64 protein-coding genes (2 of these 64 running past the window's edge) are annotated in these 56,152 nt (G+C 43.4%); 43 read left to right on the plus strand and 21 right to left on the minus strand.

Features of this window, described 5'->3' with window-relative positions:
- Positions 1-1,058, plus strand: partial view of an LLM class flavin-dependent oxidoreductase gene (locus JNUCC21_RS09330; RefSeq protein WP_369878773.1) — the 3' portion only. It extends 16 nt beyond the left edge of the window; only the last 1,058 of its 1,074 coding nucleotides appear in the window; the start codon falls outside the window, past its left edge; it ends in the stop codon at positions 1,056-1,058.
- Between the two features lie 207 nt (positions 1,059-1,265).
- Positions 1,266-1,886, plus strand: coding sequence for a lytic polysaccharide monooxygenase (locus JNUCC21_RS09335; RefSeq protein WP_015239922.1), 621 nt, complete (start codon positions 1,266-1,268; stop codon positions 1,884-1,886).
- A 164-nt stretch (positions 1,887-2,050) separates the two neighbouring features.
- Here the strand turns inward: JNUCC21_RS09335 and JNUCC21_RS09340 are convergent, their stop codons facing one another.
- The 4 genes from JNUCC21_RS09340 to JNUCC21_RS09355 form a co-directional block, all read right to left on the minus strand.
- Positions 2,051-2,149, minus strand: coding sequence for a YjcZ family sporulation protein (locus JNUCC21_RS09340; protein WP_003154022.1), 99 nt, complete (start codon positions 2,147-2,149; stop codon positions 2,051-2,053).
- 780 nt (positions 2,150-2,929) lie between these two features.
- Positions 2,930-3,466 carry a hypothetical protein gene (locus JNUCC21_RS09345; RefSeq protein ID WP_007410338.1) on the minus strand — a complete coding sequence of 179 codons (537 nt, stop codon included), beginning with the start codon at positions 3,464-3,466 and terminating at the stop codon, positions 2,930-2,932.
- Between the two features lie 285 nt (positions 3,467-3,751).
- Complete coding sequence (locus JNUCC21_RS09350) at positions 3,752-3,919, minus strand: hypothetical protein (protein ID WP_162889393.1); 168 nt, start codon at positions 3,917-3,919, stop codon at positions 3,752-3,754.
- Positions 3,920-4,087: 168 nt separating this feature from the next.
- Positions 4,088-6,505, minus strand: coding sequence for a peptidase G2 autoproteolytic cleavage domain-containing protein (locus JNUCC21_RS09355; protein ID WP_369878774.1), 2,418 nt, complete (start codon positions 6,503-6,505; stop codon positions 4,088-4,090).
- A 378-nt stretch (positions 6,506-6,883) separates the two neighbouring features.
- Between JNUCC21_RS09355 and JNUCC21_RS09360 the strand changes: the two genes are divergently transcribed.
- From JNUCC21_RS09360 to JNUCC21_RS09375, 4 genes are all read left to right on the plus strand, one after another.
- Positions 6,884-7,318: a dUTP diphosphatase gene (locus JNUCC21_RS09360; RefSeq protein WP_003154017.1), complete on the plus strand. Its 435-nt coding sequence runs from the start codon at positions 6,884-6,886 to the stop codon at positions 7,316-7,318.
- Positions 7,319-7,723: 405 nt separating this feature from the next.
- Positions 7,724-8,545: a poly-gamma-glutamate hydrolase family protein gene (locus JNUCC21_RS09365; protein WP_369878775.1), complete on the plus strand. Its 822-nt coding sequence runs from the start codon at positions 7,724-7,726 to the stop codon at positions 8,543-8,545.
- A 108-nt stretch (positions 8,546-8,653) separates the two neighbouring features.
- Entirely contained in the window at positions 8,654-8,803 is a 150-nt protein-coding gene (locus JNUCC21_RS09370) for a hypothetical protein (protein WP_007410334.1), read from the plus strand.
- Positions 8,790-9,620: a prohibitin family protein gene (locus JNUCC21_RS09375; RefSeq protein WP_007410333.1), complete on the plus strand. Its 831-nt coding sequence runs from the start codon at positions 8,790-8,792 to the stop codon at positions 9,618-9,620. The genes JNUCC21_RS09370 and JNUCC21_RS09375 overlap by 14 nt, the downstream gene beginning before the upstream one ends.
- Positions 9,621-9,647: 27 nt before the next feature.
- Here the strand turns inward: JNUCC21_RS09375 and JNUCC21_RS09380 are convergent, their stop codons facing one another.
- The gene (locus JNUCC21_RS09380) at positions 9,648-10,097 is read right to left on the minus strand and encodes a YndM family protein (protein ID WP_007410332.1); all 450 of its coding nucleotides are present in this window, start codon (positions 10,095-10,097) and stop codon (positions 9,648-9,650) included.
- A gap of 153 nt (positions 10,098-10,250) precedes the next feature.
- Between JNUCC21_RS09380 and JNUCC21_RS09385 the strand changes: the two genes are divergently transcribed.
- A complete protein-coding gene (locus JNUCC21_RS09385; protein ID WP_003154006.1) occupies positions 10,251-10,679 on the plus strand; it encodes a hypothetical protein in 429 nt (142 codons plus the stop codon).
- A 338-nt stretch (positions 10,680-11,017) separates the two neighbouring features.
- On the opposite strand, the gene lexA is transcribed toward JNUCC21_RS09385, so the two are convergent.
- Entirely contained in the window at positions 11,018-11,638 is a 621-nt protein-coding gene (gene lexA, locus JNUCC21_RS09390) for a transcriptional repressor LexA (RefSeq protein WP_007611720.1), read from the minus strand.
- A gap of 156 nt (positions 11,639-11,794) precedes the next feature.
- Here lexA and yneA point away from each other — a divergent pair, with 156 nt between their 5' ends.
- The 6 genes from yneA (at position 11,795) to JNUCC21_RS09420 (ending at position 16,146) form a co-directional block, all read left to right on the plus strand.
- Positions 11,795-12,106 carry a cell division suppressor protein YneA gene (gene yneA, locus JNUCC21_RS09395; protein ID WP_003154001.1) on the plus strand — a complete coding sequence of 104 codons (312 nt, stop codon included), beginning with the start codon at positions 11,795-11,797 and terminating at the stop codon, positions 12,104-12,106.
- A 15-nt stretch (positions 12,107-12,121) separates the two neighbouring features.
- Entirely contained in the window at positions 12,122-12,772 is a 651-nt protein-coding gene (locus JNUCC21_RS09400; protein WP_003153998.1) for a recombinase family protein, read from the plus strand.
- Between the two features lie 68 nt (positions 12,773-12,840).
- Positions 12,841-13,074, plus strand: a complete 234-nt coding sequence (locus JNUCC21_RS09405) for a DUF896 domain-containing protein (RefSeq protein ID WP_003153997.1) — start codon at positions 12,841-12,843, stop codon at positions 13,072-13,074.
- Between the two features lie 166 nt (positions 13,075-13,240).
- A complete protein-coding gene (tkt, locus tag JNUCC21_RS09410) occupies positions 13,241-15,244 on the plus strand; it encodes a transketolase (protein ID WP_032865999.1) in 2,004 nt (667 codons plus the stop codon).
- Positions 15,245-15,395: 151 nt separating this feature from the next.
- Positions 15,396-15,842 (plus strand): sporulation inhibitor of replication protein SirA, encoded by a 447-nt coding sequence (gene sirA / locus JNUCC21_RS09415; protein WP_003153995.1) that lies wholly within the window; start codon positions 15,396-15,398, stop codon positions 15,840-15,842.
- An 85-nt stretch (positions 15,843-15,927) separates the two neighbouring features.
- The gene (locus JNUCC21_RS09420; RefSeq protein WP_003153994.1) at positions 15,928-16,146 is read left to right on the plus strand and encodes a YneF family protein; all 219 of its coding nucleotides are present in this window, start codon (positions 15,928-15,930) and stop codon (positions 16,144-16,146) included.
- A 73-nt stretch (positions 16,147-16,219) separates the two neighbouring features.
- Here the strand turns inward: JNUCC21_RS09420 and JNUCC21_RS09425 are convergent, their stop codons facing one another.
- Positions 16,220-16,393, minus strand: coding sequence for an aspartyl-phosphate phosphatase Spo0E family protein (locus tag JNUCC21_RS09425; RefSeq protein WP_012117647.1), 174 nt, complete (start codon positions 16,391-16,393; stop codon positions 16,220-16,222).
- A gap of 201 nt (positions 16,394-16,594) precedes the next feature.
- On the opposite strand from JNUCC21_RS09425, the gene JNUCC21_RS09430 reads away from it, so the two are divergent.
- The 3 genes from JNUCC21_RS09430 to JNUCC21_RS09440 all read left to right on the plus strand — a co-directional run bounded on the left by JNUCC21_RS09430 (position 16,595) and on the right by JNUCC21_RS09440 (position 18,320).
- Positions 16,595-17,302 carry a cytochrome c biogenesis protein CcdA gene (locus tag JNUCC21_RS09430; protein WP_088056486.1) on the plus strand — a complete coding sequence of 236 codons (708 nt, stop codon included), beginning with the start codon at positions 16,595-16,597 and terminating at the stop codon, positions 17,300-17,302.
- Positions 17,303-17,386: 84 nt separating this feature from the next.
- Entirely contained in the window at positions 17,387-17,749 is a 363-nt protein-coding gene (locus JNUCC21_RS09435) for a response regulator (RefSeq protein WP_033574804.1), read from the plus strand.
- Between the two features lie 79 nt (positions 17,750-17,828).
- Positions 17,829-18,320, plus strand: a complete 492-nt coding sequence (locus JNUCC21_RS09440) for a CcdC family protein (protein WP_007611735.1) — start codon at positions 17,829-17,831, stop codon at positions 18,318-18,320.
- A gap of 27 nt (positions 18,321-18,347) precedes the next feature.
- Here JNUCC21_RS09440 and JNUCC21_RS09445 read toward each other — a convergent pair whose 3' ends face one another.
- The 4 genes from JNUCC21_RS09445 to sspO all read right to left on the minus strand — a co-directional run bounded on the left by JNUCC21_RS09445 (position 18,348) and on the right by sspO (position 19,798).
- Positions 18,348-18,776: a DUF2621 domain-containing protein gene (locus JNUCC21_RS09445; RefSeq protein WP_007410325.1), complete on the minus strand. Its 429-nt coding sequence runs from the start codon at positions 18,774-18,776 to the stop codon at positions 18,348-18,350.
- 234 nt (positions 18,777-19,010) lie between these two features.
- Positions 19,011-19,382 (minus strand): Hsp20/alpha crystallin family protein, encoded by a 372-nt coding sequence (locus JNUCC21_RS09450; protein WP_369878776.1) that lies wholly within the window; start codon positions 19,380-19,382, stop codon positions 19,011-19,013.
- 93 nt (positions 19,383-19,475) lie between these two features.
- Positions 19,476-19,622 (minus strand): small acid-soluble spore protein P, encoded by a 147-nt coding sequence (locus tag JNUCC21_RS09455; protein WP_003153984.1) that lies wholly within the window; start codon positions 19,620-19,622, stop codon positions 19,476-19,478.
- Positions 19,623-19,651: 29 nt separating this feature from the next.
- Positions 19,652-19,798, minus strand: a complete 147-nt coding sequence (gene sspO / locus JNUCC21_RS09460; protein WP_003153982.1) for an acid-soluble spore protein SspO — start codon at positions 19,796-19,798, stop codon at positions 19,652-19,654.
- A gap of 231 nt (positions 19,799-20,029) precedes the next feature.
- Here sspO and acnA point away from each other — a divergent pair, with 231 nt between their 5' ends.
- The 7 genes from acnA to JNUCC21_RS09495 all read left to right on the plus strand — a co-directional run bounded on the left by acnA (position 20,030) and on the right by JNUCC21_RS09495 (position 24,827).
- A complete protein-coding gene (acnA, locus tag JNUCC21_RS09465; protein ID WP_017417878.1) occupies positions 20,030-22,756 on the plus strand; it encodes an aconitate hydratase AcnA in 2,727 nt (908 codons plus the stop codon).
- Between the two features lie 61 nt (positions 22,757-22,817).
- The gene (locus JNUCC21_RS09470; protein ID WP_007410322.1) at positions 22,818-23,327 is read left to right on the plus strand and encodes a redoxin domain-containing protein; all 510 of its coding nucleotides are present in this window, start codon (positions 22,818-22,820) and stop codon (positions 23,325-23,327) included.
- Positions 23,328-23,406: 79 nt separating this feature from the next.
- Positions 23,407-23,532: an FbpB family small basic protein gene (locus JNUCC21_RS09475; protein WP_012117651.1), complete on the plus strand. Its 126-nt coding sequence runs from the start codon at positions 23,407-23,409 to the stop codon at positions 23,530-23,532.
- 63 nt (positions 23,533-23,595) lie between these two features.
- Positions 23,596-23,742 carry an acid-soluble spore protein N gene (locus JNUCC21_RS09480; protein WP_003153977.1) on the plus strand — a complete coding sequence of 49 codons (147 nt, stop codon included), beginning with the start codon at positions 23,596-23,598 and terminating at the stop codon, positions 23,740-23,742.
- A gap of 24 nt (positions 23,743-23,766) precedes the next feature.
- A complete protein-coding gene (gene tlp / locus JNUCC21_RS09485) occupies positions 23,767-24,009 on the plus strand; it encodes a small acid-soluble spore protein Tlp (protein WP_007410320.1) in 243 nt (80 codons plus the stop codon).
- Positions 24,010-24,095: 86 nt separating this feature from the next.
- Positions 24,096-24,512: a YbgC/FadM family acyl-CoA thioesterase gene (locus JNUCC21_RS09490; protein ID WP_003153973.1), complete on the plus strand. Its 417-nt coding sequence runs from the start codon at positions 24,096-24,098 to the stop codon at positions 24,510-24,512.
- A 15-nt stretch (positions 24,513-24,527) separates the two neighbouring features.
- Positions 24,528-24,827 carry a hypothetical protein gene (locus JNUCC21_RS09495; RefSeq protein ID WP_007410319.1) on the plus strand — a complete coding sequence of 100 codons (300 nt, stop codon included), beginning with the start codon at positions 24,528-24,530 and terminating at the stop codon, positions 24,825-24,827.
- A gap of 33 nt (positions 24,828-24,860) precedes the next feature.
- Here the strand turns inward: JNUCC21_RS09495 and JNUCC21_RS09500 are convergent, their stop codons facing one another.
- Entirely contained in the window at positions 24,861-25,148 is a 288-nt protein-coding gene (locus JNUCC21_RS09500; RefSeq protein ID WP_007410318.1) for a HesB/YadR/YfhF family protein, read from the minus strand.
- An 88-nt stretch (positions 25,149-25,236) separates the two neighbouring features.
- A complete protein-coding gene (gene plsY, locus JNUCC21_RS09505) occupies positions 25,237-25,818 on the minus strand; it encodes a glycerol-3-phosphate 1-O-acyltransferase PlsY (RefSeq protein ID WP_007410317.1) in 582 nt (193 codons plus the stop codon).
- Positions 25,819-25,969: 151 nt separating this feature from the next.
- On the opposite strand from plsY, the gene JNUCC21_RS09510 reads away from it, so the two are divergent.
- The 3 genes from JNUCC21_RS09510 to parC all read left to right on the plus strand — a co-directional run bounded on the left by JNUCC21_RS09510 (position 25,970) and on the right by parC (position 31,194).
- Entirely contained in the window at positions 25,970-26,377 is a 408-nt protein-coding gene (locus JNUCC21_RS09510) for a CoA-binding protein (protein ID WP_007410316.1), read from the plus strand.
- A gap of 423 nt (positions 26,378-26,800) precedes the next feature.
- The gene (gene parE, locus JNUCC21_RS09515; RefSeq protein WP_007611767.1) at positions 26,801-28,768 is read left to right on the plus strand and encodes a DNA topoisomerase IV subunit B; all 1,968 of its coding nucleotides are present in this window, start codon (positions 26,801-26,803) and stop codon (positions 28,766-28,768) included.
- Positions 28,769-28,770: 2 nt separating this feature from the next.
- On the plus strand, positions 28,771-31,194 hold the full coding sequence (gene parC / locus JNUCC21_RS09520) for a DNA topoisomerase IV subunit A (RefSeq protein WP_012117653.1): 2,424 nt from the start codon (positions 28,771-28,773) through the stop codon (positions 31,192-31,194).
- A gap of 52 nt (positions 31,195-31,246) precedes the next feature.
- Here the strand turns inward: parC and JNUCC21_RS09525 are convergent, their stop codons facing one another.
- Both JNUCC21_RS09525 and JNUCC21_RS09530 read right to left on the minus strand, forming a co-directional pair.
- Positions 31,247-31,372, minus strand: coding sequence for a hypothetical protein (locus tag JNUCC21_RS09525; protein WP_003153957.1), 126 nt, complete (start codon positions 31,370-31,372; stop codon positions 31,247-31,249).
- Between the two features lie 24 nt (positions 31,373-31,396).
- Positions 31,397-31,750, minus strand: coding sequence for a hypothetical protein (locus JNUCC21_RS09530; protein ID WP_003153956.1), 354 nt, complete (start codon positions 31,748-31,750; stop codon positions 31,397-31,399).
- A gap of 376 nt (positions 31,751-32,126) precedes the next feature.
- Here JNUCC21_RS09530 and JNUCC21_RS09535 point away from each other — a divergent pair, with 376 nt between their 5' ends.
- The 16 genes from JNUCC21_RS09535 to JNUCC21_RS09610 all read left to right on the plus strand — a co-directional run bounded on the left by JNUCC21_RS09535 (position 32,127) and on the right by JNUCC21_RS09610 (position 47,705).
- A complete protein-coding gene (locus tag JNUCC21_RS09535) occupies positions 32,127-33,545 on the plus strand; it encodes a sodium:alanine symporter family protein (protein WP_012117655.1) in 1,419 nt (472 codons plus the stop codon).
- 200 nt (positions 33,546-33,745) lie between these two features.
- Entirely contained in the window at positions 33,746-34,702 is a 957-nt protein-coding gene (locus tag JNUCC21_RS09540; protein ID WP_072589131.1) for a sugar kinase, read from the plus strand.
- 29 nt (positions 34,703-34,731) lie between these two features.
- Entirely contained in the window at positions 34,732-35,751 is a 1,020-nt protein-coding gene (locus JNUCC21_RS09545; RefSeq protein ID WP_025284792.1) for a zinc-binding alcohol dehydrogenase family protein, read from the plus strand.
- Positions 35,752-35,764: 13 nt separating this feature from the next.
- Positions 35,765-36,400, plus strand: a complete 636-nt coding sequence (locus JNUCC21_RS09550; RefSeq protein WP_012117658.1) for a bifunctional 2-keto-4-hydroxyglutarate aldolase/2-keto-3-deoxy-6-phosphogluconate aldolase — start codon at positions 35,765-35,767, stop codon at positions 36,398-36,400.
- Position 36,401: 1 nt separating this feature from the next.
- A complete protein-coding gene (gene uxuA / locus JNUCC21_RS09555; RefSeq protein WP_015239936.1) occupies positions 36,402-37,478 on the plus strand; it encodes a mannonate dehydratase in 1,077 nt (358 codons plus the stop codon).
- Positions 37,475-38,311 (plus strand): SDR family oxidoreductase, encoded by an 837-nt coding sequence (locus JNUCC21_RS09560; RefSeq protein WP_015239937.1) that lies wholly within the window; start codon positions 37,475-37,477, stop codon positions 38,309-38,311. Before uxuA ends, JNUCC21_RS09560 begins: the two co-directional genes overlap by 4 nt.
- An 83-nt stretch (positions 38,312-38,394) precedes the next feature.
- Complete coding sequence (locus JNUCC21_RS09565; RefSeq protein ID WP_063095154.1) at positions 38,395-39,396, plus strand: substrate-binding domain-containing protein; 1,002 nt, start codon at positions 38,395-38,397, stop codon at positions 39,394-39,396.
- 73 nt (positions 39,397-39,469) lie between these two features.
- Positions 39,470-40,741 (plus strand): MFS transporter, encoded by a 1,272-nt coding sequence (locus tag JNUCC21_RS09570; RefSeq protein ID WP_015239939.1) that lies wholly within the window; start codon positions 39,470-39,472, stop codon positions 40,739-40,741.
- Positions 40,742-40,859: 118 nt separating this feature from the next.
- Positions 40,860-41,675: a hypothetical protein gene (locus JNUCC21_RS09575; protein ID WP_218791748.1), complete on the plus strand. Its 816-nt coding sequence runs from the start codon at positions 40,860-40,862 to the stop codon at positions 41,673-41,675.
- 50 nt (positions 41,676-41,725) lie between these two features.
- Positions 41,726-41,965, plus strand: coding sequence for a DUF4166 domain-containing protein (locus JNUCC21_RS09580; RefSeq protein ID WP_369878819.1), 240 nt, complete (start codon positions 41,726-41,728; stop codon positions 41,963-41,965).
- Positions 41,910-42,281, plus strand: a complete 372-nt coding sequence (locus tag JNUCC21_RS09585; protein WP_369878777.1) for a DUF4166 domain-containing protein — start codon at positions 41,910-41,912, stop codon at positions 42,279-42,281. Before JNUCC21_RS09580 ends, JNUCC21_RS09585 begins: the two co-directional genes overlap by 56 nt.
- Positions 42,275-43,912: a YndJ family protein gene (locus JNUCC21_RS09590; protein ID WP_369878778.1), complete on the plus strand. Its 1,638-nt coding sequence runs from the start codon at positions 42,275-42,277 to the stop codon at positions 43,910-43,912. Before JNUCC21_RS09585 ends, JNUCC21_RS09590 begins: the two co-directional genes overlap by 7 nt.
- Positions 43,913-44,075: 163 nt before the next feature.
- Positions 44,076-46,241: a DUF1430 domain-containing protein gene (locus JNUCC21_RS09595; protein ID WP_072589135.1), complete on the plus strand. Its 2,166-nt coding sequence runs from the start codon at positions 44,076-44,078 to the stop codon at positions 46,239-46,241.
- Positions 46,238-46,858 carry an ABC transporter ATP-binding protein gene (locus JNUCC21_RS09600; RefSeq protein WP_059367392.1) on the plus strand — a complete coding sequence of 207 codons (621 nt, stop codon included), beginning with the start codon at positions 46,238-46,240 and terminating at the stop codon, positions 46,856-46,858. Before JNUCC21_RS09595 ends, JNUCC21_RS09600 begins: the two co-directional genes overlap by 4 nt.
- Before the next feature lie 13 nt (positions 46,859-46,871).
- Positions 46,872-47,081: a bacteriocin-like WGxF protein gene (locus JNUCC21_RS09605; RefSeq protein WP_029973839.1), complete on the plus strand. Its 210-nt coding sequence runs from the start codon at positions 46,872-46,874 to the stop codon at positions 47,079-47,081.
- Between the two features lie 354 nt (positions 47,082-47,435).
- Positions 47,436-47,705: a hypothetical protein gene (locus tag JNUCC21_RS09610; protein WP_052250225.1), complete on the plus strand. Its 270-nt coding sequence runs from the start codon at positions 47,436-47,438 to the stop codon at positions 47,703-47,705.
- Positions 47,706-47,986: 281 nt separating this feature from the next.
- Here JNUCC21_RS09610 and JNUCC21_RS09615 read toward each other — a convergent pair whose 3' ends face one another.
- Both JNUCC21_RS09615 and JNUCC21_RS09620 read right to left on the minus strand, forming a co-directional pair.
- On the minus strand, positions 47,987-49,123 hold the full coding sequence (locus tag JNUCC21_RS09615; RefSeq protein ID WP_124693015.1) for a choline esterase: 1,137 nt from the start codon (positions 49,121-49,123) through the stop codon (positions 47,987-47,989).
- Between the two features lie 245 nt (positions 49,124-49,368).
- On the minus strand, positions 49,369-50,868 hold the full coding sequence (locus tag JNUCC21_RS09620; protein ID WP_253599971.1) for a cellulase family glycosylhydrolase: 1,500 nt from the start codon (positions 50,866-50,868) through the stop codon (positions 49,369-49,371).
- 449 nt (positions 50,869-51,317) lie between these two features.
- Between JNUCC21_RS09620 and JNUCC21_RS09625 the strand changes: the two genes are divergently transcribed.
- Positions 51,318-51,629, plus strand: a complete 312-nt coding sequence (locus JNUCC21_RS09625; protein ID WP_017417895.1) for a DUF4870 domain-containing protein — start codon at positions 51,318-51,320, stop codon at positions 51,627-51,629.
- A gap of 54 nt (positions 51,630-51,683) precedes the next feature.
- On the opposite strand, the gene JNUCC21_RS09630 is transcribed toward JNUCC21_RS09625, so the two are convergent.
- The 4 genes from JNUCC21_RS09630 to JNUCC21_RS09645 all read right to left on the minus strand — a co-directional run.
- A complete protein-coding gene (locus JNUCC21_RS09630) occupies positions 51,684-53,081 on the minus strand; it encodes a sensor histidine kinase KdpD (RefSeq protein ID WP_218791751.1) in 1,398 nt (465 codons plus the stop codon).
- 2 nt (positions 53,082-53,083) lie between these two features.
- Entirely contained in the window at positions 53,084-53,791 is a 708-nt protein-coding gene (locus JNUCC21_RS09635) for a response regulator transcription factor (protein WP_094031751.1), read from the minus strand.
- Between the two features lie 143 nt (positions 53,792-53,934).
- Positions 53,935-55,206 (minus strand): glucuronoxylanase, encoded by a 1,272-nt coding sequence (locus tag JNUCC21_RS09640; protein ID WP_369878779.1) that lies wholly within the window; start codon positions 55,204-55,206, stop codon positions 53,935-53,937.
- 61 nt (positions 55,207-55,267) lie between these two features.
- Positions 55,268-56,152: the 3' portion of a glycoside hydrolase family 43 protein gene (locus JNUCC21_RS09645; RefSeq protein WP_369878780.1), read on the minus strand. The gene runs 654 nt beyond the window's last position; 885 of the gene's 1,539 nt are visible here — the last part of the coding sequence; the start codon falls outside the window, past its right edge — the gene reads right to left on this strand; the stop codon is at positions 55,268-55,270.

The following is a 56,152-nucleotide window of genomic DNA, read 5'->3' on the forward strand; positions in this document are numbered from 1 at the left end:
GTGATTGTATGGAAATTGGAATTTATTCATTTGCAGAATTATATCCCGATCCTCTGACAGGGAAAACAGTCAGCGCAAAGCAGCGGATAGATGAATTGATGAAGCTGGCGAAACTGGCTGACGATGCAGGGCTTGATGTATTCGGTGTAGGCGAGCATCATCGTCTTGATTATGCGGTATCTTCGCCGCCGGCCATCTTATCAGCGATTTCACAGATCACTGAAAATATTAAGCTGACCAGTGCCACGACTGTATTATCCACCGCAGATCCCGTCCGTTTATTTGAGGATTTTGCAACGCTTGATCTGATTTCAGACGGCCGGGCGGAAATCATTGCGGGACGGGGCGCATTTTTAGACTCGTTTCCTCTTTTCGGTTATGACGTAGGCCATTATAAAGAACTGTTTGAAGAACACATTGACCTTTTTTTAAAATTAAATTCCGGGGAAGAATCGGTTACCTGGAAAGGACGTTACCGGTCGCCGCTGCGCGAGGCAGAAATTTCTCCTCGGCCTTTTCGCGGAAGCATTCCGCTATGGTTAGGTGTTTCGGGGACTCCGGAAAGCGCAGAACGGGCCGGGCGTGCAGGTGCGGGGTTGGCATTAGCTGTACTGAGCGGTGATCCGATGTCATCTAAGCCGCTTGTTGACAAATACCGGGAAGCGGCTTCTAAAGCCGGTCATCCTCCGGAAAATGTGAAGGTTGCCGTAACCGGACATATGTTCATTTCAAAAACGAATGAACAGGCAATACAAGAATTTTATCCGTATCATTCAAATTACTGGTCTCACGTTCATTCATATCACGGGATCGATGAGCCTTTAACGAAGGAAGATTTTGAGCGGGCGTCCGGAAAAGAAACAGCTTTATTTGTGGGAAGCTCACAGCAGATCATTGAAAAAATTATGCATCAATACGAGTTATTCGGACATCAACGATTTCTCGCGCAAATCGATATAGGAGGTATGCCGTTTAAAAAAGCCGCGGAAAACATCGAACGATTAGCAGCGGAAGTAGCACCGGTTATCCGAAAAGAAACCGGCAAATCCAGCGAATGAAGTTCTGAGCAAAAGGGGCGGGCCGGTCAATCGCGGATTCGACAACAGAATCGGCCCGGCTTTTTCTTTATGATTATAAAAAACAAAGGGAAAAGCGCCAACCTCATTGCTTTTTCCTATCAAGAAAAGGAAGGTCATTTCATCCTCTATCGTGAAGTGTATACACTGAAAGGTTTTTATTAACAAAAGAGGGAGGATGATGCAGTAATGAAGGGTTTAGTCAAAGCTGCAGTTTTAACTGTTACTCTTGGTATTGGAGGCGCTTTCTATTCAAGTGGTGCATCTGCGCACGGGTATATAAAAGAGCCCGTCAGCAGAGCGTACATGGGAGCATTAGAGAAACAAACATTGGGCTGGACGGCCGCTGCGCAGAAATATGGCTCCGTCATTGATAATCCTCAGTCTGTAGAAGGGCCGAAAGGATTTCCGGCTGCTGGTCCGCCGGATGGAAGAATTGCGTCTGCAAATGGGGGATCGGGACAAATTGACTTCGGTTTAGACAAGCAGACTGCAGATTATTGGGTAAAACAAAACATCCGCGGCGGTTTTAACACCTTTACTTGGTACTACACGGCCCCTCATGCGACATCAAAGTGGCACTATTATATCACCAAGAAAAACTGGAATCCGAATAAACCTTTGTCAAGAGATGAATTCGAATTAATCGGAACGGTAAACCACGACGGTTCCAAGGCAGATACGAATCTGACTCATAAGATTTTTGTGCCGACTGATCGAAGCGGGTATCATGTCATTTTAGGGGTATGGGACGTTGCGGATACTTCCAATGCCTTCTATAACGTCATCGATGTAAACCTTACACAATAATCTATGAATTACTGATCGGCTGCATGTTGATACATCGGCCGATCTTTTTAGTTTTAATGTGTGAATGAAAAGGGGAAAAACAGCAGAGCGCCATAAACATTTCATTTATGGCGCCGTACGATCATGGAGGTGCTGCTGACATGGATGCGGAGGTAAGAGGATTCTTAATAACCGCCGAGGAAAGAAGCCCCAACGATGATTAATAAAATGAATAGCACCACGATTAACGCAAAGGAGCTACCATAACCACCTGAGAATCCCATATAATCTCACCTCCTAAAGAGGATTAATACATATTATGCCGAAATGAAAAGTTTGATAGGGATGCTAGTTTACTTTTTGAAAAAAGTTTTTTTAGTCTATATTTCCTTTACATGACCATCCGTTAAAATGAGTAAAAGGAGGCATCGTACTGCTTCCTGTAATAGAAACGGGTAGGCTCATACATTGAGAAGTTGCGAAGAGGATGCGCAGCTGGCTTGTTTTTTAAAAAATGAAAATGTAACACGCTATTAGGATTGGAACCTTTTGATTCAACGGAACAGGCTGAAGAAATGATTGGTTGGTTTCAAGAGCAGTATCATGAAAAAAGGGAATGTGATGGGGAATCGAGAAAAAAGATGCGAAGGGCATAATCGGAACCATGTATCAAAACGGATTGCCTGATGATACACGCGTATACTCCATTCCGAATGGGAACGTTAACGATCTAAATAGAAGAACTTCAAGTGTTCTGCGGTAAATAAAAAAAGCCGATGAAGGCTTAACATGGATTAGACGCTGTAAAGCATTTTTTTGCTGTGCTTTCTGCAGACGGAGTTTGATTGTAAGAAACGATTCCGATAATCACTAACAAGATGATGAACACCAATATGCTCCACAACACTATTTTTAAAGACTTTGACATGGTATACCCTCACTTTGAAAGACTTTACCGGGGCTGCGATCGGAGCCCGCACTTCAAGTATAGTCGTTATAACGGTGAAAAATGTGCAGTCCAGTTAAAAAAAAACTTGCGGGCGCTGCCGCAAGTTTTCTCCGTATTAAGGTCTGTGGAATTCAATATGCTGATTATCACGATCGAACCACCCTCTGAATGCCCAATTGATCCAGCCCCCGTCTCCTTTGTTATCGAAGGACCCGTCTTCGAAGACCCAGATTCCGTAAGTAATACCGTCATAAACGGCTGATCCGTAAAACTGAACGCCGTTAAAGCGGTCTTCATATTCTTGATTTAAATTGAACACCATGACGTTGTACTTCTGTCCTGATGCGTAAAATGTTGTTTCCATGACATTTTTTACCCAGCCGGTTCGGTTTTGATCTGACTTAACCGCTTCAGCAATGCGATCTGAAATTCCGAGAACATCTACGTTTACGTTCAGCCCGGCATCAACACCTGCTGCTTTTACGTTTTGGTCTGCTGTTTGGGATAATTTACTTTCTAACGGATTTGCAACGGGTGAAACGTGAGGCGCGTTTGCGTGTTCAGACTGACTGGCTGCTGAGGCACTGGCTGTGAAAGGAATTGTTAGAGATAAAGCTAAGCATGATCCGACTATCGTTCTGGCGATTTTCATGGCTATGACCTCCTGAGGAAATTTTTAAAAATTGTTGCAAATTCATGGTATCGCAGAAAAATTGACCAAGCAAAGAGTAGATTATCTCAAAAGTCATGTCATTCTATTTGTGTTGTTTTCTGTAAATGAAATACTTTTCATTAGGCGAAAAGGGAAGAAAATAATAGAGTCTTTTTATGTATTGTGATAGGATGACCGGATTTTGGGTGAAAATAGCCCGGAGAAACGCCATAATAAGAAAAACACCCGGAGTTTACCGGGTGTAAAAAGTGTTGATATGTCAAGTTAGCAGCATTTTTTACATTTTTTGCATTTTCTTTTATAAACAACGATGTAATCATAATCAAGATGCTTTTTATCTTGTTTCTTCTTTTTTTGTTTAGGCTGCTTTGGGTGGTGATCATAATGTCCGTTCATATCCATATCCATGTCCATATCCATATCCATATCCATACTCATATTCCTCCTTTTTTCATCTGACGGTAGTATTCTATGACAGAAAGCATGAATGGCTTGGACAAATGAAACGGTATGCTGAAAAAGAGGCATCTCATTCGGTATAAAAAACAGGATCATACCCGCCCGATAGAAAAGAGAGGAGATGATCCTGATATTGAGATCCTATTTGATAACCGCAATTGCAATGCCGTACCCTTTTTCAGAACTGTATAAGGCTGTCAGTTTCAATACCTTCCAGCCTTCCGCGGCTTTAGTCCCGATTCCGTTATGAGCCGTGATATAATCTCCCGGGCTGACCGTACTGTCGACCCGTACGTAATGCCGGCCGTTGAGTCCGACAATGTGCCATTCGTCTCTGGCCGCTCGTGCTTCATAGTCAGCTTCAAGAGCCGGACTGCAGTCTGGGTTTTGTTTCGGCACGCGTACCGTTTCTCCTGTTTCCTCGTCAGTCACATTTTCGTATATGAAACCGCCGAACTCGTTTGTCAAAAAGCGGCTTTGCCATCCGAAGCTTGCGGCTCCTGAGATAAAAGCGGCTGTTTCTGAAATGACGCCGAGCATGTAATCTCCGACGTGAGCCGATTCAATTTTTTCGCCTTTCACTGTGACGATTGTCCCGGCGGGAATTGTCTGGCCGGTTACACTTTCAAAATATTCTCCGTACCCTGACAGGGAAGAGGTGACAGCTCCGGCGAACGTACCGTGGCCGCCCGCTGAATCCAATTTCCATTTGATGGACTGATGCCCTCCGGCAACCGTGTATGGTTCTTCCAATGTAATGCTTTCTGATGACAGAATCGTTCTGGAGACTTTGCTGCCCGTAATATGGGCATTGTTTGAAGCGGCGATAAATGCCCTTGAACCTTCAGAACTTGAACCTCCGGAAGAGCTGATGATCGCATTTCTGTCACCTCTGGCCGTAATATCGCCTGTTCCCGCAATAACGGCGCTTGTCGGGTTGAATGCAAAACCGGAGCTGGTCGCGAGCTGTGCGCCTCCCTTTAAATTGACGGGGATCTGATCATAAGTCTGTCCTTTTATAGATGCGGCCGCGCTGTAACCTTCCGCTTGCACCCCGAGAATGACGGCCTGACTGTTAGGGGACGTAATTCCGACGGAACCGCCGTCTCCGATCATCGTACCGTTTATAATATTTACGTTATATTGGCCTCCGCCGATTGAGATGCCTTTAGGAGATGACTTGTATATATCAAAATTTAAAATTTTAACATAATCGGTTTTATTTGATCCGCCGGATATATTGATGTCAACACCGGCTTGTGTAAAGCCGCGTATTTTAATGCCGTTGATCGTAATATTTTGACTGCGGTATTGAAGAGCCACGACTGGATTCCCTCCATAGTCGTATGAGGGATCACCAATAGCCGTGAATCCGTTTACATTAACGTTTTTATAAGCAGAGATGACCAGCGCCCTCGGGGTCACACCGTCATAGAGAGCATTGAACACCGGTTCAATCGCGGTGCAATCGGTTAAAGTAACATCATAAGCCGTCGTGCTTTCGGGGTCTGAAGCCTGATGATGGCCGATATGACGAATATCAAATGAACGTACATCACGATACGAAACATGACCGATAATATGAACATTTTGAGAAGCCGGCCACAGGCTGTGCGCCTTTACCTCAATCCCGCGGATATTTCCGCTCGTATAGTTATTTAAAAGCCATACATGTTTAGAGCCGTCGTCAATTTCAATGCCGTTCGAGTTTGCGCTGCCCTCAGCATGCTCTGTGCCGCGGGGGTTTCCGGAATGGCAGTTGGAAATGAAAATATACTCGCTGTAATGGGTGGTAATGCCGTCGTCTCCGGCGCCGTATGCCACACAGTTATCAATCCATATATATCGGCAGCCGTCTTTCGTCCATTCTGTTTCAGGCAAATGATCGTAAGTCGGAGATGTAATATCAATACCATGGAGACCCGCGTTAACCGTTTCAACATTCTTAATCCAGCCGTATTGCACATTAGCAAACGTTAAACAGCTGGAAAACTGTCCTCCGGGGTTCCTGACTCCGCATTGACGATCAGGATTCCAGTCTAAAGTCATGTTTTCGACAAAAATATTTCGGTTTCCATTTTCGTAATCATCGTTAGTAATGACCCATTCGTATGCGGGAGTGTCCTCATGAAGCTTAAGCACGGTAATCCCTTGTCCCTCACCGGAAATGGTAGTCCATGAGGGGAGTTTTATCCCTTGAACCAAAAATTCTCCTGCGGGAACATTTACTTTGACCCGGCCGTTCCCGATCGCTCTCCGAAAGGCTTCCGTATTGTCCCGGCCGTCAGGGATCGCTCCGTAGTCCTCCACATTCACTTCCCGGGTGATTTTATTCTTAAGCATTTCGTATTCGGTATCAAGCCGTTCTTTTAAAAGTGAGGTGACCATTCCTTCCGCCGTCACCCGGGCATCTGCGATCTCAAGATTATCATCCGTTGCGGAATGCTTAATAAAATTCTGCATCCTTGCTTTGAGATGCTCCAATTCAGAGGGCTGTGCAGGGCGAGACTGCAATGGGGCGTTTAAAGACGGATCAGGAAAGTTTTTAAATTGAACCATTCTAAAGACACCTCTTTCTTTTGATATAAGCGCCTGAGGCAGGGGACAGAAAAGAGTCGCGCGCCCTTTAAGCGCTTATTCTTCAAATTCTTTATTCAGAACGAAATTCCTTTTGAAACCAAGGTGAAATTTTAAAAAAGCTCTGTTGAAAGAACGGATATAAAGCTTTGTATTATTGTAATTGAAGCTGTCATGTGAAAATGGAGGAAAAACTGATAGGAGGGGCCCTCATTTTAGGTTTATTCTCATTGGCTTCGCAGTGCTTCCTCTTCGGCTGTATATACACCAAAATCAACATTTTTATCAGTTAAATGGTATAATGGGGCACGGATTGGTCATCAATACGACTGAAATAGGGAAGCAAAAGGAGCAGCGAACATGACTTTACAAATCAAAATTAAATATTCAGATGATACGCAAACGAGAATCAGTAAAATTGAACAGGGCGATTGGATTGATCTGCGGGCAGCTGAAGATATAACAATCAAAAAAGGTGAATTCAAACTTATCCCGCTTGGAGTTGCGATGGAACTGCCGGAAGGATATGAGGCCCATGTCGTTCCGCGTTCAAGTACATATAAGCATTTCGGTATCATTCAGACAAATTCAATGGGAGTCATTGATGAATCATATAAAGGCGACAATGACTTCTGGTTTTTTCCTGCATTCGCGCTTCGGGATACTGACATTTCCAAGGGGGAGCGGATCTGCCAATTCAGAATCATGAAGAAAATGCCTGAAGTGGAGCTGATCGAAGTAGACAAGCTCGGGAACAATGACCGCGGCGGACTGGGATCAACAGGCACGAAATAAAACGAAAAAAGACTGCTTAACAGCAGTCTTTTTTTATGGAAACAGCAGTTACATTCAATTTGTTTCGGGGATTCTTGAATTGAGAAATCATACGTCACGTTCGAATTTGGCTTCGAAATAACCGGCCGCTCCGTAACCGTCTATGCCGGAGCAAATATTTGAGCAGGGCGCCAGCCCAGCTCAGCATATTGATAAAATGATTTCCCTGCAGTCCTCACTCTCCTCCAAAACTGGAGAAGGGTTTCATTTTTATCATTTAAGCCTTCCGTCTCTTTGAACAGAAAGACTTTTTTAGGTTAAAGGATAGAAGTTGTTTTGATGTTTTTATTCTTCAAGATGAACGGAGGTTTTGTCCAACGTATATAATATTGTGACAAAAGTGTAAACAAAAGAAAGGATGATGTTATGGCAAAAAGGGTTAGAAGAATAGACCGTAAAGCAGCTGGCAAAGAGGCAGAGCAGAAGAAACCGTCCAAAGTCACCCTGTTCTGCCGTTCGCTTCAAAGGCTGAAGCATTTGTATTGTAACATAAACATACAAATGCCATCAATAACCAAAAAAGGAATTTTAGTTTTAATTTTACCGTTTTTGCTTCTGCCGTTCTTTCGGGCTGATGCCGCTTCAGATATTTACGGCAGTTTCGAGGAATTAAAGCTGAATGAAGATTCTTCCGATTTTTCCATTTCAACGCGAGAGCATGACCCTTCTGTCCTCATATTAGCTATACACGGCGGAGGCATAGAGCCGGGGACCAGTGAGTTAGCCAGAGAAATTGCTGAAAACCAGAGTTTATATTTATTTGAAGGGTTAAAACCAGCCGGTAATGCGGCTCTGCATTTGACAAGTTCGCATTTCGATGAACCTAAGGCCGTGCAAATGGTGAAAGAGCACTCTCATGTCATTTCATTGCACGGTTACGGCAGTGACGATAAAAAGATAAAAATCGGCGGTACAGACAGAGAACGGGCCGAACTTTTGACCGATGTGCTGAAACGGCACGGGTATCCTGCCGTTCTTCTTGGCATAAATGATCAATATGCGGGCGTCAGTCCGAACAACCTTGCCAATCAATCTTCATCCGGATTGAGTATTCAAATCGAAATGAGCACCGGCTTCAGAAAATCACTATTTGACACTTTTACGCTGAAAAGCAGAGCATCCACACAAAATGGGACCTTTTATCAATTCACAAATACGGTTTCTGATTTTATCAGTGACAATTATTAATAAGCTCGCCTATTTTGCCGGCGGGGCTTTTTCTTTTGAAATTTATGAAACTTTAAGTTCTTAAGATCGTATACATAATTGACAGGATGAAAGAAAAGAGGTGGGCAAATGAAAGTGATGATCGGGTCTATCATTCTTCTTGTCATCATCGGATTCGGTTTATGGCTGATGCTTAGTCCAATCTTTAAACAAGTGGGAAGCGGAGCCAAAAAATTCAAAAAGTCATGGGAGGAAGAAGATCAGCATGAGCGAAAATAAGCGCGGAAACACAAAAAAAATTATCGGCGGTGTGATTATAGGTGCAGCCCTTTTAATTGCGGGCGTTACAGCGTCACTATTCATTGAAAAAATACCGAACGGTTATGTCGGGGTTGTATACTCACCGAATGGCGGGGTAAAATCCGACACATTGGACCAAGGCTGGCACTTAGTCGGGTTATTTAATAAAGTAACGGAATATCCGGTGCGTATGCAGACAGTGAATAATGAAAATATAAAAGTGGCAACCTCAGACGGTAAAAATATAGAAATGGATATCGCTTACAACTATGTCGTGCAGCCTGATAAAGTAGTCGATCTGTTTAACAAATTCGGAGCGGTAGACGTTGAAACGATTGAAAATACATATTTAAAAACAAGGCTGTGGGATGCGGCGCGAAAATCAATCAGCAAATACTCGGTTATTGACACATACGGGCAAAAATCTGCAGAAGCCGCTGCCGATGTTCAAAAGAGATTTGCTGATGATATGAAGAGTCTTGGATTTTTAATTGATGATCTGACGCTTGGCGTACCGAAGCCGGATAAAGCCACACAGGAAGCTATCGATGCAAGGGTAAAGTCTTCACAGGAACTTGAACGGACACAAACTGAAATTAAAATAGCCGAAGCCGAAGCGAAAAAGAAAAAAATTGAAGCGGAAGGGATCGCTGATTATAACGAAATCATAAAGAAATCAATGTCCGATGAAATGATCAAATATAAATGGATTGAAAAATGGGACGGAAAAACGCCGAAAGCGACAGGCACAGACTCACTGCTGCAGCTGCCGCTGGACGATCAGAAGCAAAAATAAAAAGAGAAGGAGGCGATTGCCTCCTTTTTATGTTTTTTCCTGAGAGTCTTTTTCCGGCACTAATTCTTCAGACGCCTCGGTTTGATAGCTCCATAGCGTGCTATCCGTCTCTGTTGTGTCCTGATAATCTTCGGGAAGTACATATTGCTGCAAATACCGGTGAAAAAATGCCTCGAAAACAGAAATGCAAAGTGCAGAGATAACCGATGCCGCGGCAGGAGAGACATTAAATCCGCCAATGTTCATAAGGAATATCCATAATATAATGAATGAAATTCCGAAATCAGCTGCAACGGCTGTGAAATTGCTTGTTCTCGGCAGAATCATGCAATCACCCGCAAAATAAGTGATTAAACTTAAGATCACTGTAATAAACAGAACGTTTAAAAAGGTTACTTGGTACATAAGATCCAGAACAATGTACAGTAAAGCAAGTGTGAGCGCCGTTTTAGAAGCGAAAGCAATTACGTGTTTCATTTGAACCACCTTCGTTATTTCGTTTAGTCTTCATTGTAAGCAATCCGCAAATTTTTAAACTGGTATATAGTGGTTATAAAGTATACGTTTTAATAAAATGTGAATAGACATCACAGGATTCACAAGTTAAAATATGTAAAAAGGGGGATGCAAATGAAAAAATACTGGATATGTATTGCTGTTTTTTTATTATGTTTTAGCGGCATACACTCAGCTAAAGCGGCTACCACTGAATTCGGATCAAAAACAAGCTTCACTTTGGAGGGAAATGCAAAAGAGTTTCATATTGAAAATCCGGGGGCTGTAGCTGCCGACGATTACTTTTTAGGATATAAGTTCACCATAATGAACAACTCTTCGTGCGGTTTAAGCATGAAACTCCAGCGGATGGCGCTGAACGGGAATTTTTATACATTAAGTTCTAAAAACTACAGCGGCAGCTGGTTAAACCTCAGTGCCCAGGATAAAAAATCAATTGATCCGTATCACAAATACAGAATTCTGGTTGAAAGTTCTTCAAACGTCTGTGGCCCCGTCTATATTAAAGGGTTTTACGGTGTAGAGTATTATCATTTTGATTGAAAATAGATACTCGCTAAAGGCAGCGGGTTTTTTTATATTTAAATATAACTTATTGTACTATGCACTAAATATTCATATATAAATTTTAATGCACCCGTCCAAAGAAAACATAAACAAAAGTAAATTCATCACGCAAAAATATACAAAGTTGAAAAATGAACGAAAAGTTTCTCGAGGTAAACATTATTAGTTGACTTCAAAAGTGTGATGTCGGATAATAAGAATGTAAGTTTTTCCTCCTTAGCAGATTCGTTTCTTAAGCCAGGGCGAATCTGCTTTTTTTATGCAAAAAAACCCCTCTGTAAGGGGTTTTTTACGATAAATGAAGTTTAATAGAATTAATGTACGGCTCTGAATACGCCGATAACTTTCCCCAAAATGCTTACGTTTTGCAGGATAATCGGCTCCATCGTCGGATTTTCCGGCTGCAGCCGCACATAATTGTCTTCTTTATAGAAGCGCTTGACCGTCGCTTCATCATCTTCGGTCATAGCTACGACGATTTCTCCGTTATTGGCCGTGTTCTGCTGTTTGACAATGACGTAATCTTTGTCAAAAATGCCGGCGTCGATCATACTTTCTCCCATGATTTCTAACATAAAGACATGTTCGCCCGGAGGAACCATCCGGTCAGGAAGCGGAAAATACTCGTCGATATTTTCAACAGCCGTAATCGGAATACCCGCCGTCACTTTCCCGATGACCGGAACGTTTACGACCTGGCTTTTCGGAATTTGGACTTCTTCTTCATCCAATACCTCAATCGCCCTCGGTTTAGTTGGGTCCCGTCTGATCAGGCCTTTTGTCTCCAGCCGCGCCAAATGGCCGTGCACGGTTGAACTGGAAGCCAGTCCTACTGCTTCTCCTATCTCTCTTACAGAAGGCGGATATCCTTTCGTTTTTACCTCTTCTTTAATAAAACGCAGGATATCAAGCTGCCTTTTTGATAGCTTCGTCATATTTCGCACCTCAAAACGTCGATTTTAAGTAGATTATAGCATGATTTTCCTGACAGTACAAACATAGGTTCGAAAAAAACGATTGACAGAAACGTTTGTTCGTATATACTAAAAGGTATAAAAAGCGAACAAACATTCTTATCGGAGGTTGTTTACATGGCGAAAGAATCTATTATATTTGTCGGACTGTTTACTGCGATTTTAAGTGCCGCTATTTTACTTGTCTCATGTGCGGGAAATGATCAGTCCCTCAGCCAATATGTTAAAATAAAGGTTCAGGACGGCGATACACTCTGGTCACTTGCGGATCATGTAGCAGAAAAGAAACACATTAATAAAGAAGATTTCATTGAGTGGGTGACGGAGAATAATCATCTCCAAACTGCTGATATAAAGCCCGGAGACGAACTTATTCTTCCGGTTAAGAAAAAGCATCCGGCCGTATATCAGCTGGCCATTGTCAATTAGAGAGGAAAGAGAGAAATGAAGGCGCTCATTTATGCCCGCGTAAGCACAAACAAAGAACAGCAGCAAACGTCATTAAAAAGACAGGAAGAGGAGCTCAGTGAGATCGCTGCTGCAAACGGCATGGAAGTCGTGAAAGTCATTTCTGAGAAAGCCAGCGGTTACGAAATGGACCGCGACGGAGTATTTGAAATGCTTGATGAAATTAAAAAATCACATATTGACGCGATATTGGTGCAGGACGAAACGAGATTGGGAAGAGGAAACGCCAAGATTGCGCTTTTGCATTGCATTTACAGGGAGAACGTAAAAATATATACGACGGCTCATAAAGGTGAACTGGAGCTTTCCGAAGCTGATTCGATGGTACTCGAAATCGTCAGTATTGTTGAGGAATATCAAAGGAAAATTCACAATATGAAAATCCGGCGGGGAATGAAAAGAGCCGTGAAAAACGGCTACAAACCTGAACGGAATCTGAAAAACAGACATGAAAACAGCGGAAAAGAAAAAAAAGAGGTTCCGGTTTCGGAAATTATCAGGCTGAGAGCCAACAAGCTTACCTTTGCAGAAATCGCAGCGACCTTAAGGGGATTCGGCTACGATGTGTCCAAAGCCACGGTTCACCGGCGGTTTCAGGAATATACCGCAGACACAGAAGGCAGCTGACGCGCATCAGTTGTAAAAAAGACTGCGTTTTAGTAGTATATAATCAACACGCACCAAAGGAGCTTATTATGATTTCTAAAGAAAAAATTGCAAGAATTAACGAATTGGCTCAAAAAGCTAAATCAAACACGATAACGGATGAGGAAAAAGCTGAACAGCAAAAGCTTCGCCAGGAGTATTTGAAAGGATTCCGCTCCTCAATGAAAAATACGTTAAAGAGCGTTAAAGTGATTGATCCGGAAGGCAACGATGTCACCCCTGAAAAATTAAAAAGAGAACAACAGAAAAATAATCTTCATTAAACAGAAAGAATACGGCAATACGTATTCTTTTTTCGTATATACTAATATCAGGATGTGTTTTACGACAATTTTCAACAAGTTTATCTCAAATTTAAGCTGAAAGAGTTGAGAAAAAGTCAGCATCGCTTTATGATGAAAAGGTACAACAATAAGGAAGGGGATTATAATGGATACAATTGAAAAGAAATCAGTTGCCACCATTCGTACACTATCTATAGACGCAATTGAAAAAGCGAATTCCGGACATCCGGGCATGCCGATGGGAGCCGCTCCGATGGCATACACGCTGTGGACGAAATTTATGAATGTAAACCCGCAGAATCCGGGCTGGTTTAACCGCGACCGCTTTGTTTTATCAGCAGGCCACGGTTCAATGCTTTTATACAGCATGCTGCATTTAAGCGGATATGACCTCAGCATTGAAGACTTGAAACAGTTCCGTCAATGGGGAAGCAAAACACCGGGACATCCGGAGTTCGGGCATACAGCCGGAGTAGACGCAACTACCGGGCCGCTTGGACAGGGTATTGCAATGGCAGTGGGAATGGCAATTGCAGAACGCCATCTGGCTGAGACATATAACCGTGATTCATTCAACGTAGTTGATCATTATACATACAGTATTTGCGGAGACGGCGATTTAATGGAAGGCATTTCTTCCGAAGCAGCTTCTCTTGCAGGCCATCTTGAATTAGGCCGCCTGATCGTATTATACGATTCTAATGACATTTCTTTAGACGGCGATTTAGACCGTTCTTTCTCTGAAAATGTAAAGCAGCGTTTTGAAGCAATGAACTGGGAAGTTCTTTATGTTGAGGATGGAAACAACATCGCTGAATTGACGGCTGCAATTGAAAAAGCGCGCCAGAATGATAAAAAACCGACATTGATCGAAGTGAAAACCACCATCGGTTTCGGTTCTCCAAACCGCGCGGGCACATCCGGCGTTCACGGCGCTCCGTTAGGACAAGAAGAGAGCAAGCTGACAAAAGAAGCGTATGCTTGGACGTTTGAAGAAGATTTTTATGTTCCGGAAGAAGTATACGGGCATTTCAATCAAGCTGTAAAAGAAGCAGGCTCGAAAAAAGAACAGGAATGGAATGAGCTGTTCGCGGCTTATAAAGAAAAATATCCTGAGCTTGCTGAACAGCTGTCACTCGGAATGAAAGGCGAGCTTCCTAAAGACTGGGATCAGGAAGTTCCCGTTTATGAAAAAGGCAGCAGCCTTGCTTCCCGCGCATCTTCAGGTGAGGTGCTGAACGGGATCGCCAAGAAAATTCCTTTCTTTGTGGGGGGATCTGCTGACCTTGCGGGTTCAAATAAAACGACAATCAAAAATGGAGGAGACTTCACGGCCAAAGACTACGCCGGGAAAAACTTCTGGTTCGGTGTCCGTGAATTTGCGATGGGCGCTGCATTAAACGGAATGGCGCTTCACGGCGGCCTCCGCGTATTCGGCGGCACATTCTTTGTGTTCTCTGATTATTTAAGACCTGCCATTCGTCTGGCGTCATTGATGGGTCTTCCCGTCACTTATGTATTCACGCATGACAGTATTGCCGTAGGAGAGGACGGGCCGACTCACGAACCGATTGAGCAGCTTGCTTCTTTACGCGCACTTCCTAACCTTTCTGTGATCAGACCTGCTGACGGAAATGAAACCGCAGCTGCATGGAAGGTTGCCGTTCAAAGCCAAGATCATCCGACAGCTCTTGTATTGACACGCCAAAACCTGCCGACGATTGATCAGCAGGCTGAAGAAGCGTATGCGGGCGTGGAAAAAGGGGCTTATATCGTTTCAAAAGCCCAAACGGAATCACCGGCCGCTCTTCTTTTAGCGACAGGTTCTGAAGTCGGACTTGCGATCGAAGCTCAAGCGAAACTGGCTGAAGAAAACATTCACGTATCTGTAGTCAGCATGCCGAGCTGGGACCGCTTTGAAAAACAATCGGCCGAGTACAAAAACAGCGTGCTTCCTCCGAATGTGACGAAACGTCTTGCGATCGAAATGGGTTCAAGCTTCGGATGGGGTAAATTTACCGGTCTTGAAGGAGACGTTCTCGCAATTGACCGTTTCGGTGCTTCAGCTCCGGGAGAAACAATTATGAAAGAATACGGGTTTACTGCAGAAAACGTGGTTGACCGCGTGAAAAAACTTTTAAACAAATAACGAGACAAAAGAGGATGAGTCAAATCATCCTCTTTTTCCTGTTTATGCGACAAAAATAGAAGGGGCGGCGTAACAGTAATAGACAATTCTTTCTTTTCTCCTTTTGTATAATAGAAAGCAATAACGAAGCGCTGTAAAAGGGGATGAGGAAATGGAACGTCATTACTATACGCACCTGATAAAGGATGAGTTTGCGAACCACTACTTCGGGCGGGAAACGGCTATGTTTGAGTTGTTTCGAGACTATCATTGGACAGACCTGACACCCCAGGAATATCAAATGACAGAAAAGCAAGTTCAATATATAACGGAACCGATTCCGGTGATACATATGCATCAGCGTCTCCAGCTGCATTTAAACCGAATGAGTTACAGCCGTTTGGATTCCATTTACCGGCTTACACTGCCCGGAGAAAAGGGCCGCGCCACCTTCATGATGAAAGACAGTTTAATTGAGATTGCGGCTTCGGGAGATTATGAGGCGGAAACGATTTTCTTTGAGATTCTGCGTAAAATCAGCCCCTGTTTTCTTGCAATGGATTTCAAGACACGGCGCTACGGGTGGTTAAATCCGGTCAGAGAAAGAAATTTTGTCTAAAAACGAGGAAAAAGAGATGTAAATGTTGTATAATAGCCTTTGGTTTAGTACACTTTAAACTAGACAACATGAAGGAGGAAATAAAATGACTTTATGGGTTGGCATCCTAGTGGGCGTTGTCGCATTGCTCATAGGTGTTGCACTCGGGTTTTTTATTGCTCGTAAATATATGATGAGCTATTTGAAAAAGAATCCGCCTATTAATGAACAAATGTTACGCATGATGATGATGCAAATGGGAATGAAACCTTCCCAAAAGAAAATTAATCAAATGATGAAAGCCATGAATAATCAAGCGAAATAATACGTACAGATTATGATATAGAGATACATGGTTATAAAAATAAAAAACCCGGAGAGGGTTTTTTATTTTGGCGTCATGTTTCACCCCAACTGCCGGTGTGCAGTTCTTTTTGGTATTGTATGAGAAGGTGGTCAAGCTCCTGGCTGAGTTCTATCGTAATGTTTGATGTCATTCCGTTTGTCATGACGATTTTAAGCAGCTCTGCCCGTTTTTTTTCAATTTCATTTAATAGATGCTCTCTAATCACAGGGATATATCCTTTCATACATAAATCTTTCACCTGAGTCGCTATTATTATATCCACATTTATACTGTTTTTCAAATAAGAAGGAGTATAATATCTCGATGTCAAATTAAATTATATAAGCTTTTTCTATAAAAAGTAATCCTTCTCGGGAAAGTGTTAAAAAAATGAAATGATTTTGTCATAACTCGAAGGGAGTGTGTCATCGTGAGTTTTAATTACTTTCTGACGTTTGGGGCCGGATTTCTGTCTTTCATTTCTCCATGCTGTCTGCCGTTGTACCCCGCCTTTTTATCTTACATAACTGGTGTCAGTATGGACGAGGTGAAAACAGAAAAGGTGATGCTGCAAAAGCGTGGCCTCGTGCATACACTTTGTTTTTTGCTTGGTTTCTCCGTGATTTTTATCGCATTGGGATATGGAACTTCATTTATCGGCAGTTTTTTTACCCAATATCATGAAGCGATCCGCCAGTTTGGCGCTATCATGCTGATCCTTTTCGGGCTGATTACTGCCGGTGTGTTTCAGCCGAAATTCATGATGAAAGAGCGGCGCATTCACTTTAAGCGCCGTCCGGAGGGGTTTATCGGTTCGGTTCTGATCGGTCTTGCGTTTGCAGCCGGCTGGTCGCCGTGCAGCGGGCCCATTTTAGGGGCTGTGTTTTCGCTGGCCAATACAAATCCTTCTTCAGCAGTGCCGTATATGTTTTTATATGTTCTCGGATTTGCGATTCCTTTTCTTGTTCTTTCATTTTTTATTACCAGAATGAATTGGATTCGCAAGCATCAGCTGCTTATCATGAAAATCGGCGGCATTCTTATGATTCTGATCGGAGTTATGCTGTTTTTTAACTGGATGAGCTACATTCTGATCGTTCTGTCAAATCTTTTCGGAGGATTTACGGGTCTGTAACGGATTAATAACTTTTGAACTATTATATACCCTTTTGTTTTTGGTACAATAAGACTAGTTAATGTTAAATATGTGGAGGGGAATATGACACGAGTTTTAGTTGTAGATGACGCCAAGTTCATGAGGGTGAAAATCAGAGAGATTCTGGAATCGGCGAATTACACAGTTGCCGGGGAAGCGGCTGACGGTGAGGAAGCCCTGTCAGTATATCAAAAAATCCGTCCCGACCTGGTGACAATGGATATTACCATGCCGGTCAAAAACGGTATACAGGCCCTGCAGGATATTTTAGCTTTTGACCCGAAAGCCCGGATCATTATGTGTACCGCCATGCGGCAGCAGCGGATCGTTCTGGAAGCGATTGAATTAGGCGCTAAAGACTTTATCGTTAAACCGTTTGAAGCATCTAAAGTGCTGGAGGCCGTAGGCCGGGTAACGGGAACGTAAACGTGTTCTCTTTTCAAATTGGTTTTTTTTATGTTTTTGGAGTATAGTATATAGTATCAAACTCCGTGCAAGCAAAGGAATGATAAAGATGATGATTATAATTTCATCCGTTATTGCAGCGGCCATGGCAATTTCCGTGATGATCGTCAGGATTAAATCCTCCGACAAGCCCGCTTCACCTAAAAAAATAATTCTCCCGCCGATTTTCATGAGTACGGGAGCGCTTATGTTCCTTTTTCCGATTTTCAGAGTGACGGGCGAAGAATTTTTGGAGGCCATTACGCTGGGCGTGATCTTCTCTATTTTTCTGATTAAAACATCTAAATTTGAGATTAAAAATAATGAAATCTATTTAAAACGGTCAAAAGCGTTTGTGTTTATCCTGATTGGTCTCTTGGTTATCAGAATCGCTATGAAATCCATTTTGAGCACGACGATTGATTACGGAGCTTTAAGCGGAATGTTTTGGATTCTGGCTTTCGGAATGATTGTCCCGTGGCGCATCGCGATGTTTTTGTCTTACCGCAAACTTTCGAATGAACTGAAGACCGCTGATATTCAGATGAATTAAAACCTTTCCGTGCGCCGGAAAGGTTTTTTATTTGAGCAGGGCTTGATAAGGAGTAAGATCAATCTGTTTTTCACGGAGATGCTTTTTTAAAAATTGATGATCACGCTTAGGAGTGGCCAGTATGTAACCCCTGATGATTAAATCACGGTTTATTTGTTCAGCTTCCTCCGCTAAGGAAAGTTCACCGATTTTTCCGGCGATTTTCGCTTTGGCTACATCCCGAAAGAGCTCCGGCACGGGGGCGACCAATTCATCCAAAAACGCCTTGTCACCCTCATTCCATAAGTGCCTGCTTTTTTCAATATAATAGTCCTGCCAATCCAGTTCTGACCGGCCGTCTTCTTTCGGTAAGCGTTTTAAAAATTTTCGAAACATAAAAAACCCGCCGATAGACAGCAATCCGATCATCACGATGACCCAAAATAAAATAAACCACATAAACCAGCCTTCCAGCATTGTTCTATCTCCTCCTTACTTTAACCATATTGTAAACGAAGACAGAATAGAAGAACACATGAAAAAAAGAATAGAAAAAATGATAGATGTCCAGTCATTCCGGTTGCTAGAACATATTCTATCGTATAGTGATTCTGCTATTTGGCCATGGGAGATTCACTTTGAGGGTATATGACTGATATGACCGGACAAAAAAGCCGCTTCCATTGAGGGATGAAAGCGGCTTTTTTTATGTTATAGAGGAAATTGAAAGGAAAATGAGGCAGGAGTCTCATTTGGCTCCTTGTTCATGGAGACGGTCAGAATATGGTTGGTGAAATCAGTGAAAATATGTTTGTCATTCAGATAAAAAGGAAGCACCATTTGTTTGTTTAACGTCCGTTCAAGCGTTTTAACAGAGAGCATAAATTCATTCCCCGAAAGAGTGACGGTTATCGCTTGCACCTGGTTCAGCATCGTCAGGTCGGCTTCAATGATATATTGACGGCTTGTTTCATATAGATCGATCGGCAGCGTCTCGTCATACCAAGCATACGGGTCCTCGTAAAACTGCCGCAGCCATTCTTCCGTATCATCAAATTCTTCAGCGTTTTTTGAGTGATTCATGGAAGCATCCCTCCATATTAAAAAGCCTTGCTATAACGTATGCAGAAGCTTTGAATGGGTGAATGGCACAAAAAAACAGACACGGGGTCTGTTTTACATATCGTGGCTTGTATTATGTTTTTGTCTTGTATGGTTGCGGTTTTTCACTTTTTTGCTTCCGCTCAGCGGTTCCGGCTGGCCGGGGTTATGGCCCTTCGGAGCATTTTTATGCATATCTTTACTCGTATTTTTATTTGTCATGTTAAAGCCTCCTTTTTAAGGTGTTCCGGCTATTGGTTTGTTTTTCTTTTTTTATTGTTCTGCCGTTCTTCTTCCGTCAGGACGAGCTGGTCATTTTCTATATAACCCGCGCCTTTGCCTTGGCTTTTCGCATCATTCATGCCGTTAATGACATGATTGGCTTTCCGTTTTACCATGATCATCACCTCAACATTAATATGGCTCTTTACAGCCCGTTGTATGAGGCGGAAAATCGGACAAAATTTACCGAAAATCATGCTGATAAGACGATCTTATTGTATTTAATAAAAACATTGATATTTACTTATGTATGATTTTATACTAAGATGAAATTGTGAGAAAATTGTGATGGAATGTGAACATTCATCTAAAGGACGATCTTGATCATTGAAGGGGGATTTTGGGAAATGACAAATCAGCAAAAAGTCGCAACACAAGACGTTTTCCAAGCAAGAAAAACATTTTCTTCAAATGGGAAAACATACAACTACTATTCATTAAAAGCATTGGAAGACGCAGGGGTCGGCAATGTTTCAAAACTTCCTTATTCTATTAAGGTTCTTTTGGAATCCGTTTTGCGTCAGGTAGACGGACGCGTCATTACAAAAGAACATGTTGAAAATTTAGCAAGATGGGGTACTGCTGAATTAAAAGATATCGATGTGCCGTTTAAACCGTCACGGGTTATTCTACAGGACTTTACCGGCGTTCCGGCCGTAGTTGACTTGGCATCTTTAAGAAAAGCCATGGCTTCTGTCGGCGGAGACCCTGATAAAATCAATCCTGAAATTCCGGTTGACCTGGTCATTGACCACTCCGTACAAGTCGACAAAGCCGGTACGGAAGACGCGTTAGCCATTAATATGGACTTAGAATTCGAAAGAAATGCAGAACGTTATAAATTTTTAAGCTGGGCAAAGAAAGCGTTTAACAATTATCAGGCCGTTCCGCCTGCAACAGGTATCGTTCACCAGGTAAACCTTGAGTTTTTGGCAAGTGTCGTTCATACGAAAGAGGAAGACGGAGAACTTGTGACATATCCTGATACATTGGTGGGAACAGATTCCCATACAACAATGATTAACGGAATCGGCGTCCTCGGCTGGGGTGTCGGCGGTATTGAGGCGGAAGCGGGAATGCTCGGCCAGCCTTCATATTTCCCTGTTCCTGAGGTCATCGGCGCGAAACTTGTCGGAAAATTGCCTAACGGAACGACGGCGACTGACTTGGCGCTGAAAGTCACTCAAGTGCTGCGCGAAAAAGGCGTAGTCAATAAATTTGTTGAATTCTTCGGTCCTGGTGTTGCTGAGCTTCCGCTTGCGGATCGTGCGACTATTGCCAATATGGCGCCGGAATACGGAGCGACTTGCGGATTCTTCCCGGTTGACGAGGAAGCACTTTCTTACCTGCGTCTGACCGGCCGTGAAGAAGAGCAGATCGATATTGTGGAAGCATACTGCCGCAACAACGGTTTATTCTATACGCCTGACGCGGAAGAGCCGATTTTTACAGACGTTGTGGAAATTGATCTGTCAAAAATTGAAGCGAACCTATCAGGACCGAAACGTCCGCAGGATTTAATCCCGCTTTCCGTTATGCAGGAAACGTTTAAAAAACATCTTGTCAGCCCGGCCGGCAACCAAGGATTCGGAGCGGATGCTGCTGAAGAGAACAAAGAAATTTCATTTAAACTTAACAGCGGCGAAGATGCGGTTATGAAAACAGGGGCGATTGCAATCGCCGCTATTACAAGCTGTACGAATACATCAAACCCTTATGTATTAATCGGTGCCGGATTGGTAGCCAAAAAAGCGGTAGAATTAGGCTTGAAAGTGCCGAATTATGTGAAAACATCACTTGCACCGGGGTCTAAGGTTGTTACTGGATACTTAGTCAACTCAGGCCTGCTTCCTTACATGAAGGAGCTCGGCTTTAACCTCGTAGGGTATGGCTGTACGACATGTATCGGGAACTCCGGCCCGCTTTCTCCAGAGATTGAAGAAGCGGTTGCTAAAAATGATCTCTTGATCACTTCTGTCTTGTCAGGTAACAGAAACTTTGAAGGCCGGATCCATCCGCTTGTCAAAGGAAACTACCTTGCGTCACCTCCGCTTGTTGTCGCATACGCATTAGCAGGCACTGTGAATATCAACCTGAAAACGGATCCGATCGGTGTCGGAAATGACGGACAAAATGTTTATTTCGATGACATCTGGCCGTCCATGGATGAAATCAATTCTCTCGTCAAACAGACTGTTACGCCGGAATTATTCCGCAAAGAGTATGAAACGGTATTTGACGACAACCAGCGCTGGAACGAAATCGAAACGACGGATGAAGCGCTGTACAAGTGGGATCAGGATTCCACTTACATTCAAAACCCGCCGTTCTTTGAGGAAATGTCTGTAGAGCCGGGAAAAGTTGAGCCTTTAAGAGGACTTCGCGTTGTCGGCAAATTCGGCGATTCTGTGACGACTGACCACATTTCTCCGGCCGGAGCGATCGGAAAAGACACACCGGCGGGCAAATACCTGCAGGAAAAAGGCGTTTCTCCTCGTGACTTTAACTCTTACGGCTCACGCCGCGGAAACCATGAAGTCATGATGAGAGGAACATTCGCCAATATCCGCATTAAAAACCAAATCGCACCGGGTACAGAAGGCGGATACACAACACATTGGCCTACCGGGAAAGTGACATCTATTTATGATGCCTGCATGCGGTATAAAGAAGATAAAACGGGTCTTGTCGTCCTGGCCGGAAAAGATTACGGAATGGGCTCTTCACGTGACTGGGCTGCAAAAGGAACAAACCTGCTCGGCATCAGAACAGTCATTGCCGAAAGCTTTGAAAGAATTCACAGAAGCAACCTCGTCTTCATGGGTGTGCTGCCGCTTCAGTTCAAACAGGGTGAAAACGCGGATACACTCGGCTTAACCGGTAAGGAAGTCATCGAGGTGGATGTTGATGAATCTGTACGTCCGCGCGACTTGCTGACTGTCAGAGCAATCAGTGAAGACGGTACGGTAAAAACATTTGAAGTTGTTGTCCGTTTTGACAGTGAAGTGGAAATTGATTACTATCGCCACGGCGGCATTTTACAAATGGTGCTTCGCGATAAAATGAAACAGTAGCAGAATGAACAAAGGAGAGAAAGCAGTCTGCTTTCTCTCTTTTTATGCGGGAGGCCTTGAGATGCTTGCGAAATGGCTGGGCGGAATGTTACTTATCGGGTTGTTAGTGTATGCGGGCTGGAACATTTATTCTGTACAAAAAAGTCCGAAAGAAGGGACAGAAGAAGGGATGAAAGCCCCTGACTTTACACTTGATACATTGTCAGGAAAAAGCATCTCCCTTTCTGATTATAAAGGAAAAAAAGTGCTCCTCAATTTCTGGGCGACGTGGTGCAAGCCGTGCCGAATGGAAATGCCCGATATGCAGGAGCTGCAGAAAGAATATCCTGATATTGCGGTAGCAGCCGTTAATTTTACGTCCTCTGAAAAAAATATACAGGCTGTGAAATCATTTGCTGATCATTATCAGCTGACCTTTCCTATTCTGATTGACAAAAGCGGAATTAACGGAGATTTCAACGTGCTTTCTTATCCGACAACATACATATTAGACGAAGAAGGAACCATTCAGCATATTCGCGTAGGCACGATGACAAAAAAAGAAATGAAAGAAAAACTGGATCTCAAATAGAGGTTCAGTTTTTTTATTTGTGGAGGGCTTAGGTTTTGAAAAATTGGAAAAAATGAATGAAAACACGGAGGTGAGAAGATTGAAAAAAATGCGAAAACGTTCTTTTCATGAATTGGTTATGGAAAATAAACGTGAGCTGATGACCAATACGGAATATTTGAATCAGCTTGAAGAAAAGCTGGAGCAGCGGTTCAAACAAAAATAACCTTTAATTTGCAGTCATGTTTGCACCTCCTTTTGCAAAATATACTCTTAAGGAGGGATGAACATGGGCATAAACAAGAAAGACGGCCAGCCGCAATACGCTCCGAGCCACTTAGGGACAAAACCCGTTAAATATAAACGCAACAAAGGGGAAAAGTTTCATGACAAGTCAAACGGACATCCGATTGTCATGCAGACGAAAGGCGAATAACATCATCAAAGGAGAGCAGACATTATGACAAACAATTATCAAAAACCGAATCCGGATGACCGTTCCGATAACGTTGAAAAGCTGCAGGATATGGTGCAGAATACAATTGAAAATATAGAAGAAGCCAAAGAATCAATGGAATTTGCGACAGATGAGGAAAAACAGCGCATTCAAGAGAAGAATGCCAGACGCAATGAAAGCATTGAATCGTTCCGCAGTGAAATCCAGGATGAATCGGCTGCAAGAGAAAACGGCTATCAATCATAATAAAAACCAGGGAAACCTGGTTTTTTTCTCTTTCCGGCTCGTTGTGATAAAATGGGGCTAATCTGATAATAAGGGAGCAGAGAACGTTGCATGTGTCAAAAAAAGAAATAGAAGTGCGTTATGCGGAAACAGATCAAATGGGCATCGTCTATCATGCCAATTACTTAGTCTGGATGGAGGTCGGCAGAACGGCGTTGATTAAGGAACTCGGATTCCTTTACAAGGATATGGAAGACAGAGGAGTGCTGTCCCCTGTATTGGATATCAGCATTTCTTATAAAAAGCCGCTCCGCTACGGAGAAACGGCTGTCGTACATACTTGGATTGAAGAATATAACGGATTTAAAACCGTTTACGGCTACCACATCTATAATCCGGATCAAGAACTTGCCATCAAAGCGACATCCTCTCATATATGCGTTGATAAAGAGAGCTTCAAACCGATTCAGTTTCGCAAGGCTTTTCCTGATTGGCATGCCGCTTACGAAAAGGCAAAAAAATAAGGAGCGGCTGCAGTTATGGCATTTGGAATTACGCGTAAGGAACTGGAAAGATGGAAGCGGGATGTATCGGAAGGGAAAATCGCTTTTTTAACGCATTACTGGCTGGACGACCGCTTTCCGGAGGCTAAGACCGTGACGAAGGCCGGTTCAAGCGATCTCAATAAACTGATCAGATGGGGAGCGGAGTACGGGCTGAAGCCGGAGTGGATTCACCATAAAAATGAATTTCCCCACTTTGACCTGCTCGGTGATACGCAAAGAAGCATATTAGAAAAAGAACATCTCACTGATCATCTCAAAAGGTTCAGGCTGTAAAAAAAAGAACGCATCCGCTGCGTTCTTTTTTTCTTACACGTAATCAAATACCGGCTCTTCTGCCTGATCTGAATATGTGACTGACAAATCGTGATTATCAAAGTACCATAAGTCGCTTTCTTCAATAAAAAAGGTAATGCCTTCAACTTCCGTGCTGGTGCCGATGTTCATCGGCCGGTCTTTTAAAATGCCGAGAGAAAAGCCTTTCTGAACGTTGCTGCATCCCCCGTAACGGACAAAGAAACGGACATGGTCGCCTGTTTCCAGATCGAGCTCTTCTTTGTACCAATCCAGCGCGCCTTTCGTTACTTTCATGTTCATCCGGAACACTCCCTTTTTGTTTCTCATATAAAGAAATTATCTCTATTATAAACGCATATGGCATTTTGATGTCAAAATTGAAGTTTCATCAAAACCATTTGATCTTCGGTTCTGTTTTGTTTATAATCCGTTTGATGTTTGCCCTGTGTCTGTAGATAACAAACGCGGTCAAGAGCGTCACTACGACTAATAAATAAGGGTCTTTTACAAACAGACAGTAAATAATCGTATAAATCCCTGTTAACATTGAAGACAGAGAAACAAATTTCGTAAGGAATAAAAATACGAAAAATACTGCAACCATCGTAACGAATAACAGCGGAGCATAAAACAGCAGGACGCCCCCTGATGTGGCTACGGCTTTGCCTCCCTTAAACTTTGCGAACACGGGGAATACATGGCCGATTACTGCTGCCACCCCTGCGAGAAGAGGATGAATGGGGACGTGCAGTAAATATGGGAGCGCCGCGGCCAAGGTGCCTTTTAAAATATCGGCTGCGATGACAACAGATCCCGCTTTAACGCCAAGCGTGCGAAAAGCATTTGTAGCGCCCAAATTGCCGCTTCCGTGTTCTCTAATATCGATCCCTTTCGCAAGTTTGCCTACGATTAAACCTGACGGGATGCTGCCTATTACATAGGCCAAAATAATCAATAAAGCAATCAACATCTACATTTCTCCTTTTCAATGTCCCTTCACTCTATTTTAACACGAGTTGTTACCGTCTGATGACAAGTTTTTTGAGAATTAAGCTGACAAAGCGCTTTTTTTGATTCCGGCGAAGCTGTCATGTACAATATATCAAAAGGAGATGGTAAAGATGCAAAATCCTTCAAAATCAGAGATTAAAGAAATTCTGGATCGGAGCAAACGGATCGCAGTCGTCGGGCTGTCAGACCGTCCCGACCGGACTTCTTACATGGTTTCCAAAGCGATGCAGGATGAAGGGTATGAAATTATTCCCGTCAATCCAACGATTGATGAGGCGCTTGGCGTTAAAGCCGTCGCTTCATTAAAAGACGTGGAGGGACCGATTGATATCGTGAATGTGTTCAGACGCTCTGAGCAGCTTCCCGGCGTCGCTGAAGAATTTTTACAGACGGACGCTCCTGTTTTTTGGGCGCAGCAGGGCCTTGCAAATGAAGAAGCGTATCGCATGATTACAGACAAAGGACGGACGGCTGTTATGGATTTATGTATAAAAGTCGCCCGCGCTGTTATAAAATAGGAACAAAAAAGGCAAAAATCCTTGGCAAATCAGGGGTTTTTGCTTTTTTATTGAAAGAATACTCTTTGCGTATGATGATGAAACAGATACAATAAAGCATGAACAGCTTTTTTAGAAACCCCTTTATACAGGGGTTTACAGTCTGTTTGCGATGGCCGGCATAAAGCTATATAATAGAAAGCGAACTCATGTTCTTATCCGCTGAAAAGGGCACCAAAAAGATGAAAAGCCGTTCGAATGTATGTCTTGCGGCCTAAAAAACGAGCCATTCGCTTAAATATGTTGCGAAATCAAGCATATTGGTTATAATTGTGAGTCCGAGGAGAATTGGACCGAAGCTTGCGCATACTGAAAAACAAAGACATGAAAACATTTAAAAAAGAAAATGATTAAGAGCAGGTTTTTTGAAAGGGGTTTGTACGTTTGGCTAGAAAACAGCAATTTGATTACAACGAAGATGCCATACAGGTGCTTGAAGGCCTGGAAGCCGTCAGAAAACGACCGGGAATGTACATCGGTTCGACGGACGCACGCGGCCTGCACCATCTGGTATATGAGATCGTCGACAATTCCGTCGATGAAGTTCTTGCCGGCTACGGAGATCATATTATCGTAACGATACATAAGGACAACAGCATCTCCGTACAGGACAGAGGACGCGGAATGCCGACCGGGATGCATAAGCTCGGAAAGCCGACGCCGGAAGTTATTTTCACCGTGCTGCATGCCGGGGGGAAATTCGGACAGGGCGGCTATAAAACAAGCGGCGGTCTGCATGGTGTCGGCGCATCTGTCGTAAACGCATTATCGGAGTGGCTGACGGTTACTATTGAGCGTGACGGATATGTGTATAAACAGCGGTTTGAAAACGGCGGCAAGCCCGTGACTTCACTTGAAAAAATCGGAACGACCAAAAAAACGGGAACGCTTACCCATTTTAAACCTGATCCGTCAATGTTCAGCGCAACGGTTTATAATTTTGACACACTGTCAGAACGTCTGCGCGAATCGGCTTTCTTGTTAAAAGGTTTGAAAATAGAATTAATTGATGAACGGAACGGCGTAAAAGAAGTATTTTATTATGAGAACGGAATTGAAGCATTTGTCGCTTATCTAAACGAGGAAAAAGACGCTTTATGCGAAGTGGTTTCCTTTGAAGGCGAGCATCATGACATTGAAGTCGATTTCGCGTTTCAGTTTAATGACGGGTATTCAGAAAATATGCTGTCATTCGTTAATAACGTCAGAACAAAGGACGGCGGCACCCACGAATCAGGAGCCAAAACGGCAATGACAAGAGCGTTTAACGAGTACGCGCGAAAGGTCGCCCTTTTAAAAGAGAAAGACAAGAACCTTGAAGGCGCCGACATCAGGGAAGGTTTGTCCGCAATCATTTCCGTGCGTATCCCGGAGGAACTGCTGCAATTTGAAGGCCAGACGAAAGGGAAGCTTGGCACAAGTGAGGCGAGATCCGCCGCGGATGCCGTCATTTCCGAGAATCTTGCTTATTTCCTGGAAGAAAACCGCGATACAGCAACCCTGCTTGTCAAAAAAGCGATTAAAGCAAGTCAGGCCCGTGAAGCGGCCCGTAAAGCGAGAGAAGAAGCGAGAAGCGGCAAAAAACGCAAAAAATCAGAAGCGACGCTGAGCGGAAAACTCACACCGGCCGGTTCCAGAAATCCGGCGAAGAATGAATTGTATCTGGTGGAGGGAGACTCTGCGGGAGGTTCTGCAAAACAGGGAAGAGACCGGAAATTCCAAGCCGTGCTGCCCCTTCGCGGAAAGGTCATCAACACAGAGAAAGCAAAGCTTGCAGACATCTTCAAAAATGAAGAAATCAATACGATTATTCATGCGATCGGAGGCGGTGTCGGCGCAGATTTTGAGATAGACGACATCAATTATGACAAGATCATCATCATGACGGACGCGGATACCGACGGCGCGCACATTCAAGTCTTGCTGTTAACATTTTTCTACCGCTATATGAAACCTTTAATCGAGCACGGAAAAGTCTTCATCGCCCTTCCGCCTCTTTACAAAGTGAGCAAAGGAAGCGGTAAGAAAGAGATTATTGAATATGCTTGGTCCGACGAAGAAATGGACGGCGTTTTAAAGAAAGTCGGCAAAGGGTATACCATCCAGCGCTATAAAGGTCTGGGAGAAATGAACGCAGACCAGCTCTGGGAAACGACGATGAATCCCGAATCGCGAACGCTCGTCAGAGTCAAGATCGACGATGCGGCACGGGTAGAGCGCCGTGTAACGACATTAATGGGAGACAAAGTAGAACCGAGAAGAAAATGGATTGAAAAAAATGTTGCCTTCGGATTAGATGAGGAAAGCAATATTTTAGAAAATGAAAACTTGTCGGTCGCTGAGGAGGTTTAATAGTGGCACAGCCAGAATTATTTCATGATTTACCGTTAGAAGAAGTAATCGGCGACCGTTTCGGACGCTACAGTAAATACATTATTCAAGACAGGGCGCTGCCTGATGCTCGTGACGGTTTAAAGCCGGTGCAGCGGAGAATTTTATACGCCATGCACGCAGACGGAAATACTTTCGATAAAAATTTCCGTAAAGCGGCGAAAACGGTCGGAAACGTTATCGGTAATTATCATCCGCACGGTGACAGCTCCGTTTATGAAGCGATGGTGCGGATGAGCCAGGATTGGAAAGTGCGGAATGTCCTGATTGAGATGCACGGCAACAATGGAAGCATTGACGGTGATCCGCCGGCTGCCATGCGTTATACGGAAGCGAGATTATCTTCTATCGCATCAGAGCTTTTGCGTGACATTGATAAAAATACGGTTGAATTCGTTCCGAACTTTGATGACACTAGTAAAGAACCGGTTGTTTTGCCCGCCATGTTCCCTAACTTGCTTGTCAACGGATCAACCGGGATTTCAGCGGGCTATGCGACTGATATTCCCCCTCATCATCTGGGTGAGGTCATTGATGCCGTCATTAAACGGATTGAATCTCCGGATTGCACCGTCGATGACTTGATGCAGGTGATTAAAGGGCCTGACTTTCCGACAGGAGGCATTATTCAAGGAGTCGACGGCATTCGGAAGGCTTATGAAACCGGGAAAGGCAAAATTATTATCCGCGGCAAGGCTGAAGTGGAATCCGTAAGAGGCGGACGGGAGCAGATCGTCATTACAGAAATTCCGTTTGAAGTAAACAAAGCCAATCTCGTAAAGAAAATGGATGAATACCGCATAGACAAAAAAGTCGAAGGCATTTCTGAAGTCCGGGATGAAACTGACCGCACGGGGCTTCGGGTGGTCGTTGAGTTAAAGAAAGAAGCCGATGCAAAAGGCATTTTGAATTTCTTATATAAAAACACTGATCTGCAGACAACTTATAACTTTAATATGGTCGCCATACATAACCGCCGGCCGATGCTGATGAGTCTTACGGCCATCCTGGATGCGTATATTTCCCACCAGAAGGAAGTGGTGACAAACCGCTCCGTCTTTGAATTGCAAAAAGCAAAAGAGCGGCACCACATCGTTGAAGGACTGATGAAGGCACTGTCTGTGTTAGATGAGGTCATAGCCGTCATCCGGGCAAGCAGCGACAAGAAAGATGCGAAACAAAACGTAATGTCTAAATTCACATTTACGGAGCCGCAGGCCGAAGCGATCGTATCCTTGCAGCTGTATCGTCTGACAAACACGGATATTACGGCGCTAAAAGAGGAAGCGGAAGAGCTCAGCAAGAAAATTCAGGAGCTCGAAGCCATTTTAAGTCATGATAAAAAGCTGTTAAAAGTCATTACAAGCAGCCTGAAAAAATTGAAAAAGACCTATGCTGACAGCAGACGGTCTGTCATTGAAGAAAAGATTGAGGAAATTAAAATCAATCTTGAAGTCATGGTAGCCTCTGAGGACGTATATGTGACAGTCACAAAAGACGGCTATGTAAAACGAACAAGTCAGCGGTCATTTGCCGCTTCTAACGGCCAGGATTTCGGTATGAAGGATACTGACAGGCTGATTCACCAATTTGAAATGAATACAACGGATGTTCTCCTGCTCTTTACCAATAAGGGAAGCTATGTTTATTGTCCGGTTCACCAGCTTCCCGATATCAGGTGGAAAGACATGGGGCAGCACGTAACGAACATCATCACGATTGACCGTGATGAAACCATCGTGAAAGCTATACCGGTAAAAGAATTTGATCCATCTTCATATTTATTGTTTATGACGAAAAACGGCATGGTGAAGAGAACTGAAATGACGCATTACAAAGCGCAGCGTTACTCGAAAGCGCTTGTTGCCCTTAACCTTAAAGGGGACGACGAGCTGATTGATGTTCATGTCACAGACGGCGGCAGCCAGCTGTTTATCGCCACCCGCCTCGGGTACGGTTTATGGTTCGGTGAAGATGAAGTAAATGTAGTCGGTGCCCGTGCGGCCGGCGTAAAGGGCATAAATGTAAAAGACGGTGATACCGTCGTATCAGGACAAATCCTGCATGAGACAGATTCGCTTGTCCTTGTCACACAGCGGGGAGCAATCAAGCGGATGAACCTATCTGAATTCGAAAAAACATCCAGGGCGAAGCGCGGTGTCATCATGCTGCGTGAGCTTAAAAAGAACCCGCATCGCGCAGTCGGCGTATTCGCGTGCGCTTTAGCCGACATGATCGCTGCGGAAACAGAAAAAGGCGAGAGAATTGAAATCGCCGTGAAGTCCTTGCGGGCGAATGACCGATACAGCAACGGTTCCTTCTTTACCGATGAAGATGAGACAGGGCCGGTAACAGATGTATGGCGTATCCCCGCGTCTGATGTTTAAGAGTAAAAATAAAATAAAAAAACCTCCGCTCATTGAGCGGAGGTTTTACTATTTAGCTTTCATGGCTGCCGAATAAGTCAGTGATAGCGTGAATGACTTCGATTCCCTGCCATACAAATAAATTCAATGCAGTGAATGAAAATAACCCTAAAATCACCATTCGTAAGATAAACAACATGTTTAACAACCTCCTCATTTTATGTTACATAGATAGGCGATGTTGAACATGAAGCTCATCGAAATAAGAGGACTGATAAAATTTAGCGATTAAAAAGCTTTTCTTTCGCTGTCTTCTCCGGGAAGCGGGGCGTCTCCTGTCTGATATCACGATCAGTGAGACAGAAGCGGCAAAAAGCGCCGTCAAGATATATGAGCCCGTCAGCGATTTTTTCTCATCATCAGCATTTTGGCCGGCCTTCATTTCGTGCATTTCCTGCTGGTCGGCTACCGCTTTAAAATGATGAGCAGTATCAAACGCATGGGGAATGGAGAGCAAATGAAAGCTTGCAATCGCTAAAAATAAAATAGAAGCTTTTAAAAACAAGATTTTTTTCAAATGTTCTCCCCCCTTCATAAGTCTGAATATTTTTATTATAATACCCTAATTTAAATGTAAAGTAAACATATTTATTAAATTTAAAAAATTATTATCCTGGTTAAGTATATACCATTCCATCCATCTTTTCATCTCTTTTTTCTTAAAGACCTATTTGTTATGATATGCACGCATTCCTTATGACGTGACAACATTTTTCGGGCTGTAAGATAAAAAACGGGGCATGACAGCAAAAGACGTGATGTAGAAACCGAAACATTTTCTTAAAAAAACTTCTCAACCACTGTTGTTGTGATATAATAATACTCGTTGTGTTAAAAGATCTAACATATGCAGCAAAAATGACAGTAAAAGATATGTAAAAGGGAGGTTAAACATGGAGGCTTTCATCAGTGAAATCATAAATGTTCCAAATGATTTTATTTGGAAGTATCTTGTTTATATTTTAGTCGGGATCGGATTGTACTTTACGTTCCGTTTTCGCTTTATTCAATTCCAATACTTTATTGAAATGTTTAGAATCGTCGGGGAGAAGCCGCAAGGAAATAAAGGAGTGTCTTCAATGCAGGCATTCTTTATCTCAGCCGCTTCTCGTGTCGGAACCGGAAACTTGACCGGCGTTGCGCTGGCGATTGCAACAGGCGGTCCCGGCGCAGTATTTTGGATGTGGATCGTAGCGATTGTCGGTATGGCTTCCAGCTTTGTGGAAAGCACCTTGGCGCAGCTGTATAAAGTGCGTTCCGGTGACGAATTCCGCGGCGGTCCGGCATATTACATGGCAAAGGGACTGGGCGCCCGCTGGCTCGGTATTTTATTCGCCGTATTGATTACCGTTTCTTTCGGACTTATCTTTAACGCCGTGCAGTCAAATACGATTTCTGTGGCGTTTGACGAAGCATTCCATGTGAATAAAACAGTTATCGCAATCATTTTAGCTGTATTAACGGCTTTCATTATATTCGGCGGGCTGAAACGTGTTGTATCCGTTTCGCAATTTATCGTTCCGGTCATGGCGGGTATGTATATTCTGATCGCGCTGTATGTCGTGATTGTAAATATTACAGCGGTACCTGAATTGCTTATGACGATTGTGAAAAATGCGTTTGGTCTTGAGCAGATCGTCGGCGGAAGCTTAGGAAGCATCATTATTATCGGTGCGCAGCGCGGCCTGTTTTCAAACGAAGCGGGTATGGGAAGCGCGCCGAATGCCGCAGCGGCTGCACATGTGTCGCATCCGGCTAAGCAGGGATTAATTCAGACGCTCGGCGTGTTTTTTGATACATTTATCGTTTGTACATCGACCGCTTTTATCATTTTATTGTACAGCTTTACGCCTAAAGGCGACGGCATCCAAGTGACACAAGCCGCATTGCAGCACCACCTCGGCGGCTGGGCGCCGACATTTATTGCGATTGCGATGTTTTTATTCGCATTCAGCTCTGTCGTCGGCAACTATTACTATGGTGAAACGAATATTGAATTTATTAAAACAAGCAAAACATGGCTTAATATTTACCGCGTATTCGTTGTAGTGATGGTGGTGTACGGATGTTTGGCTGACTTCCAGATCGTCTGGGACATGGCAAACTTGTTTATGGGACTCTTGGCTCTCATTAACTTAGTGGCAATCTTACTGCTGAGTAATGTAGCCTACAAGATCTATAAAGATTATGCCGCTCAGCGCAAAAAAGGTCTTGATCCTGTATTCAAAGCCGAGAATACCCCGGAGCTCAAGCATATTGAAACATGGGCGGAAGAAGAAGGTACAAGCCCCGAACGTAAGACTGCTAACTGAGGAAACATGCATACAATTTTCAAAAAACCCCTTACATTTTGTTGTGAGGGTTTTTTTTATGTGAAAAACCGGGTTTTTTTACCGAAAACAGTTTTTTGAATTTATTGTATTTTTCTCTTGCGTGTGTAAGGGTTTTCATATAAAGTTTTACTAAACCGGTTTACCAAACCGATTTAGTCTTCAAAGAAAGGAGTATTGATGTGGCTTCTGATTATGGCATTTTTACGATCGGTGATGCGATGATCACCTTAAATCCCGCAAGCACAGGACCTTTGCGTTTTGTTACCCATTTTGAACGAAAAGCAGGAGGAGCTGAACTGAATTTTGCGATTGCATGCGCCAGATTGAATCTGCACTCAAAGTGGGTCAGCAGACTGGGGAAGGATGAGTTCGGCAGAGTGATTTATCAGTTTGCCAAAGGAGAAGGAATTGATGTGACTGACGTCTCCTATGTTGAAGGCTTTCCTACATCTTTAAATGTCAAAGAGATCAGAAATGACGGTTCAGGCAAGACGTTTTATTATCGTTTCAATTCACCAATTCTGACTCTTGCACCGGAAGATATAACAGAGAATATGTTTGACGGCATTCACATCGTTCATCTTACCGGTGTGTTCCTCGCGCTTGATAAGAAAAATCTTGAAATTGCTGAAAGGGTGCTTTCCATCGCCAAAGCAAGAGGGATTCCCGTATCTTTTGATCCGAATATCAGGCTGAAGCTGTGGACGATTGAGGAGGCGCGTGCGGCATTTCATCAAATCTTTCCGCATACTGATATTCTTCTGGCGGGCCGGGACGAAATGAAACAGCTGACAGGTATAGGGGAAAATGAAGCATTAGCCCGGTTTGCAGAGACCTATTCAATCAGCCAGCTCGTCATAAAAGACGGTGAAGCAGGTTCTATGCTGTATCATGATCATAAGTGGATTCACAAAGAGGCTTTCCCGGTTGCGCCTGTTGACACGGTAGGAGCGGGTGACGGCTTTAATGCCGGCTACCTGTACAGTTATCTGCATGGTTTTGAACCGGAAAAACGTCTGGAGTTTGCCAATGCGGTCGGTGCGCTCGTCACCACAGTTTCCGGTGACAATGAAGGGCTTCCCTATCTAGAAGAGGTTCTGTCATTTGTAAACAAAGAGACTGTGATTGAACGGTAGCAAGCACAACTTAAAAAGCGGGTGAGAAAATGAAAGCGGTTCTAGTACGGAAAGCATTTGATCTGGTGGTGACGGAATGTGAGAAACCGTCTGTTGTCCACGCGGATGATGTTCTTGTCAAGGTGAAGCGGGTCGGAATTTGCGGATCAGATTTGCATATTTATCATGGGGCAAATCCGTTAGCGTCCCTGCCGAGAGTAATCGGACATGAAGTCACAGGGGAAGTCGCAAAGACCGGTTCTCATGTCCGGCGTTTCAAGCCGGGTGACCGGGTAGTGATTGAACCGATATCTTATTGCGGAACATGCTATGCCTGCCGGAAAGGACGTCCGAACGTCTGCAAAGCGCTTTCGGTGTTCGGCGTTCATGAAGATGGCGGGATGCGGGAATATATCGTGGTTCCGGAAAAGCAGCTGCATGCCGTTTCCCGCGATCTGCCCTGGGAGGAAGCGGTCATGGCAGAACCATATACGATCGGCGCCCAGGCCGTTTGGAGAGGCCGTGTCGAGAAGGAAGATACCGTTTTGATTCAGGGGGCGGGACCGATCGGAATCTGCATATTAAAAATGGCAAAGTTCAAAGGCGCTTCCGTCATGATAACCGACTTGAATGATGAACGCTTGGCATTCGCTGAAAAAAACGGTGCGGACGTTACCGTCAACGCGCAAAAAGAAGATCCCGTTTTGCGGGTGAACGAATGGACAAAAAAAGAAGGCGCCAATGTCGTCATTGATGCCGTCTGTCTCCCCTCAACGTTTGAAACGTCCATTGACGCGGTGTCTCCGGCCGGTCATGTGGTTGTGCTTGGTTTTGATGAGAGGACTGCCGGCATTTCTCAGCTTCCGATCACAAAAAAGGAAGTCACGATAACCGGTTCAAGATTGCAGACGAACCAGTTTCCGTACATTACAGACTTACTGAATAAAGGCCTGTTAACGCACGGCGGTCTTATTACACATACATTTTCAGCAGATGACGTCCATCAAGCATTTCAGTTGATCGAACAGCACCCGGGCAAGGTGGGAAAAGCAATCATTACGTTTGATTAAAGGAGGAGCGAGAATGCTGCCTAAGTACGCCATTTACGAAAAACTTCTGCATGCACAAGTGGTGGCTGTCATAAGGGGACAAAACAGCCAAGAGGCGCTTGAAGTTTCAAAAGCGGCCATTTCAGGAGGTATCAGCGCCATTGAGCTTACATACACAACTCCTGAAGTGGAAGATGTCTTTAAGGAACTCCGGCATCAAGATATTCTTCTTGGAGCCGGTTCTGTAATGGATACAGAAACGGCGAGACACGCCATTTTATCAGGCGCCTCATTTATCGTCAGCTCTCATTTTGTAAAAGAGATAGCATCTCTATGCAACCAGTACAGCGTACCGTATCTTCCGGGATGCATGAGTGTGTCTGATATGGCTTTGGCGCTTGAAGCCGGATGTGATGTGGTAAAGCTGTTCCCCGCTAATTCGTTTGACCCTTCATTTATCAAGTCGGTCAACGGTCCTCTGCCGAATGTCCGCATTATGCCGACCGGGGGTATCTCATTAAACAGCATGAATGACTGGCTCTCTGCCGGAGCGGTCGCGGTCGGTGTGGGAAGCGACTTGACAAAAGCATATCAAAAGGGCGGCTATGAAGCTGCCGTATCCCTCAGCAAAGAATACGTCTGCCGAAAAAACGAATATACGGGGGTATAACATGAATATCACGTTTCGCTGGTACGGCCAAGGTAATGATACGGTGACTCTTGAACATGTCAGACAAATTCCCGGGGTCAAAGGCATCGTCTGGGCTCTTCACCAGAAGCCCGCGGGCGAAGTATGGGAAAAGGAGGACATTGAAGCGGAAGTCAGATACATTCAATCCTATGGGTTTCATGCAGAGGTCGTGGAAAGCGTGAATGTTCATGAAGCCATTAAACTCGGTCATGAAGAACGCGGACAATATATTGAGCACTATAAACAGACCATTCGCAATCTGTCCGAATTCGGCGTGAAAGTCATCTGTTACAATTTCATGCCGATATTTGACTGGACGCGTACCGATATGTTCCGCGCGCTGGAGGATGGGTCAACCGCTTTGTTTTTTGAAAAAGCGAAAGTGGAAAGTCTCCCTCCGGAGGAACTCATCCGCACGGTTGAAGAATCTTCTGATTTGACGCTTCCCGGGTGGGAGCCGGAGAAAATGGCCCGGATCAAGGAACTGTTTGAGGCCTATCAAACGGTTGATGAAAAACAGCTTTGGGCCAATCTAGAATTCTTTTTACATGAAATCCTTCCTGTAGCGGAGGAACACGGCATTCAAATGGCCATTCATCCGGATGATCCGCCCTGGTCAATTTTTGGCCTGCCCCGTATTATCACCGGTGAGAAAAGTTATGAAAAGCTGCAAGAGATTTCAGATTCACCCGCCAACTGTATTACGTTGTGCACGGGTTCGATGGGAGCGGATCCCGCCAATGATATGGTGAAGATCACCAAACACTATGCGGGAGCTGCGCCGTTTGCCCATATACGAAATGTGAAAATCTGCGATAACGGTGATTTTACGGAAACTTCGCATCTTACCAGTGATGGGTCCATTGATATTACCGGTGTGGTAAAAGAATTGCACGGCCAAGACTATAAAGGATATGTACGGCCTGATCACGGCCGTCATATCTGGGGCGAACAATGCCGGCCGGGTTATGGTTTATATGATCGTGCTTTAGGAATTATGTACTTGAACGGGCTGTGGGATGCGTTCTCGTCTCATGAGAAAGGGGTGAAGAGATGAGACCGATTCATGAACGTTTATCAGGAAGAACCGCTGTCATAACAGGCGGGAGCGGTGTTCTCTGTTCAGCAATGGCAAAGGAGCTTTCACGGCAGGGGATGAAAATTGCGATCGTCAGCCGGAATGCTGATAAAGCAGAGCGTGCGGCGGGCGAGATTGCTGACGCTGGAGGAACCGCGGTTTCTGTACCGGCTGATGTTTCAGCCCGTGATTCGCTCGAAAAGGCAAAAGACGAGATTATCAGCCGGTTTGGTTCTGTCAATCTTTTAATTAACGGAGCCGGGGGAAACCACCCTGATGCGATCACTGCCAGTGAGACGTATGAAGAGGATGAGCAGGGCACATCATTTTTTGATATGGACGAAACGGGGTTTTCCAGCGTATTTTCAACCAACTTTACCGGTGCATTTCTGGCATCGCAAGTGTTTGGAAAAGACCTACTGAAGGCGGAATGTCCCGCGATTATTAATATTTCTTCTATGAGTGCGTATACACCGATGACAAAGGTGCCCGCCTACAGCGCGGCCAAGGCGGCGATTCAGAATTTTACGATGTGGATGGCTGTTCATTTCGCAAAAAAAGGGCTGCGGGTGAATGCCATCGCTCCGGGTTTCTTTTTGACAGCGCAAAACCGTGGGTTGTTATTACAGGAAGATGGAAGTCTGACAGACCGATCCAATAAGATTATGGCACATACACCGATGAAACGTTTCGGGAAACCGGAAGACCTTCTGGGAACGCTCCTGTGGCTTTCGGATGATTCATGCTCAGGCTTCGTCACCGGGGTCACCGTTCCCGTCGACGGAGGTTTTATGGCTTATTCCGGAGTGTGACAGAATCCATGTCCCTGTCAGATTGTAAACCATTTACTTCTGACTTATACTAGTGAAAAATGAAGACAGACGGGGATGAGTCTATGAAAACCATTACAATTTCTGATGTGGCGAAATATGCAAACGTATCTAAAAGCACCGTATCTCAATTTTTAAATCAGCGCTATGACTATATGAGCGAGAAAACGAAACAAAAAATAGAAGCGGCCATACAAGAGCTGAACTATCAGCCGAATTTCGTCGCCCGCAGCTTAAAACAGAAATCAACATTTACAGTAGGTGTGGTGGTGGCTAATATTCTTCACACTTTTTCCACTCAGGTCATCAGGGCGGTGGAAGACTATTTTCATGAACAAGGATTTCATATTATTGTCTGCAATGCGGATGATGAACCGGAAAAAGAAAAGAAATATATTGAAATGCTGCGGGCTAAGCAGGTGGACGGAATTATTATTTTTCCGACGGGCGAAAATCTCTCTTTATATGAAAAGATGAAACGCGATACGTTTCCGGTCGTGTTTATGGACAGAACCATTGAAGAACTCGGGATTCCGACAGTGATGCTTGATAACCATCATGCAGCCGGTCTTGCCGTTGACCGGTTTATCGAAAGCGGCATTAAGAGAATTGCGATTATTACGACGTCCATTATTCGGGAAATCAGTCCGAGGGTAGAAAGGATTGAAGGGTATAAAAAGGCGCTTGACCGCCACGGAATGATGGTGCGGGACGAATATATCAAAACAGCCGATGCGGCTGATATTTCTATTGTTTTGTCAGAGTTGTTCTCACTTGAGGAGCCTCCGAAAGCGATATTGGCGGCAAACGATATCGTTCTTGTTGAGGTGCTGAAGTATATGAAGGAGCATGATATGACAATTCCGGATAAGGCAGCCGTCATCGGAATTGATGAAGTTCCTTTTGCGGGTTTTTTTACTCCTCCGATTACGACGATCGTCCAGCCTGCGGCAGAAATGGCGCGAAAAGCGGGAAGCCTTCTTCTTCGCCAGATACAAGAAAAAGATGGCGGTGAAAAACGGATTCACCGCTATAAACCGGCGCTGCTCGCAAGGCAATCCGGATAACCGGTTTCATTGCATAAACCGGTTTACTCCGGCAATTTAAATGTCTGAATATTATGAAATGAGAGGGGATTTTATGTTCTCAAAAGATAGATTCCCTATTATTCTTCTTTTATTTTCAGCCGGGGTGATTAACTATTTAGACCGCTCAGCGCTGTCTATTGCAGCGCCGTTCATACAGCAGGATCTCACATTGTCTGCAACCCAAATGGGGCTGATTTTCAGCAGTTTTTCTGTCGGATACGCTGTGTTTAACTTTCTCGGCGGTGTTGCATCTGACCGGTATGGGGCTAAATTGACATTGTGTACGGCGATGATCGTTTGGTCTCTTTTCAGCGGAGCGGTTGCGCTTGCTTTCGGATTTGTAAGTCTTTTGATTATCCGTGTTTTATTCGGTATGGGGGAGGGGCCGCTGTCGGCTGCCATAAGCAAAATGGTCAACAATTGGTTTCCTCCGTCTCAGCGCGCCACGGTCATCGGCCTGACAAACAGCGGAACGCCGCTCGGCGGAGCGATCTCCGGCCCGATTGTCGGGATGATTGCTGTGGCGTTCAGCTGGAAAGTTTCCTTTGTCCTGATCATGATCATCGGTTTAGTCTGGGCGGTCATCTGGTTTAAATTTGTCAAAGAACGGCCGGCGCCGACGGAAGACGCCCCGGCAATGAAAGCGGCGATTCAGTCGCATGAGCAGCATATCCCGATGACCTTTTATTTGAAACAAAAAACGGTTCTCTTCACGGCTTTTGCCTTTTTCGCCTACAATTACATCTTATTTTTCTTCTTAACATGGTTTCCGAGCTATCTGGTGAAAGAACGCGGTTTAAGTGTTGAATTTATGAGCGTGGTGACTGTTATTCCCTGGATTCTTGGATTTATCGGTTTGGCGGCAGGCGGAATGATTTCTGATTATGTATTCAAAAAAACCGCCGGAAAAGGGGTTTTGTTCTCACGGAAAGTCATTCTTGTCACTTGTCTGTTCGCTTCCGCTGTACTGATCGGATTTGCCGGACTTGTTACCACTACCGTAAGTGCCGTTATTCTCGTTGCTTTATCAGTCTTCTTTTTATATATAACGGGCTCTATCTATTGGGCGGTGATTCATGATGTGGTTGATCAAAGGAATGTCGGGTCAGTCGGCGGCTTTATGCATTTTCTTGCAAACACGGCCGGTATTATCGGGCCTGCTTTAACCGGCTTTATCGCGGATAAAAGCGGATCATTCTCGGGGGCGTTTTTGCTTGCAGGCGGATTAGCTGTTTTGGCCTCGGCTGCGGTAATCCGTTTCGTGCGTCCGATTATCATTCAAACCGCTTCTGAAGATAAAAAAGACACGATACCTTATTCATAAGTTATCAAAGCCACTGAGGCTGTCCTGCAGATAACGGGATGGCCTTTTCGTTCTGCCGCTTGATCTGTTCCTATGATAATATAGGAATTGTTTACAAAAGAAGGGAAGAGGAGGGGGCATGAAACAGAAGCCGATATATGTCGAAATCAATATTGCATCTGATATAGAAACGCTTTGGGAATATACGCAAAACCCGCATCTTCATAAGGAATGGGATCTGCGGTTTTCTGACATTACATATCTTCATAGGCTGCCAGATGAACCGCAGAGATTTCTATATGAAACACGAATCGGTTTTGGGCTGAAGGTATCCGGCACGGGCGAATCAATAGGTGACATAAGGCCTCGCTCGTCAGAAAGAGTGTCTTCGCTCGCTTTTGCCTCTGATCATCCGCTGTCACTTATAAAAGAAGGCAGGGGCTACTGGAAGTATATAGAGCGGGATAACGGACAAACCGCATTTTTGACTCAATATCAATATGAAACGGCCCGCGGTCTGCCGGGAAGTTGGATAGACCGGTTTTTATTTCGTCCTCTGCTAAGCTGGGCTACCGCATGGAGCTTTGATGCGTTGCGGCTTTGGATAGAACAAAACAGACATCCGAAGATATCAGTCCGTTTCGGGTTTGTCTATGTCTTTATGTGTCTCGTATTCAGTCTGTATTGGTTTTTTCAAGGCTTTCATGATGGCTGTGCCGATGCAGAGATCGTGAGGGGAGCGCTGGAGACAGGGTTAGGGGTATTATGGCTGCTTCCCATGCGGAGAAAGTGGCTGATTCACACCGGGCAGTCAGTCTTCTTTTGTGTAACGGCACTGCTATATTCGGGCGGCGGATTCGTGATCTCATTAGGAGTGCTTACAATAGCCGGCATGATTCTTAAGCTCAAGCTGCCGAGCGCCTGGCATACAAAACGAAAGAGAGAAGTGAAATGACGGATTCAATGTATGAAAAAGCGATTACTCATTATCAATCACTGCACCCGATGCTGCAGAAACGGTACAGATTTGACGAATCACGCACGTTTTGCGGAGAAGGCGTTATGTCAGAAATAAAGGGAGGTTCTTTTCTTGTCAGAATGCTTTTAAAGACAGGTGTTTTTTTCAGATGTTTTTTCTCAGAGAGGGGAAACGATATCCCTTTCACTATCGAAAACAAAAACAGGCAAAATGGCGTGGAATGGAATCGTACCTTTTTCTTTAAAAGCAAAACGCGTTTTTTTTGATGCCGTCATGGAATATGATGAGCGGGAAAACAGAATTCTTGATTACTTCGGCAAACCCCGCATCCTACTGTCTGAACTGCATTTAGAAGCGTCTTCAGACGGAGGGCTTGTTATTACATCCGGAAGGCAGTGGCTCCTGATAGTCGGAAAGAAAATCCCGCTTCCGGCATGGCTGTGCGGCAGTTCAACCGTTTATGAGGCTTATGATGAGGAAATGAATTGCTTCAGCATAAAGGTTCATGTGAAAAACCGGATACTCGGCACGCTTTTCTCTTACCGGGGGACTTTCCGTGAAACAGAGGGGGAAACATGCTGAAGCGTCATCTCATGGTATGTGTGATTTGCTTTTTGGGATTTGCGGCGGCTGAAGCTCCGCATATATCAGCTGCTGAGACGTTTGTTTTATTTTCCGTACTTTTTTTCGTTCCCGCTGTATTCGATTTTGCTTTTCGGCCGTCAAAGACCTTAGAGAATGTGTTATTACGGAGTTATCCTGTTGCCGCTTTATGTGCGGTGCTTGCGCTTGTCACAGACTTCAGTTTTTTTGCCTTTGTGTGGCTCATTTATACGCTTGGGCTGGCACTGTATGCTGTCCGGCGGCTGATGAAAACAAATATTCACAGAACAGAAGAGATGTCTGTTATGGCGGGTTTCATTTATTTGGCCGGGGGCGGATTCTGGTTCTTCGCATATGTCCTTGAGATTCCCGTCATGAATTTCAGCCCGCTTATCGTTCTGCTGACGGCGGTGCACTTTCACTATTCCGCTTTCCTCATTCCGATCTTTAACGGATTGCTCGGCAGGATCATACGGGAGAAACGGGTTCTTTACAGATGGAGCACGGTCATTATTTTGATTTCGCCGATCCTTATTGCCTTGGGGATTACATTTTCAAAGACACTTGATGTGATTGCTGTCGCTCTGTATCTGGCGGGTCTGTATGTAAATGCATATCTCGTCTTTACGGCGCCGTTTGTTACGAAAACAGGCAGGATCTTGATCAGGAGTTCTTCGGCTGTGTTAATGATTACAATTGCTTTTTCTTTGATATATTCGTACGGTGTCTACCGCGAGGAGGCAACGCTCACGATCAGCCAGATGATTTGGATTCACGGGGCCGTCAATGCATTCGGCGTTATCCTGCCGGCTTTGGCGGGGTGGAGGTTGGAAAATCCGAGATCGTTTGATGAGGGCAGCGAAAGAACGTTCAGCCGTATTTACGGGAAGAGAACGATAGGCAAAGACTTTTTGACTGATATTCATGCAGCAAATGACATCCATTATACCGGCCTTCTGGATCAGATGAGAGAACTGCATTCTGAAGACTTTTCAACTCAAAAACTGGCGCCGGCCGTTAATTCCTTTTATGAAGAGACAATTGATTATGATATCATGGCAAAAGTGACGTGGAGCGGATGGTTTCGTCCGTTCGCGCGCGTGTACGAGCCGTTCAGCAGAAGAGCGGGGCAGATTCACCTGTCCATGAATCCGGATTGGTATATCATGCACAGTGATATTATAGGAGTTGACTCTGACAAAGACGGCAGAAAAAATGTCCGTGCGTGGATCAGAACAAATGAAAAGCAGGAAACCGTTTTTACTGCGCTGTATTCAGCGTACAGGGCAAAAGGGGAAGGATACATGAATATCTCTCTTCCGCTGACGTACGGCCAAATGACGGGCATTTTAAAGCCTTATGCGCGTAAGCAGAATCTTGTTTTGACAAGCAGACGGCGAAAAAGCGGAGCGGGTGATGAAGGGATTTATCTGCAGACGAAATGGGGGACGTGTCATCTTCCGCTGGCAGAGACATTTCTTATTTCAGCCCAGAGCGAAACCAGCCTGAAGGCCGTTCATCATATGTGGCTGTTCGGACTGAAATTTTTAACTGTGCATTATCGGATCACTCATGCTTCCGCAGGTAACCGAATGGAAGAAAAAAGATGAAGGGTATGCCTACGCTTCCGTGTATCAAACTTGGTTCGGAAACAAGGCTTTTTGGAATACAAAATAAAGAAAACGATAGCAAAGTGATTTTTTAATTTTCCTTCCGGTGTGGTCAAACTTGAATACAAGACAGCACCGGATTTCTTTTTATGGAGGCTGTCCAATGAAGAAAACAATCTACATATTGTTCATTCTGGTTTTGCTCTCAATGAATATGTCAAGCTATCATTACACTCTTAACAAACAAATCTATTACACTTTATTCTCCAATAAAGAAGCATTGATAATCGATTATACTTCAGAATTTAAAAGTGAGGACTTTGTAAAGAGATTGGTCGCCTTCTCAAAAGAAAACAAAGTGAACATTTCTCAATACAATTTCTTGGATGAAAAGAGCTTAAACATCTATTCTACAAGCCCTGAAAATGAACCATCAATACATAACGGCAATAAACTTGTGTCAAATTTTCTAAGAGGCCATTCAGAGCAGAAGATGATCGGCAGCATTTCTTTTCCGCTGTCAACATGGGAAATCAGATATTTTGACTTCAATCAAATAAAGAATATAGGCATAGGAAGCAAATTTTATATTTCATCTAACGATGACAAGGTATTGGAGAAAGCACAAAACCTTTTTGCTGACTATGGTGAAGTAAGTTTTGAAAACATCACTGAGAATACTGCTTTTATGTTTAACAAAACTTTGCTTATGCTAGTGTTGCTTTCTATGCTGATTTTGTTTATTGGTGTCCTTTATTTTGTAATTAAAAATCGCAAACGGCTTCTGCTGCAAAAGTTATGGGGGTATTCCAAAGTTAAAACACTGCTTTCTTACCCAGCAATGTTCTTGAAGCCTCTAATTATAATCATATTTTGCGGTGCAATTATTGTGGCTTTGCTAACCTTTCCTTTCAGTTTAAATGACTGGCTGGCTGCATATCTTAGAATTTACATTAGGAACGCGGTGATTGGTGCGCTTATCATGATGGTATACACCATCATTGTTACCCTAATCTTGTTTAACAACAGCGACATTAGTGGTTCGATCAAAGGCAGCACACCGATTAAAAAATTCCAATGGTTATCTGTAGGCTTTAAAATTGTTGTCACGATATTGCTTTTCAATATTGTTGCGTTTTCACTTTCTAACTTATTCGATCTCAAACAGCAGCTTGATAATCAATCGTATTGGAAAAAGACACAAAACACTTATAAGACAAGCTTTGCAAATACCGGCATCGACTATGGTGATTTAAAATTAGACAGGGAGAAAAATGTTAGAGTTCGCGCGTTGTATCATCAATTAGAGAAGCATAAAAATGCGTTTGTCATTGATGCGCAAAACTATGGTTTACTAAGAAAAGACGGGAAAAAACCTGTTTATTTTTACACCTTAAATACGACAAAGAAAAATGAAATTTATTCCCCTTCTGGACGCAGCATTACAATCAGCCCTAATTATTTAAAGGTGAATCCCATTGTCGGTGCTAATGGGGAAGCCATAAGCAGAAAGGAATTAAGGCTTGATTCAAATACATTGAACCTGCTCGTACCACAAAAGTATGAAAAATATCAAGAAAACATCATAGAAGCATACAGGGATCATTTCTTCTTTGAAAAAGTTGAATTAGATAATATGTATAACAAGGAGATTAAGCAACCTCTAAACACACTTAAAAAAGATGAATTGAAAATCAACATCATTTATACTAAAAATAGGCAGGAGTATTTCACCTTTAATAGTCAACTTGGTGATGCCGGCAATAAGAATAACATTGTTGATCCAATAGCTGCTGTTTTCACAGATAACGTTGATCCATCTGTTATAGATGCTTACTCAACCTCATGTTTATTCTTTTCAGATTCTTCAAAAGGCATGGCGTATGATCGCATAGTTCCTTATTTGGAGAAGACCAATACCAGAGATCTAATTGATTCATCAATTTCGGTTTATCAAGAACTAAGCGACGGTATAGCAAGAATTCAGAATCAATTCTTGCAGAATTTAATTGGACTAACAATAACAGTTATCCTCTCCATAGCCTTTCTTGTCGCTTATATTTGGTCGTATTACAGCGCAAATGCATATCGGCTGTACCTTAAAGAGCTTTTTGGATATTCATATTGGGCCAGAAATAAAAATTTAATCATCTTTTCCCTTTTAACCAATTGCCTTATAGGTTTAGGATGCAGTATTTATTACAAAATCTTTGAATTAACAATTTTCATCGCGCTGTTTATTGTAATCGAGCTGCTTATTCTTTATTTTCTGAGTGTCTATTTAAACAGGAAAAACATGAATAAGATCTTAAAAGGAGATAGAATATGATTACACTCAACAACATATCAAAGACGTTTGATGAAAAATCTGTTCTTTCGAATTTCTCTCTTCAGATAAAAGAAAATGAATTTGTTTCAATTGTTGGTAAGAGCGGTTCAGGGAAGACTACCCTGCTAAATATAATAGGCCTTCTTGATACTCCATACTCAGGAGATATTGAGATTTTAGGCTTTCGAAACCCTAAACCTAACGACGTGATGAAACTACGGAGAGAGAACTTAGGGTATATCTTTCAAAATTATGTCCTTATGGACAATGAAACAGTATTAACAAATTTACAACTTTCGACGGCTTATGCAAAAGACTTTAAGAAAGAAAAGTTGACAGAAGCTTTAGAAATGGTTGGTCTGGATAAAAGCTTTTTAAAGAAAAAGGTTTATCAACTGAGTGGCGGAGAGCAACAACGTGTGGCCATCGCAAGAATTATTTTGAAGCCTTGTGATATTATCCTGGCTGATGAACCGACAGGAAACTTAGACGAATATAACAAAAGCATTATTTTGTCTTTATTCCATCAGTTAAAAGGTATGGGGAAAACGATTATTTGTGTTACACATGATCAAGAAATCGCCAATGGTTCGGATAGAGTGATCAATCTTTCATAAGGAGAGGTTCTAAATGAAACATATTACTTTTGCACTGTCTACAAGTGTCCTGATTATTATTACAGGGATCGTTCACAGAGTAATCTTTAGAATGTTTGGCTTACCTTTTGATCAAGCAATAATCTTCTGGGGTGGATTCGTTGTTGTTTATTTTGTGTTAGCTCTGCTTTCTTCTTTACTCTTTAGAAATTTAGGTTCAAACAGCAGAAATTACGAGGCTTAATAAGGGTTCTAGTGCCTTTCTCCGTTTATTAAGCAATCAAGAGACATATATGTTATATGGAACAAAAAGACCGGCCAGCGCGCCGGTTTTTTTATGTCAGTACGTTTGCATAGAGGGATTGCTGACAGAAGTCCTCGAACAGTTTTAGGTGGTATGATTTCCAGCTATCATAAATAAATGAAGTAGGGCTGCCTAGAAAGAGTGCAGAGAAGGAATACCAAAAATTTGTATTTTTTCTGACAACAAGCCACCACTCTACAAAATATGACAAATTTCCCTATTGCAAGGTGATAAAATCAGATTACCTGCTAAGTGAGTAAGCAGCAGGCAACAAATCAAAAGGGGGCAATAAAAATGTTAAAAAGTAAATTCAAGAAGATAGCAGGAGCTACAGCACTGGTGGGGGCCTTGCTAGTATCTGGAGTACAAGCGGCTGATGCAGCAACTAAACCAGGAAATTTAATCCCAATTCGAAACAAACAATTTGATGATAAGGTTGAAGAATACAGATGGCTTGGTAATGATACTGTTAGAATTTTCTTTAGAGACAGTGAAGGAAAATATTATTGGGAAGATTTTGAGTGTGTAACTACAGAAGGCGGAGTTTGTTACGTATATGAATGAAGAAGTCTTATTCATAGTATATAGCGAAGATAAATCGTAATAAGTCCTATTTTTTCTCATTTTGTCTCAATATCCAAGTATACTTAGGATAATGAGACAAAATTTTTTATTCACTATTCAACTTCCTAGAATATATATTATGTAAACTAGGAATGATGTAGAGAATATAAAAGTGGATCAATATTCTAAGAGCATCCCCTTTTGTAAGGAAAACCTCTACGTCCTTAATAAATTAAATTGGTCATAAAGGTTTTTCAGTTTGAGTATTTTAATCGGTTATGTCACTTGTTGCTGGTCTTCTTGATCAAGTCCACGCCATCGTATGCCAGACTTTCCACACTTGCAGCCTTCTGCAGTATATAATGATCAAAAAAGTTCTTCGTATAGTCTGTAACAAGATTTCGCATCTCCATGGCATCCCGTTCGCCTCTAAGTTCCTCATTCACACCGGTAAACACGATGTCGCAGTAATCTAAATGCGCAGCACGATCAACAGAGAAATAATAGGTATCCATGCTATTGTTAGCGCCAATGATCGCATTCATGTTATAGTTCGGTTCAGAAAACAGCAGCAAAAAGGGTTTCTTAATGTCGCTGCCCTGAAGGCCGAACGCACCGCTATCCAAGCCAATCCCGCAGGCGAACCGTTCGTCGTCCCGGCAAACAATCGCCGTCGTAGGCCCTCCATAAGAATGTCCGACTATGCCCATGCCGATGTCAAGCAACAATCTGCCCTTAAAGATGGAATTCAGCTCTCCAGAGTCCAGTTTGACAAGATAATCGGCTACATACCTTACATCTTCTGCCTGTAATTCACTATACTCTGTTAACTTGTCAAGTATCGGCAGTGTAAGCACGTTTTGGCACATCTCAATGGCAGTTTCATCGTCAGGACGCATCTCCATCTTACCAGCCAACGCCATCATCTCCGGATCTTCAGAAAACGCTATAATGACATCCGAAAAATCCTTTGATACATTAAACAGGCGCCCATCTTTACGCTTATACATCGTGCTATTCTGATGGCCGATGCTTACCACAATATATCCCATACTTGCCAAGTCTGTACAGATCACTGTACCCCATTCTGGAGAACCGCCCCCGCCGCAAACATAAAATAACACTGGATAGCGTTTTTCCTTCCCGGAGAGAGCAAGGTCGTCGTAACATTGGGTCTTGATATCTATAGTGTAAGCATCCTTCAACGCAGTGAGAAGCGGCTGCTCATCAAGCATTTCGCAGACTTCAGGAAACATGTACGTTGATGTAGTCTTCCCTTCGCTGCTGTCGGACGGATAGTACACAAACGCCGTCAGTTCTCTTTTTGTATGATCTGATGCCGTGTACTCAAAATCCATCTGGGTTCGGCCGACAGTATAGCCGCCAATTGGCTCCGGAAACGCGTCATACTTTTTCATTCTCTTGTTCCCCCTTACGTAATAAAAGTGGCGGATGTGAAATACACACATTGCTCTACAAACGCTTTTCATTACATCATATGTTCAGTGAATCATAGCTACTCCTTGGCTTTCTTGAGATTGCTAACAACATTTGTACAGGCCCATATACTGTTTCAGAGTTTCATCCGCCACGTAAACCTCCTTGTATTGCTGTTTAAGATGACAAAAGCGGACATCGTTGCTGATGTCCGCTTAAAGCTTAACTAATTGGGTTCTGTTCCCCAAATCAGTTTTCCTTGATGATATAATGTGATTTTTTTCGTTGTTTTAAACGTATTTGATTGGAAAAAGGAATAATCGCCGCTTTGTGCATAATTGCTCCAGTCATCATTGTGAAGACGAAGCTGAATATTCCCTGTGCTTGCTCCCGGTGACAGCGTTCCTGTTTTAAACCCCAGTTCCAGATAGGTATCTGCACCTTGCTTAGGTTTATGCAGCGTCACAAATTTGTGGGTCAGATTGCCGCATCCCATCTGCGCGTAGTCACAGTCAAAGTTTTGGCCTTTGTTTTTCGCGTTATACCAGTAACGGGCAGTGACATCTTTTAAATCAACCGTCGCATTGCCGTTATTTTTTATGTGAAGCTGCGGGCGGATTTGATTGCTGTTCACACGCCCATCCCCTGCTTTGTATTGTACAGAAACGCCTTTTTCCTGTGCGGGGTTATCTTGTGCTGGCGTTTCAGGGCCGTCCTTCGTCGAATCTTTAGTGCCGCGAATGTTTTCTCTTACGAATGTTCCTGAAGCAGTTAAATCTGTAAGCTGCCAGCCGCCTGTTTTAGATGCTCCCGGCTTTAAAGCCGAGGATGATTCCTGCTTATCAGAAAGATTCCAGTTCACCCAGCTGATGTTCTTGCTGTCGAGATAATTCAGCCATTCCCGCGACTGGTCAAGGAATACACCGCCATTTCCAGACGCATCGCTTGTTCCCCATTCCGTCACGAAAATAGGCGCTCCTTTGCTGAGTGCGTAGTTTGCTTTATCCCGTAAAAATTGGCCATGTGTGCCGGCATAAAAATGAAGCGCGTACATGACGTTTGCATCTTTTAACTGGTCATCGGCAGCATCATTCACATCCTGGCTCCATGTACCGGTTCCGACAATGATGATGTTGTCTGGATCATTTTTGCGGATAACGGAAATCACTTCTTCCGCATACGGTTTAATATCACGCTTCCAGTTCACGTCACCGTTTGGTTCGTTTGCAATTTCATAAATGACGTTTGGCGTATTTCCGTAAAGACTTGACATCTCCTTGAAAAATTCTTTTGCCTTCTCTTTATTTTGGTTTGGGTTGCCGTCATTTAAGATATGCCAGTCAATGATGACATATATCCCAAGTTCTTTTGCCGCTTCAACCGCTTCTTTTACTTTATTTTTCACGGACGGGTTGTCAATATAACCGCCATCTGCCGTATACATCGCCGCGCGGAAAACGGTTATGCCCCAATCGTCTCTCAGCCATTTTAAGCTGTCTTTATTGACGAAATCGCCATACCATTGCAATCCATGTGAACTGATCCCTTTCAGTTGTACCGCTTTGCCATCTCGGTTTACAAGTTGTGTACCTTTTATGCTAAGCTGACCATTCTTGGCTACTGGCGTTTTTGTCCCTGCTGCTGATGCCGGCGAAGGCAGCAAGCCGCCCATTGTCAATACCGCAATCAATAAACACGTAATAAAAACAGAAATTGACCGTTTCATATCTGATCTTTTCCTCCTTCGCATCATTTTGGCTCTTTCTTATGAGCTCGAACTCATTGTAAAAATCTTTCTCATGATTGTCTATCAACCTAATTTCTTGTTTTTGGGAGGTGTAAAAGCCTGTCAATTTGCTCTATCTCTATTGAATAAGACACACCTGACACATATAGAACAAAGAAAACCGGGCTGAATCGGGACTTTACACGTCATTTTTCAATCGAATCGAAAAATTAAATGTATTTCCAACGTAGACACGCTGAATGTGATGAGTCTCAATATGGCATTGAATCTTATGATTGCTGTAAGAAGACGAGTCCTTGTTAATTTAAGGTTGATGTAAGGTTCGGATTAATACGGGTTAAGGTTGGAGTTGTACAATAAGATTGTACTTCAGTGAGGGATTCAGCCAGAAGAATTCCCCCTTCAATAAATCATAGAGGTGAAAAGGTTTGAGAGAAAATAAAATTTTGTCTTCATTATGTTACTTCAGTATATTTTTTGCGCCGTTTCTGTTTCCGATTATCGTCTATTTCTTAGGCCAGGACGATGTGAAATATCATGCGAAAAAATCTTTGTGGACGCATCTGATTCCTTATTTGATTTTTGGGATTGGCATCATCGCTTCAGGTTTACTTGGTATGAATGACATCAGGCACGCCGGGCCTTTCCTGCTTGCGACGTATGCTGTTACATTCCTTGTGGCGATCTATTTTTTCATTTGGAACATTGTCAAAGGAATCAAAGTGTTTTCGGAACAATAGGAAAAAACGGTTCTGTTATTAATCAACAGAACCGTTTTTTTTGTATAGCCATTATCATAATTGTATATCTATCGTTGTCCCTTCTCCCGCGGTGCTGTGAATGGTGATGTCCCCTCCGTGCTTTTGGATAATATCCTTTGCTATGGCCATTCCAAGACCAGAGCCTGCATGCGTCGTTTCTGTATTTGTGCCCCTGTAATAGCGATCAAACACTTTTTCCAGCTCCTCTTCTTCTATCCCTTTGCCGTTGTCCTTAATTGTCACATGAGTCCGTTCTTTTTGTTCAAGCCGTACAACGATCTTCACATCAGGATCATTGTGAACGAGGGCATTTAAAATGAGATTCGTGACCGCTCTCCTAATCAATATCGCATCAAGGTTCAGCATCAGCTTTTCCACGTTCGTTTGAAGCTCAATGGACTTATCCGCATATCTAGAATCGTTTAACATATCAATTAACGTTTCCCGCAGCAGCGATACAAGGTTTACCCGCTCTGTATGTAACATCACATCGTTGTTTTTCAGCCTTGTCGTTAAATTTAAATCTTCCATCACATCTTTCATATAGAGGGATTTACTCTCAATGATCTGGGCGTACTCTCTGATCTGTTCGGCTGTTAGATGGTAATTTGGATCTTGGATGATTTCTGCATAGCCTTGAATAGATGCTAATGGTGTTTTAATGTCATGAGAAATATGACTGATCCACTCTTCACGCATTTGCTCTAATTTATCTTTTTCTTTTTTGCTTGAAGATAGTTGTTCCGATAAATGATTGACATTATAGAAGACATCTTTATAAATGCCTTTGGATTTCATTTTGATCGTATAATCTCCATTAGCTAACCGCTGGATTCCTTGAATGACACGGCCGAGCGGTTTTGTGAGCTGCCGGCTGAATAGATAGCCAATGAGTAACGCGATCAATGCATCTATTGATAATAATATGATGGTTCCTGCATTGAACTTCGTCACAAATTCCTTGGTATCATATGAGAGGACATATTTTCCGAGAGAGGGATTTTTAAACCCTATAAAGTAACTGTACTCCTTGCCGTTTACTTTTTTTCCGCCGGCGTAAATGGTTGATAATAATCGTTCATCCTTATATTTATGTAAATTTACAATTTCAATAGGCGTATATTTTTTCTTCAGTCCTTTAGGTTCTCTATCATGATAAACATCCTGTCCGTTTTCATCTAATATTTGAATCCATGCATTCTGCTCTTTTAAAGCTTTTTGGCCCTCTTTGTTTACTGTGATACCATTGTTCGATAACGTGACATATTGTCGGAATGATCTTGTGAAAGTTTCCGGTGTACTTTCTTCGTCATGTTGGCTGTTCGCCTGGAAAACGAGCCAAAACATAAAAATAAATAAATTAATGAAAACTGTAATGATGGTCACGATAATGACAGAGACCATATATCTGCCTGTTAATCGCCAATTCATCCTTACGCATCCTTTACAACAAATTTGTAGCCTAACCCTTTCACAGTGACGAGAAAGTCTGGTTTTGATGGGGTGTTTTCTATTTTCTCACGGAGCCTGCGTATATGAACCATCACCGTGTTGTCAGAACCGAAGAAATCTTCTCCCCATACAGCTTGATAGAGTGTTTCTTTACTGATCACCCGATTGGGATGCTGCAGAAAATAGGTCATAAGCATAAGTTCTTTAGGTGTTAACTCAATAGCCGCTCCATTTTTGGTGAGCTCGGCTTGTTGTTGGTTTAATTCAAATGGCCCTTTTTTTATTATGGTTCCGGTTTGAGAAGGCTGTAAGTAAGAGACCCGTCTCAGCTGCGCTTTGACTCGATATGCAACTTCCTTAGGGCTGAAGGGTTTTGTAATGTAGTCGTCCCCGCCGATGGCAAGTCCTACAATTTTATCCGTTTCCTCCCCCTTTGCAGACAAAAAGATAATAGGAACGTGTGAAATGTCTCTTATTTGCTTGCAGATATCATAGCCTTCACCGTCTGGCAGCATGATATCCAATATCACCAGATCGGGATTTTCTTGATGAAATTGAGCCAATCCGTCACGGGCAGTCGAAGCGGTGATCACACGATCAATGCCTTCTCTTATTAATACGGTTTTGATCAGTTCCAAAATTTCTTTTTCGTCGTCTATGATTAATACTTTGCTGTGAAGCCGTGACATATAATGATCACTCCTTGAAGTCATTGTCATTATTATACCCAATGTCTGTGTATCGTTAAAAAAATCAACACTTCTATCCCACAGAAAATAAGCCAATTTTCTTTTTCAAGTAAGAAAATTGGCTTATTGCGATGCTGATGCCTTTAACGCTTTACAACAAATGTTGTCACGCTTTGAGCCGGCAGATGGGCCCAAAAATGATTGTCCGTTACTTTGAGATCCGTTCCAGGTTGAAGATTGCTGCTGCTGCTCGTGATCCATCTGGATACTTGCGAAGCAGTTCCATTCTGCAATACGAAGTTTTGGTTGACCCCTGTGTTATTTTTATTAATGGCAACAATCACGACCTTATTGTCTCCTTTATAGGCTGACACGTAAACATTCGGTTCAGGATTTTTCGTTGCATCAATCCTTACATAGCCAGGGCGCACAAATTTTGAGAAATGAGCCATATTGTATCCGCGTTTGCTGATCATCCCATCTTCTTTCATAGGGCCGTATGATCTGCGGATATACCACCACACATAAGCTTGAAAATCTCCCTCTACCATTGAATGATGAATATGCTCTGAAACACCTAAAGCCTCAGGCCAGCGATCCGCTGAATTGTTGTCACTATTCGGATAGTATACCTCCGTCATCCATAGCTCTTTCCCTCCTCCTTTTTGTTTGAAAAGAGGATAAGGAAACTGACTGACCTGAGTGCCGTACAGGTGGGTTCCGAGGATATCCATATTCCTAAGCGCCTGCGGATCATTTAAAATGGGGTCCGATATATTTTTCAGGTATTGAAATGATTCCGGCGCAATCACGCGGGCATTAATGGAACCGGCATTCTCTCTCATGAAACGCAGGATTTCTTGGGGCGTCCACCATGTCCATTCGTGAGCGTAATCAGGCTCGTTTTGCATAGAAATCGCATACAGATTCACACCATTACTCTTCATGAAATTAACGAAATCGTTAAGATGCTGCGCGTATGCGGCGTACTTATCATATCTCAGCCGCTTAGCTGATGTGTCACCATTATGATTGAAAGTCTCAACCATATCGTTTGGCGGATTCCAAGGGGAAGCAAAAACGATTGCTCCATGTTTGATCGCACTCTTTGCAGTCTCCACTTCCTTGTACCAATTGTTTCTATTTTCATCTACATGAATTCTTAAGACCGAAAGTCCTAACTGATTCTGTCCATTGCCAAAAGCGGTCTCCCGTTGGGCTGCAGTCAAGTCTCCAATCCAAGCTGGGTGGTTCATTCCTCCAAAACCGCGAATCACTTGTCTATCTGCAGATATATTAACTGTTGCATCACTTGCTGCTGAAACTTCAGTAACTCCCGGTCCTAAGAGCATGACGGACAGCATTGTGAAACATACCAATAATACACAAATTGTTTTTTTTACGCTCGACATCATTTTTTCCTCTCCTTCATATGTCGTTTATGGACTTAGAAAACGTACCTTTGTCTCCCTTTGCTTATCTTTGTGTAAACTGCCAGTAATCAAAATTAAACAAGTTTCCTGTACCAGTTCCGGTAAATACAAAGAATACGTTGTGAACACCGGATGCGCCGCTTACCGCAGTTTCTATTTCTCTCCAAGATTGCGTTCCGCCTGTGGAAGGGACATTCAAGGTTCCGACAAGCTTACCGTTTGCACTGTCTAGCCGCACTTCTATTTTCCCGCCAAGAGCGGACGCTACATTTGCTTTAAACGTCCTGGCACCGCCTGAGCCGAAGTCTGCATTTCCAACAGCAATCCAGTCTCCGTTATGAATGTTTGTGACATGTTGATTATTGACCGGGCCGCCGGGTGCTGAGGATGCCTCTGTCAAAATCCGTCCGTTCCAGGCAAACGTTTCCGCTTCTACGCGGTGATATGGATTCAAATTGGATAGCTGTTTGACACCTGCAAAATTTGCCGCTACCTCTTGCAGGGAGCCATCTGGATTATGCACAAGCTTATTAATATGGGGAGAACGGTAACCTTTGCCGGCCCCGTAAAGAGCGGAGCTGACAGTTTGAGTATGATACACCACATACCACTCGTTTTTAAAATTGAAAACAGCATGATGATTGTTCCCGCCGCCTCCGAAAAATGCTCCCGGATTTTTCAGAAAGTGCCCTCTATACGAAAAAGAATCCATAGGACTTGAGCTGGTCATATAGCCGATATCACCTGGAGGTTTATCGGCCGGGTGCGCGCCCCCGAAATTGATACAATAGGAATAGTAATATTTTCCGTTATACTTATGCATTCCCGAATCTTCAAACATAAAAGGCGCATCAATCGTAGACGCACTTCCGGCAACACTGGTCATATCAGGACCTAATTTCATGACTCTTGCTGTTTTAGGATTGGC

This window comes from Bacillus sp. JNUCC-21 (genome assembly GCF_041222765.1).
GTDB lineage: Bacteria > Bacillota > Bacilli > Bacillales > Bacillaceae > Bacillus > Bacillus velezensis.

What these genes read in the sequence shown, in the direction of transcription:
- JNUCC21_RS09335 (WP_015239922.1), top strand. Translation starts at nt 1,266, where the DNA reads ATGAAGGGTTTAGTCAAAGCTGCAGTTTTAACTGTTACTCTTGGTATT.
- JNUCC21_RS09380 (WP_007410332.1), bottom strand. Translation starts at nt 10,097, where the DNA reads ATGAAACACGTAATTGCTTTCGCTTCTAAAACGGCGCTCACACTTGCT.
- JNUCC21_RS09345 (WP_007410338.1), bottom strand. Translation starts at nt 3,466, where the DNA reads ATGAAAATCGCCAGAACGATAGTCGGATCATGCTTAGCTTTATCTCTA.
- JNUCC21_RS09365 (WP_369878775.1), top strand. Translation starts at nt 7,724, where the DNA reads ATGGCAAAAAGGGTTAGAAGAATAGACCGTAAAGCAGCTGGCAAAGAG.
- JNUCC21_RS09565 (WP_063095154.1), top strand. Translation starts at nt 38,395, where the DNA reads ATGAAAACCATTACAATTTCTGATGTGGCGAAATATGCAAACGTATCT.
- lexA (WP_007611720.1), bottom strand. Translation starts at nt 11,638, where the DNA reads ATGACGAAGCTATCAAAAAGGCAGCTTGATATCCTGCGTTTTATTAAA.
- JNUCC21_RS09480 (WP_003153977.1), top strand. Translation starts at nt 23,596, where the DNA reads ATGGGCATAAACAAGAAAGACGGCCAGCCGCAATACGCTCCGAGCCAC.
- JNUCC21_RS09595 (WP_072589135.1), top strand. Translation starts at nt 44,076, where the DNA reads ATGAAGAAAACAATCTACATATTGTTCATTCTGGTTTTGCTCTCAATG.
- JNUCC21_RS09600 (WP_059367392.1), top strand. Translation starts at nt 46,238, where the DNA reads ATGATTACACTCAACAACATATCAAAGACGTTTGATGAAAAATCTGTT.
- JNUCC21_RS09545 (WP_025284792.1), top strand. Translation starts at nt 34,732, where the DNA reads ATGAAAGCGGTTCTAGTACGGAAAGCATTTGATCTGGTGGTGACGGAA.
- yneA (WP_003154001.1), top strand. Translation starts at nt 11,795, where the DNA reads ATGGCGAAAGAATCTATTATATTTGTCGGACTGTTTACTGCGATTTTA.
- JNUCC21_RS09445 (WP_007410325.1), bottom strand. Translation starts at nt 18,776, where the DNA reads ATGCTGGAAGGCTGGTTTATGTGGTTTATTTTATTTTGGGTCATCGTG.
- JNUCC21_RS09340 (WP_003154022.1), bottom strand. Translation starts at nt 2,149, where the DNA reads ATGGGATTCTCAGGTGGTTATGGTAGCTCCTTTGCGTTAATCGTGGTG.
- acnA (WP_017417878.1), top strand. Translation starts at nt 20,030, where the DNA reads ATGACAAATCAGCAAAAAGTCGCAACACAAGACGTTTTCCAAGCAAGA.
- JNUCC21_RS09435 (WP_033574804.1), top strand. Translation starts at nt 17,387, where the DNA reads ATGACACGAGTTTTAGTTGTAGATGACGCCAAGTTCATGAGGGTGAAA.
- JNUCC21_RS09535 (WP_012117655.1), top strand. Translation starts at nt 32,127, where the DNA reads ATGGAGGCTTTCATCAGTGAAATCATAAATGTTCCAAATGATTTTATT.
- JNUCC21_RS09400 (WP_003153998.1), top strand. Translation starts at nt 12,122, where the DNA reads ATGAAGGCGCTCATTTATGCCCGCGTAAGCACAAACAAAGAACAGCAG.
- sspO (WP_003153982.1), bottom strand. Translation starts at nt 19,798, where the DNA reads ATGGTAAAACGGAAAGCCAATCATGTCATTAACGGCATGAATGATGCG.
- JNUCC21_RS09640 (WP_369878779.1), bottom strand. Translation starts at nt 55,206, where the DNA reads ATGATGTCGAGCGTAAAAAAAACAATTTGTGTATTATTGGTATGTTTC.
- JNUCC21_RS09585 (WP_369878777.1), top strand. Translation starts at nt 41,910, where the DNA reads ATGGCGTGGAATGGAATCGTACCTTTTTCTTTAAAAGCAAAACGCGTT.
- JNUCC21_RS09350 (WP_162889393.1), bottom strand. Translation starts at nt 3,919, where the DNA reads ATGGATATGGATATGGATATGGACATGGATATGGATATGAACGGACAT.
- JNUCC21_RS09605 (WP_029973839.1), top strand. Translation starts at nt 46,872, where the DNA reads ATGAAACATATTACTTTTGCACTGTCTACAAGTGTCCTGATTATTATT.
- JNUCC21_RS09385 (WP_003154006.1), top strand. Translation starts at nt 10,251, where the DNA reads ATGAAAAAATACTGGATATGTATTGCTGTTTTTTTATTATGTTTTAGC.
- JNUCC21_RS09580 (WP_369878819.1), top strand. Translation starts at nt 41,726, where the DNA reads ATGCTGCAGAAACGGTACAGATTTGACGAATCACGCACGTTTTGCGGA.
- JNUCC21_RS09610 (WP_052250225.1), top strand. Translation starts at nt 47,436, where the DNA reads ATGTTAAAAAGTAAATTCAAGAAGATAGCAGGAGCTACAGCACTGGTG.
- JNUCC21_RS09495 (WP_007410319.1), top strand. Translation starts at nt 24,528, where the DNA reads ATGGCATTTGGAATTACGCGTAAGGAACTGGAAAGATGGAAGCGGGAT.
- JNUCC21_RS09355 (WP_369878774.1), bottom strand. Translation starts at nt 6,505, where the DNA reads ATGGTTCAATTTAAAAACTTTCCTGATCCGTCTTTAAACGCCCCATTG.
- sirA (WP_003153995.1), top strand. Translation starts at nt 15,396, where the DNA reads ATGGAACGTCATTACTATACGCACCTGATAAAGGATGAGTTTGCGAAC.
- JNUCC21_RS09635 (WP_094031751.1), bottom strand. Translation starts at nt 53,791, where the DNA reads ATGTCACGGCTTCACAGCAAAGTATTAATCATAGACGACGAAAAAGAA.
- JNUCC21_RS09450 (WP_369878776.1), bottom strand. Translation starts at nt 19,382, where the DNA reads ATGAATCACTCAAAAAACGCTGAAGAATTTGATGATACGGAAGAATGG.
- JNUCC21_RS09560 (WP_015239937.1), top strand. Translation starts at nt 37,475, where the DNA reads ATGAGACCGATTCATGAACGTTTATCAGGAAGAACCGCTGTCATAACA.
- JNUCC21_RS09405 (WP_003153997.1), top strand. Translation starts at nt 12,841, where the DNA reads ATGATTTCTAAAGAAAAAATTGCAAGAATTAACGAATTGGCTCAAAAA.
- uxuA (WP_015239936.1), top strand. Translation starts at nt 36,402, where the DNA reads ATGAATATCACGTTTCGCTGGTACGGCCAAGGTAATGATACGGTGACT.
- tlp (WP_007410320.1), top strand. Translation starts at nt 23,767, where the DNA reads ATGACAAACAATTATCAAAAACCGAATCCGGATGACCGTTCCGATAAC.
- JNUCC21_RS09525 (WP_003153957.1), bottom strand. Translation starts at nt 31,372, where the DNA reads ATGTTGTTTATCTTACGAATGGTGATTTTAGGGTTATTTTCATTCACT.
- JNUCC21_RS09510 (WP_007410316.1), top strand. Translation starts at nt 25,970, where the DNA reads ATGCAAAATCCTTCAAAATCAGAGATTAAAGAAATTCTGGATCGGAGC.
- JNUCC21_RS09615 (WP_124693015.1), bottom strand. Translation starts at nt 49,123, where the DNA reads ATGAAAAAGTATGACGCGTTTCCGGAGCCAATTGGCGGCTATACTGTC.
- JNUCC21_RS09455 (WP_003153984.1), bottom strand. Translation starts at nt 19,622, where the DNA reads ATGACAAATAAAAATACGAGTAAAGATATGCATAAAAATGCTCCGAAG.
- plsY (WP_007410317.1), bottom strand. Translation starts at nt 25,818, where the DNA reads ATGTTGATTGCTTTATTGATTATTTTGGCCTATGTAATAGGCAGCATC.
- JNUCC21_RS09420 (WP_003153994.1), top strand. Translation starts at nt 15,928, where the DNA reads ATGACTTTATGGGTTGGCATCCTAGTGGGCGTTGTCGCATTGCTCATA.
- JNUCC21_RS09360 (WP_003154017.1), top strand. Translation starts at nt 6,884, where the DNA reads ATGACTTTACAAATCAAAATTAAATATTCAGATGATACGCAAACGAGA.
- JNUCC21_RS09570 (WP_015239939.1), top strand. Translation starts at nt 39,470, where the DNA reads ATGTTCTCAAAAGATAGATTCCCTATTATTCTTCTTTTATTTTCAGCC.
- JNUCC21_RS09550 (WP_012117658.1), top strand. Translation starts at nt 35,765, where the DNA reads ATGCTGCCTAAGTACGCCATTTACGAAAAACTTCTGCATGCACAAGTG.
- JNUCC21_RS09575 (WP_218791748.1), top strand. Translation starts at nt 40,860, where the DNA reads ATGAAACAGAAGCCGATATATGTCGAAATCAATATTGCATCTGATATA.
- JNUCC21_RS09370 (WP_007410334.1), top strand. Translation starts at nt 8,654, where the DNA reads ATGAAAGTGATGATCGGGTCTATCATTCTTCTTGTCATCATCGGATTC.
- JNUCC21_RS09470 (WP_007410322.1), top strand. Translation starts at nt 22,818, where the DNA reads ATGCTTGCGAAATGGCTGGGCGGAATGTTACTTATCGGGTTGTTAGTG.
- JNUCC21_RS09620 (WP_253599971.1), bottom strand. Translation starts at nt 50,868, where the DNA reads ATGAAACGGTCAATTTCTGTTTTTATTACGTGTTTATTGATTGCGGTA.
- JNUCC21_RS09440 (WP_007611735.1), top strand. Translation starts at nt 17,829, where the DNA reads ATGATAAAGATGATGATTATAATTTCATCCGTTATTGCAGCGGCCATG.
- JNUCC21_RS09500 (WP_007410318.1), bottom strand. Translation starts at nt 25,148, where the DNA reads ATGAACATGAAAGTAACGAAAGGCGCGCTGGATTGGTACAAAGAAGAG.
- JNUCC21_RS09590 (WP_369878778.1), top strand. Translation starts at nt 42,275, where the DNA reads ATGCTGAAGCGTCATCTCATGGTATGTGTGATTTGCTTTTTGGGATTT.
- JNUCC21_RS09375 (WP_007410333.1), top strand. Translation starts at nt 8,790, where the DNA reads ATGAGCGAAAATAAGCGCGGAAACACAAAAAAAATTATCGGCGGTGTG.
- tkt (WP_032865999.1), top strand. Translation starts at nt 13,241, where the DNA reads ATGGATACAATTGAAAAGAAATCAGTTGCCACCATTCGTACACTATCT.
- JNUCC21_RS09630 (WP_218791751.1), bottom strand. Translation starts at nt 53,081, where the DNA reads ATGAATTGGCGATTAACAGGCAGATATATGGTCTCTGTCATTATCGTG.